We start from the raw sequence: 55,058 nt of genomic DNA, 5'->3' as shown, positions 1-55,058 counted from the left end.
GTCAGGCGGGATGACTTGCAGTGTAGTGGGTGCGGGCATTCGATGTTTCGGATCCGGCTGAAATGTCGAATGCAGCGATGCCGGCGCGGGCACCGACCCTGCGGAAGACCGGACTGCGGCCCCGTGCGGGGCACGCGTAGAATGGCCGGACGCGGCGGCAGCGGGCCGCCGCACGTGACACGATGCAACGATGAAGACGATTTTCTGCCTGTTGGCGGCCGTGCTCGTCTGCGCGGCCTGTGCGCAGGGCGGCGCGGGCGCTGCCGGCGAGCGGGGCGGCAGCCTCGAGATGTACGGGACGATCGACCAGGGCATCACGATACGTCGCTGACGGGCGCCGATCCGCGTACGTTTCAGGCGCGTCGGCGCCGCCGCGCGACATGGGGCGCCCCGCGGCGCGTTGCCGCAGTGCAACGTATAATGGCCCGATTACAGCGCCCCTGCCGCCCGGAGCCAACAAGATGCCCCAACCGTCCCCCGTACCGGCCGCCCTCGACCGCACCGAAACCGTATTCCGCTTCCTCGCCGAGCCGTCGTCCGTGAACTTCGGCGGCAAGGTGCATGGCGGTGCGCTGATGAAGTGGATCGACGAGGTCGCGTATGCGTGCGCGGCCGTCTGGTCGAGCCGCTATTGCGTGACGGTCAGCGTCGGCAACATCCGTTTCCAGCGTCCGATCCTGGTCGGCAATCTCGTCGAGCTGAAGGCGCGCGTCGTCGCGACGGGGCGCACCAGCATGCACATCCATGTATCCGTGCACGCCGGCGATCCGAAGGGCGGCGTGTTGCGCCAGACCACCGATTGCCTGGTCGTGTTCGTCGCCGTCGACGAGAACGGCAACCCGGTGCCGGTGCCGCCGTTCGTGCCCGAGACCGACGAGCAGAAGGTGCTCGCGAAATATGCGGCCGACGTGCGGGCCGCGCTCGACAAGATCGTCGAGATGAAGCCGGAAGAGGTCGCGAAGGGCACGGTCTGACCGGCGCGGGCGCCGCGCCGTTTGCGCCGCGCCCGTCGTTCTGCCGTTACCGCGACCCGATCATCTGCTCGGGACGCACCCACGCATCGAATTCCGCCTCGGTCAGATAGCCGAGCGCGAGCGCGGCGGCCTTCAGCGTCGTGCCTTCCTTGTGCGCCTTCTTCGCGATCTGCGCGGACTTGTCGTAGCCGATATGCGGATTGAGCGCCGTCACGAGCATCAGCGATTCGTTCAGCAGCAGGTCGATGCGCGCGCGATTCGGCTCGATGCCCACCGCGCAGTGGTCGTTGAAGCTCCGCGCGCCGTCGGCGAGCAGCCGCACCGATTGCAGCACGTTGTGCACGATCATCGGCCGGAACACGTTCAGCTCGAAATTGCCGCTCGCGCCGCCGACGTTGACCGCGACGTCGTTGCCGAACACCTGGCAGCACAGCATCGTCACGGCCTCCGACTGCGTCGGGTTCACCTTGCCCGGCATGATCGAGCTGCCCGGCTCGTTCTCCGGAATCGACAGCTCGCCGAGCCCGCAGCGCGGCCCGCTCGCGAGCCAGCGGACGTCGTTCGCGATCTTCATCAGGCCGGCCGCGACGGTCTTCAGCGCGCCGTGCGCGAACACCAGCGCGTCGGCCGCCGCCATCACCTCGAACTTGCTCGGCGCCGTCACGAACGGCAGCTTCGCCAGCCGGCCGATTTCGTCGGCGACGCGCACCGCGAACTCCGGATGCGCGTTCAGCCCGGTGCCGACCGCGGTGCCGCCGAGCGCGAGTTCGTACAGGTGCGGCAGCGCCGATTCGACGTGACGGATGCCCTGGTCGAGCTGCGCGACATAGCCGGAAAACTCCTGACCGAGCGTGAGCGGTGTCGCGTCCTGCAGGTGCGTGCGGCCGATCTTCACGATGTCGGCGAACGCCTTCGATTTCGCGTCGAGCGTCGCGCGCAGCGTGCGCAGCGCCGGCAGCAGGTGATTGACGATCGCGTACGCGGCCGCGACGTGCATCGCGGTCGGGAACACGTCGTTCGACGACTGGCCGCGGTTCACGTCGTCGTTCGGATGAACCTTGCGCGCTTCGCCGCGCTCGCCGCCCATCAGCTCGCTCGCGCGGTTCGCGATCACCTCGTTGAGGTTCATGTTGGTCTGCGTGCCGGAGCCCGTCTGCCAGACCGCGAGCGGGAATTCGCGCGGATGCTTGCCGGCGATGATCTCGTCGGCCGCGTCGATGATCGCGCGCGCCTTGTCGTCGGCCAGCACGCCGAGCGACTGGTTCACGGCCGCCGCGGCACGCTTGACGATCGCCAGCGCGTGTATCAGCTCGGGCGACTGCTTCTCGGTCGAGATCCGGAAATTCTGCAGCGAGCGCTCGGTCTGCGCGCCCCAGAGCCGGTCGGCCGGCACGGCGATCTCGCCGAACGTGTCGCGTTCCATCCGAACTGCTTCGTTCATGATGCACTCCTCTTGGAAAGGGGAAAGGCCGCGCAATGCGCGGCGTCGGGCGTATCGTGAGGCAGTCGCGCCGCTCGCGCGGCGTCTTCGGGACTTCGGGCCTTCCGCCGACAAGCATAGCGTCGGCCGCGATTTCGTGTCGTGTCGCGCTCAATGCCGCGCCGCGATGAGCGACGCGGTCTTCAGATGAAAGCGCCATGCCATCAGCGCCGCGACGCTCGCGAGGCCGGCCGCGAGCCCCCACCACAGGCCGCGCGCGCCGAGGCCCGCATGGAACGCGAACCAGTAGCCGGTCGGGAAGCCGATGCCCCAGTAGCCGAAGGTCGCGGCGAGCATCGGGATGCGCGTGTCCTTCAGGCCGCGCAGCGCGCCCGACGCGACGGTCTGCATTCCGTCGACGATCTGGAACACGGCGGCGATGCCGAGCAGCGACGCCGCGAGCGACACCGTGGCCGCATTGGCCGGGTCGTCGAGATGAAGATACAGGCCGACGATCGTGTGCGGCGCGACGATCATCACGATGCCCGACAGCGACATGAACGCGACGCCGAGCGCGAGCGCGACGAAGCCCGCATGCCGCGCGGCGATGGGCGAGCCCGCGCCGACCCAGTAGCCGACCCGGACGTTGGCGGCCTGGCCGATCGCGAGCGGCACCATGAACGACACCGACGCGACGTTCAGCGCGATCTGGTGCGCGGCCAGCGACGTCGCGCCGAGCACGCCGACCGTGAGGCCGGTGCCGAGGAACAGCGTCGATTCGACCCCGTACGTGATCGCGACGGGCCAGCCGATACCGATCAGCTCGCCCATCACGGGCAGCTTCGGGCGCGCCGCGGTCACGAAATGGCGGAAGCGCTGCCGGCCGTGCAGCAGCCAGATCAGCGCGAGCGCGGTGAGCCAGATCGTGATCGTCGTCGCGACTGCGGAACCGAGAAAGCCGAGGCGCGGCAGTCCGAATGCGCCGTGAATCAGCCCGTAGTTCAGCACGCCGTTGACGCCGACGCCGCCGATCGACACCCACAGCAGCCGCCGTGCGGCGCCGATCGCCGGCAGGAACGCGCGCATCAGCCCGACGCCGATCAGGCTGCCGAGCGCCGCGAAGCGCAGGATGCCCGTGTATTCGCCGACGTGATGCGCGAGCAGCGGCGGCTCGTGAAACATCAGCAGGATCGGTTCGGCCAGCGACAGCGCGACGATCGCCGGAATCGCGAGCAGCACGGACAGCGCGAACCCGGTCCAGTAGATGTGCGGCACGCGGTCCTCGGCCTGGGCGCCGCGCGCATGCGCGACGCTCACGCTGACCGACGACAGCACGCCTTGCAGAATGGTGACGATGACGAAGAAGAAGTTCGCGCCGAGACCGCCGGCCGCGAGCGAATCGGGGCCGAGCGAACCGAGCAGCACCGTGTCGGTGACGCTCATCGCCATCTGTGAAAGTTGCGCGATCGCGAGTGGTGCGGCGAGGCGCGCGGTATCGGCGGCGTGACTGGACAGGGACGGCGGCGCGGCGGCCGTCCGCGTGAGACCGGAATGCGACATGGAATGGGCGCTCGCGCGGGTGCGGGCCCGCGCTGTCTGTATTTATTTTGAGAGACGGCTAGCTTACGGCTTTATTCGTACGGTGTCGAACGCGCGCGCCGATGGCCATGTCGCGGACAGGGGGAACAGGCGCTAGGCTTCGCGCACCGCGATGCGCGTGTCGCCGAGCAGCACGACCTGGCCCGCGCGGATCTTGCAGGTCTTGCGCAGCTCGACCGCGCCGTCGACTTTCACCGCGCCGGACGCGACGATCAGCTTCGCGGTGCCGCCGCTGTCCGCGAGGCCGGTGATCTTCAGAAGGTTGTGCAGCTCGACGTATTCGCCGGTCAGCGTGAAATCCAGGTTGGGCATGACGAAGAAGGTGCGCAATGCGCGGAAGGAATCGCCTCGCATCATACGGCACCGCGGGCCGGCGTGCGAGCGCGGGCGGTCGCGGCACGCAGTTGTTAAGGACTGTGAGCGATTCGTCAGCAAATGAAACGGTGGGTAACAGTCTGAGAGATTCGAGAACCTGCCGTGCGGGCCGCGGGTCTTTTGTCGTACCTGCTGCGTGTTGCGGCGGGGGACGCGACGGACCGCATCGCTGCGGTTCGCGCCCACAACTTCTTGAGGAGGATTGTCATGTCCAAGATTCGTACGATGCTGATCGGTGCCGCGCTGACGGCGTTCGCCACTTCGGCCGCGTTTGCCCAGACGGGCACGGCGGCGCAGGGCGCGGCAGGTGCCGGCGTGCAGGCGCAGACCCCAGCGGCGGGTGTCGGCGCGGGCGTGCAGGGCAGCGCCGGCGCGAACGCGTCGGGCAATGCGGTCGGCGGCGCGACCGATGCGGTCGGCGCAGCAGCCGACGGCGCGAAGGATACGGCGTCGTCGGCCGTCCACTCGGCCAAGAAGCACACGAAGCACGCCGCGAAGTCGGCCAAGAGCCATGTCGGCTCGGCCAAGGCGAAGGCTGGCGAAGCGACCGAAGGCGGTGCATCGGTCGGCGCGGAGGGCGGTGCAGCGGCCCAGGGCGCCACGCAATAAGCGGTGCCTGGCGCCGCGCGACGCTCGCCCTGGACGGCGCGTCGCGACGGCGGCCGTCCGGCGGCCCGGTTCGCTTCGCGCGAACCGGGCCGTTTTCATGTGTTCATGCTTTCGGCAGCGCGGGCGCGCGGTTACGGCCGACGCTGTCCTTGGCCTTGTCCCTGCACGGGGCGCGCGGCAGCCGGCGTGAATACGCTGCGCAGCCACGCGGCGAGCCGCGCGAAGACGTCGTACGGCTCTTCGACGAAGATCTCCGGTTTCAGCAGCCGCAGGTATTCCATGATCTGCTGCGCTTCCTGTTTCTGGAACGAGCCATGTGCGAGCCCGAGCCGCAGCAACCCGCGCAGTTCGCCGAGCTTGTCGCGCGCGGTGCTGCCGACGCTCATCTCGCATGCGAGCTTGGCTTCGTAAACCCGTTGCCGCAGCGATTCCGCGAGCCGCCATGCGGGCGTCTGCATCAGTTCCTCGAGCGCCTGGATGTCCTGAGCCGCGCCCTTGATCTGCGACGCGAGCGGGTCGATTTGCGCCGGGTCGCCCTGCGCCTCGGCGACGATCGCCTTCGCCCAGTCGCGGCACGCCTTCGCGAGCTCGTCGGGCGTCCATTCGGAGCGTGACGCGAAGCCGAAGCCGAATTCGGCGGCCTGCCGCATCAGGATCGCGACGACGTCCGGAAATTCCTTGTCGAGCGTGCGCTTGGCCCACGCGTACTGGCCGCCCTGCAGCATCCGCTGCACCGCGTGCTCGGTCAGCGGAACCATGTTGTCGAGCAGCTTCGCGCGCAGGAAATCCTCGAACGACGGCGTCGCGAACTGCGGGTCGAGTTTCAGCGACACGCGGACGAACGCGTCGTAGTCCTTGCGCAGGGACTCGAGCGTGTCGTCCTTGAGGGAAAGGGTGATCTGGCCCATGAATCGTCTCGATGGCGGCCCGCGCAGGCCGGCGGTCGGCACGGCGCACCGGTGCGGGCGCAGCGTCGACTGACCGGTGCGCGCCGAGGCCGGTGGCGGGTTTTCACTTCCTATATCGGCGCGCCGCGCGGAAACTTGAGCGCGCGTGGTGGAGTGTCCGCTCAGGCGGGCAGCCAGTGCGGCAGCACGATCCCTTGCCAGAAAAAGAACACCGCGAGGCCCGCCGCGATCGTCACGAGCGGGCGACGGGTCGCCGCCGACACGAGCACGGCGGCGAGCGCGCCGACGAGCTGCGGATTGCGCCAGGTCAGTTCGGCCGTGCCGCCATGGGGCGAGACGGTCATCGGCACGATGATCGCGGTCAGCACGGTGACGGGCACGAAGCCGAGCGCGGTCCGCACGAGCGGCGGAAAGGTCAGCCGCTCGCCGAACAGGAACAGCGTCGTGCGGATTGCGTAGGTGATGACGGCCATCCCGAGGATCAGCAGCGCGTAGCTCACGATGCGGCCTCCGTGCGTGACCGCGCGCGCGAGTGCTCGTGCCGCAGTGTCAGCGCGACGCCGATCGCGACGCCGGCGGCAACCGCGCCGAGCAGCCCGAGCTTGTACGGCCAGCCCTGCCAGAAGTACGCGAGCGTGCCGGCCGTCGCGGCCGCCGCGAAATAGCGCAGCGTGCCGAGCTGCGGGACGACGATCGCGATGAAGGTCGCCGCCATCGCGAAATCGAGGCCGAGCGACTGCAGGCCCGGGAATGCCGCGCCGAAGCCGATGCCCGCGAGCGTCCAGACCTGCCAGTTCAGGTACATCGCGAGCCCGGAGCCGAAAAAGTAGTGGGGGCCGATCGTGCCGGGCGGGAAGTGCCGGTAGTGCCCATAGGCGACCGCGAACACTTCGTCGGTCATCAGCGCGCCGAGCGTGGCGCGCCAGCGCAGCGGCAGGTGCGCGACATAGGGCGCGAGCGTCGCGCTGTACAGCAGGTGGCGCAGGTTCACGATCAGCGTCGTCGCGAGTACGACGACGAAGCTCGCGCTGCCCGCGATCAGGCCGAGCGCGATGAACTGCGCGGAGCCTGCGAACACGGCGAGCGACATCAGCACGCCGTGCCACGCGGCGAGCGGGCCGCCGCCGACGAGCGTGCCGAAAATCACGCCGAACGGCGCCGCGCCGATCATCATCGGGATCGTGTCGCGCGCGCCGTCGAGCCATTCGTTGAGCGGCCGGCGAGGGGGTGATGCGGGTGTCGGGTTCAAAGCGCGCTCCTCCATGCGTTGGAGGATAGCGGGCCGGTGGTTTGCCGGCTTGTATGTTCTTGCGGTCGCGGGCGGGTTGGCTGCCCGGGCGTTTGCCGGCGCGGCGGCAAGCGAGCGGCCGGATGCGGGAAGCCGCGTGTCAGCTCGCCTGCCAGCGCCCGGGCGGCACGCCGAACATCCGTTTGAAATGCCGCGTGAAGTGGCTCTGGTCGACGAAGCCGCTGGCCGCCGCGACGTCGGCGACGGGCACGCCTGCCCGCAGCGGTGCCAGCGCGCGCTGCAATCGCAGCTGGTTGCGCCAGGCATGCGGCGGCATGCCGGTCGTACGCGTGAACAGGCGCGCCGCGTGGAACGGCGACAGGCCGGCCGCCTGCGCGACTTCGTCCAGCGTCACCGTGCACGTGAGATCGGCGGCGAGCCGCTCGCGCATCGCGTCGACGCGCGGTTCGTCCGGTGCGAGCGGCGCCGGTCGCGGCTGCGCGTCGGCGTGGCGCACGATCAGCGTCGACAGCGCGTCGAGCATCGCCGTTTCGGCGGCGAGCGGATCATAGATGCGCGGTGCGCCGGAGGCCGGATCGCCGGCCGCCGGATCGTCGGCCGGCGGCCCGTGCGCATGGGACGACGGCGCGCGCTCGCTGCCGGCTTCCATCATCCGGTGCGCCAGCGCGAGCCGGGCCGCGAGGTCGGTGTCGCGAATCACGTCGGGGGCAAACCACGGTGCGTCCTGCGGGCGGCCGGCGATCGCGCTCGTGAGTTCGCGGATGAATTCGACCGGCATGTAGCTGACGCGATAGCACCAGCCTTCGTCCGCCGCGCGCGAGCCCGTATGCACCTCGCCGGGATTGATCACGGGCACGGTACCCGTTTCGGCGACATGGCCGCTGCCGCGATAGGTGAAGCGTTCCGCGCCTTCGAGAATCACGGGGATCGTGTACGCGTCGTGCCAGTGGGGCGCGAACGTGTGGTCGCGATAGGTGGCCGTGACCAGATCCGTGTCCGGCAGCAGCGGCGTGCGCCAGTAGCGTGCGGAGTCTGGAAGGCGGGTGGCGGACATGATCGGGCGCGGGAGCGGTCGAACCGACAGTGTATCGCTCGCGCGCCCGCCAGGTGCGGGCCTTACTTGACCGGAATCGTCGTGCCGGCCGGCATCGGCACCGCGGTGACGGCGTTCTTCGGGCTGCCGCTGACGATGCGGTCACTGTAGGTCAGGTAGACGATCGTGTTGCGCTTCCTGTCGACCACGCGCACGACGTGCAGCGTCTTGAAAATGAACGACATGCGTTCGCTGAACACGTCGGTCTGCTGCTTGAGCGGTTCCTTGAAGCTGATCGGGCCGACCTGCCGGCACGCGATCGATGCCTCGCTCGGATCCTCGGCGACGCCGAGCGTGCCCTTGATGCCGCCCGTGCGGGCGCGCGACACGTAGCAGGTCACGCCGTTCACGACCGGATCGTCGTACGCCTCGACGACGACGCGGTCGGAGCCCGTTACGCGGAAATGGGTGTTGACGCTGCCGACCTCCTCCGCGTGCGCGAGCGGCGCAGCGGCGAATGCGGAGAGCAGGAGGGCGAAGGGTGCGGCGCGCAGGAGGCGGTGCTTCATCGACGGAACCGGATGCGAATGCGGGACAGAGACTCTAGCATGCGCGGGACCGGGCCACGAAAACGCGAAAGGGCGGACGGAAAAACAAAAGGCCCGTCGAATGACGGGCCTTTTGCTGTCTGGCTCCCCGACCTGGGCTCGAACCAGGGACCTACGGATTAACAGTCCGGCGCTCTACCGACTGAGCTATCGGGGAATAAATCGGTACATCTGCGTTTGCGTCACCAACAAAAAACCCGTTCACCTTCAACGGGCCTTTGCGTTTTTGGCTCCCCGACCTGGGCTCGAACCAGGGACCTACGGATTAACAGTCCGGCGCTCTACCGACTGAGCTATCGGGGAACAAACAGCAGAGAAACGAGATTGTATGGAGTGTCGGCTAACCTGTCAATACTTTTGGGCCGCAGCGCACAAAAAATTTCTGCGGCCGCCGCGCGATCAGCGCTCGAGCAGGTGCAGCTTGTCCTGCACGTCCTTCCACTCGTCCGCGTCGGCCGGTGCCGGCTTGGTCTTCGTGATCGACGGCCAGCCCTTTGCCAGCTCGGCATTCAGCTCGGTGAACTGCTGCTGGTCGCCCGGAACGTCTTCTTCGGCATAGATCGCATTGGTCGGGCACTCGGCAACGCACACGGCGCAGTCGATGCACTCGTCCGGATCGATGGCGAGAAAGTTGGGACCTTCACGGAAGCAATCCACCGGGCACACATCCACGCAATCCGTGTATTTGCACTTGATGCAGCCTTCGGTCACAACGTGAGTCATTAAAACGCTCCTGCTTGGCGGTATATATGGGGTGGCGTTGGCGCCAAAAGCGGCATTGTAACTGAAGCGCAAAACCCGCATGGCGTGGTCGGCTTTCCGGCTTATATCGTTTCGTGATTAGTTTATGGGGCCCGCCGAGGGGCGCGCAAAGAGGAACCCGGATACGGGCGTCGGCGCGACGGAGCGGGGCGGCAGGCGGTTTCGCGATGGTCGGGCCCGCATTCGGGTAACATGGCCGACAGACCGGGCGGCGCGCTGTGCGCCGGGGCCCTGTCACGATATTGGCGGTGCCGCAAATCATGATCATCACTTCGCTGCTCGACACGGATCTCTACAAGTTCACGATGATGCAGGTCGTCCTGCATCACTTCCCGGCGGCAAACGTCGAATACCGTTTCAAGTGCCGCACGCAAGGCGTCGATCTCGTGCCGTACATCGACGAGATCCGCGACGAGGTGCGCGGCCTGTGCTCGCTGCGTTTTTCCGACGTCGAACTCGACTACCTGCGGCGGATGCGCTTCATCAAGAGCGATTTCGTCGACTTCCTCGCGCTGTTCCACCTGAACGAGAAGTACATCTCGATCACGCCTTCGCCGAAGGGCAACGGCGAGATCGACATCGAGATCAAGGGGCCGTGGCTGCATACGATCCTGTTCGAGATCCCGGTGCTCGCGATCGTCAACGAAGTCTATTTCCGCAACACGCAGCGCGAGCCCGACTATCGCGAAGGCCGCGAGCGGCTGCGCGAGAAGATCAAGCTGCTCGGCGCGAAGCCCGAGTTCGCCGACTGCAAGATCGCCGACTACGGCACGCGCCGGCGCTTCTCGAAGGTCTGGCACGAGGAAGTCGCGCTCACGCTGCGCGACGGCCTCGGCCCGCAGTTCGCGGGCACGAGCAACGTGCTGTACGCGATGAAGCACGACATTACGCCGCTCGGCACGATGGCTCACGAGTACCTGCAGGCTTGCCAGGCGCTCGGCCCGCGGCTGCGCGACTCGCAGATCTACGGCTTCGAGATGTGGGCGAAGGAATATCGAGGCGACCTCGGGATCGCGCTGTCGGACGTGTACGGGATGGATGCGTTCCTGAACGACTTCGACATGTATTTCTGCAAGCTGTTCGACGGCGCGCGCCACGATTCGGGCGATCCGTTCGACTGGGGCGAGCGGATGCTGCGCCATTACGAGGCGAACCGGTGCGACCCCCGCACGAAGGTGCTCGTGTTCTCGGACGCGCTCGACATCCCGAAGGTCATGCAGTTGTACGAACGGTTCCGCGGCCGCTGCAAGCTCGCGTTCGGCGTCGGCACGAACCTCACCAACGACCTCGGCTACGTGCCGCTGCAGATCGTGATCAAGATGGTGCGCTGCAATGGCCAGCCGGTCGCGAAGCTGTCGGATTCGCCGGGCAAGAGCATGTGCGACGACAAGGCCTATCTCGCGTACCTGCGCCAGGTGTTCGGCATCGCGCAGCCGGTCGAGGAAGACGCGTCGAAGTGAGCGTCGGCCGTTCGGTCGAAGGTGCGTGGCGGCAGGGGCGGCCGGTATAATCCGACGTATTGCACGCCAACGTCACGAGGACCGTTCATGGACACTTCTGCTGCCCGTCGCCAGATCCTCGCGCGCATTCGCGCGGCGCAGGGGCGCGCGGCCGAGCCCGATGCAGCGGAGCGCGACGGCGTCGCCGATTATCTCGCCCGCCATCCGCAGGGCCCACGCCCGCCGATGCCGGCCGATCTCGTCGCCGCATTCGTCGACGAAGCGGCACGCCTGTCGACGACGGTCGACGAAGTCGCGACGCTCGCCGACGCACCGGCCGCCGCTGCCCGCTATCTTTCCGCTCACGGCCTGCCGACGCAGGCCGTCGCATGGCGCACGCTGACCGATCTCGACTGGGCCGGCGCAGGCCTGTCGGTCGAGTGCCGCAAGCCGCGCGACGGCGATCTCGTCGGCCTTACGGGCTGCTTTTGCGCGACCGCCGAAACGGGTTCGCTGGTGCTGCTGTCCGGTCCCGATACCTATGCATCGGCCGGCCTGCTGCCGGAGACGCACATCGCGATCGTTCCCGCGTCGCGGATCGTCGCCGGCCATGAAGACGCGTTCGCGCTGATCCGTGCGGAGCGCGGCGAGTTGCCGCGCGCGGTCAATTTCGTATCGGGCCCGTCGCGCACGGGCGACATCGAGCAGACCATCGTACTGGGCGCGCACGGCCCGTATCGCGTGCATGCGATCGTCGTCCGGGGCGCATGACGCGCCCGCCGCATCCACTACCACTCGAACAAGGAAGTTCTGCATGAAACGACATGCCGCCTGGGCGGGCATGGCGTCGGGAGTCGCGCTTGGCGCCGTTCCCGCGCTTGCATCGGCCGCAACGCTCGACGGTGCCACGCTGTCCGCACTCTGGGGCATCCCGTTTGCCGGGATCCTGCTGTCCATCGCACTGTTCCCGCTCGTTGCCCCGGTGTTCTGGCATCACCACTTCGGCAAGATTGCGGCCGGGTGGGCGGTCGTATTCCTGATCCCGTTCGCGTTCGCGTTCGGCGCGGGCACCGCGTTCGGCACGCTCGTGCATGCGCTGCTCGAGGAATACATTCCGTTCATCGTGCTGCTCACCGCACTCTATACGGTGGCAGGCGGCATCTGCGTGAACGGCAACCTGCACGGATCGCCGAAGCTGAACACCGCGATCCTCGCGCTCGGCACGCTGCTCGCGAGCGTGATGGGCACGACCGGCGCCGCGATGCTGCTGATCCGGCCGCTGCTGCGCGCGAACGACAACCGCAAGCATGTCGTGCACGTCGTGATTTTCTTCATCTTCCTCGTCGCGAACGCGGGCGGCTCGCTGTCGCCGCTCGGCGATCCGCCGCTGTTCCTCGGTTTCCTGAACGGCGTGAGCTTCTTCTGGACGACGACCCATCTCGCGCTGCCGATGCTGTTCATCTGCGTCGTGCTGCTGGCGCTGTTCTTCGTGCTCGACACGTATTTCTACCGGAAGGGCGGCGAGGAGCGGCCGGCCGCGCTCGACCCGACGCCCGACGGCGCGGCGCTGTCGATCGACGGCAAGATCAACTTCGTGCTGCTCGCGGCCGTGGTCGCGCTCGTGCTGATGAGCGGCATCTGGAAGCCGGACATCGCGTTCGACGTGTGGGGCACGCACGTCGCGCTGCAGAACCTCGCGCGCGACGTCGCGCTGGTGGTCGTGACGCTCGCGTCGCTCGCGCTGACGCCGCGTTCCGCGCGTGAAGGCAACGCGTTCAACTGGGCGCCGATCGAGGAGGTCGCGAAGCTGTTCGCGGGAATCTTCGTGACGATCGCGCCGGTGATCGTGATCCTGCGCGCGGGCGCGGACGGCGCGTTCGCGCAGATCGTCCATCTCGTCACGGGGCCGGACGGCAAGCCGATCGACGCGATGTATTTCTGGGCGACGGGCCTGCTTTCGTCGTTCCTCGACAATGCGCCGACGTATCTGGTGTTCTTCAATCTCGCGGGCGGCGATGCGCGGACGCTGATGACGACGGGCGCGTCGACGCTCGCCGCGATCTCCGCGGGCGCGGTGTTCATGGGCGCGAACAGCTATATCGGCAACGCGCCGAACTTCATGGTGAAGGCGATCGCGGAGTCGCGCGGCGTGAAGATGCCGAGCTTCTTCGCGTACCTCGGCTGGGCGCTCGTGATCCTGGTGCCCGTGTTCCTGCTGACGTCGCTGATTTTCTTCCCGGCGTAACCTGACAACTTTCAACCAAGCGCGGGCAGTCCCGGCGGCGCGATGCGCGCCCTGATCGGCCTGCGGCATACGGAGATGGCGATGCAGAAGATTCTGGTCGCGCGTCCGATCTTTCCGGACGTGATCGAACGCCTCAAGCAGTATTTCGAAGTCGACTGGAACGACGGCGACGCGCTCGCACCCGATGCGCTCGCCGCGCGTCTGGCCGACAAGGACGGCGCGCTGACGGCCGGCGATCCGGTCGGCGCAGCGGCGCTCGCGGCGGCGCCGCGCCTGCGTGTCGTGTCGAACATGGCGGTCGGCTACAACAACTTCGACATGGCCGCGTTCAACGCGGCGAACGTGCTCGGCACCAACACGCCGGACGTGCTGAACGAGTCGACCGCCGATTTCGGCTGGGCGCTGATGATGGCCGCCGCGCGCCGGATCGCCGAATCCGAACACTGGCTGCGCGCCGGTTACTGGCAGAAGTGGGCGTACGACGGGTTCCTCGGCACCGACATTTACGGCTCGACGCTCGGCGTCATCGGGATGGGCCGCATCGGCCAGGCGCTCGCGCGCCGCGCGCGCGGTTTCGGGATGCAGGTGATCTATCACAACCGGTCGCGGGTCGCGCCCGAGATCGAGGCCGAGCTGAACGCCGAATACGTGTCGAAGGATGCGCTGCTCGCGCGCGCCGATCACGTCGTGCTCGTGCTGCCGTACACGAAGGAAAACCATCACACGATCGGCGCGGCCGAACTCGCGAAGATGAAGCCCGCCGCGACGCTGACCAACATCGCGCGCGGCGGGATCGTCGACGACGCGGCGCTGGCCGCCGCGCTGCGCGACGGGACGATCGCCGCGGCCGGCCTCGACGTATACGAAGGCGAACCGGCCGTGCATCCGGCGCTGCTCGAGGTGCCGAACGTCGTGTTGACGCCGCATATCGCGAGTGCGACCGAAAAGACGCGCCGTGCGATGGCGAACCTCGCCGCCGACAACCTGATCGCCGCACTGGGCGAGGGGCCGCGCGCGGGGCAGCCGCCGAATCCGATCAACCCTGACGTGATCGGGAAGCCGCGCGCATGACGATGACGTTGTTGCTTGCGGTGGTCGTCGTGCTGGCCGTCGCGCTCGCGGTGGCGATCGTCGCGATCGTGCGCGGCGGCGGCCGCCACGACGATGCGGCGGTGCTCGGCGACCAGATCGAGGATGCCGCGCATGCGCAGGCGCGCGCGGTCGAGCGGCTCGAACGCGAATTGCGCGGCGAGATCGTCGAGAACGCGCGCGGTTCGCGCACCGAGCTGGCCGGCAGTTTCTCGCAGCTTCAGCAGACGCTCGCCGCGCAATTGACGAGCGTGGCGACCGTGCAGAACAACCAGATCGAGGGTTTCGCTCAGCAGCTCGGCAAGCTCGTCGCCGGCAATGCACAGCAGTTCGACGCGATGCGCGAGAGCGTGCAGCGTCAGGCGCAGCAGGCGCGCGAGGAGCAGACGGCCGCGCTCAGGTTGTTCGGCGATACGTTGAACCGGCAGCTCACGCAACTGACCGAGGCGAACGATCGCCGGATCGGCGAAGTGCGCGCGACGCTCGAACAGCGGCTGAAGGAAATCGAGACGAACAACGCGGCGAAGCTCGAGGAGATGCGCCGCACCGTCGACGAGAAACTGCACGCGACGCTCGAACAGCGGCTCGGCGAATCGTTCAAGCTCGTGTCGGACCGGCTCGAGCAGGTCCATCGCGGGCTCGGCGAGATGCAGACGCTCGCGGCGGGCGTCGGCGATCTGAAAAAGGTGCTGACCAACGTGAAGACGCGCGGCACCTGGGGCGAGGTGCAGCTCGAGGCGCTGCTCGAACAGATGCTGACGCCCGACCAGTACGCGAAGAACGTCGCGACGGTGCCGAAAAGTACCGAGCGCGTCGAATTTGCGATCCGGCTGCCGGGCCGCGATGCGGGCACGCGCGACGCACCGCCCGTGTGGCTGCCGATCGACGCGAAATTCCCGCGCGAAGACTACGAGCGGCTGATCGACGCGCAGGAGCGCGCCGATGCGGCGGCGGTCGAGGAAGCGGCACGTGCGCTCGAAGCGCGCGTGCGGCTGGAGGCGCGCACGATCGCCGAGAAGTACGTCGCGCCGCCGCACACGACCGATTTCGCGCTGCTGTTCCTGCCGACCGAAGGGCTTTATGCGGAGATCCTGCGCCGCCCGGGGCTGACCGACCTGCTGCAGCGCGACTACCGCGTGACGGTCGCGGGGCCGACGACGCTCACCGCGTTGCTGAACAGCCTGCAGATGGGGTTCCGTACGCTCGCGATCGAGCAGCGCTCGAGCGAAGTATGGCAAGTGCTCGGCGCGGTGAAGACGGAGTTCGGCAAGTTCGGCGACGTGCTCGCGCGCACGAAGGCGCAGCTCGAAACGGTCACGCGCTCGATCGAGTCCGCCGAGCAGCGTACGCGCGTGATGAGCCGCAAGCTGAAGCAGGTCGAGGCGTTGCCGGGCGATACGGCGGCCGGCTTGCTCGGTTCGGACGGCGCGGACGGCGCCGATGCCGACGACGCTTGATCGAGTGCGGATCGCAATGAAAACGGGCGCCGTCGGCGCCCGTTTCCTTTTGCAGCAGGGTAGTTCGGCCGCGGCTCGCGCGGGCCGACGCTCAGCGGCCTGCGAGCGTATCCAGCGCGTCGCCCGTTACGCGAACGATGCGCCATTCGGGCAGCACGGTCGCGCCCATCTTTTCGTAGAAATCGATCGCGGGCTGGTTCCAGTCGAGGACCGACCATTCGAAACGCCCGCAACGACGCTCGACGGCCAGTGCCGCGAGGTGGCGCAGCATCGCGGTGCCGAGGCCGGTGCCGCGCTGCGACGGCTGCACGTACAGATCCTCGAGATAGAGGCCGCGACGGCCGAGGAACGTCGAATAGTTGTGGAAGAACAGCGCATACGCGACGATCGCGCCGTTGCGCTCGGCCACGAGCGCTTCGGCGGCAGGCCGCTCGCCGAACAGCGCGTCGGCGAGATCCGCTTCGGTCGCGACGAACAGATGCGTGATCTTCTCGAATTCGGCCAGCTCGCGCATCAGCGCGAGGATCGCGCCGACGTCGCGCGCTTCGGCCGCGCGGATCAGCGGCGTGTCGCTCACGCTTCCTCCGGCGGATCGGACAGCACGATCTCGATGCCGCCGAAGCGCGATGCGACCCAGTTGTATGCGTGACATGCGATCCACAGCAGCACGAAGCCGAGGATGGCGTTCAGCAGCAGCGCGCTCAGGATCGTGCTCAACTCGACCATCCCGTAACGGATGTACGCGACGAGAATGCCGAGCAGCACGATCGGCACGCTGAACGTCAGGTAGACGAGGATCAGCGCCTTCGCGGTCTGCCCCGCGGCGATCGACGAAATTTGTTTCTTCATGTGCGGATTGCCCCCGTAGAGATATATCGATAGTGGAATTCAGATCAGGCCGTCGAGCGGCAGGATGTCGACCGGGGTGCCCGCGTCGATTGCCGCGGTATCGTGACCCAGGACGATGAAACAGTTGGCGGCCGCGAGGCCGCTCAGCGACGCGGAACTCTGCGAACCGGCCGGCGCGACATGCCAGCGGCCGTCGGCGGCGCGCGTCGCGATGCCGCGCAGGTATTCGGTGCGGCCCGGACGCGTCTTCAGCGCATGCGTGCTGAGCGCCGTGTACATCGCCGGCGGCGGCGTCTGCGCGCCGGCCAGCGTCAGCAGTGCGGGGCGCACGATCGCGTAGAACGTCACGGCGGACGCGACCGGATTGCCGGGCAGGCCGAAGAACAGCGCGTGACCGGCGTCGCCGGGCGCACGTGCGAGCGTGCCGCACGCGAGCGGCCGGCCGGGCCGCAGCGCGAGGCTCGCGAACGTGACGTCGCCGAGCCGCGCCATCACGTCGCGCGTGAAGTCGGCTTCGCCGACGGATACGCCGCCCGACGTGATCACCGCGTCGGCCTGCGCGGCGACGGCGTCGCGCAGTGCGGCTTCGAGCGCGGCCGGGTCGTCGCGGACAATCCCGAGATCGATCGCGTCGACGTGCAGCCTTTCGAGCATCGCGATCAGCATCCCGCGATTGCTGTCATACAGCGCGCCGCGACCGAGCGGTTCGCCGGGCTCGCGCAGTTCGTCGCCGGTCGAGAACACGGCGACGCGCACGCGCCGGCGCACCGTGACGTCGATGAAGCCGAATGACGCGAGCAGGCCGAGATCGGACGGCCGCAGGATGCGGCCCGCGGCGAGCGCGCAGGCGCCGCGCGCGAGATCCTCGCCGGCCTTGCGGCAGTTCGCGCCGCGCGCGATGTCGTGCGCGGCGAAGCGGATCGTGTCGCCGTCGACGTGCGCGCGTTCCTGCGGAATCACCGTATCGCATCCGGCCGGCATCGGCGCGCCCGTCATGATGCGCACGCATGAACCGGCCGCCACGGCGCCGTCGAACGGATGGCCCGCGAACGCGGTGCCGGCGGCCGTCAGCGCGACGTCCCCCTGCGGCGCCGCGTGCGCGCAGGCGCTGCCGTCGAACGCATAACCGTCCATCGCCGAGTTGTCGTACGCGGGAATGTCGAACGGTGCGTTCACGTCGGCCGCAAGCACGCGGTCGAGCGCGTCGCGCAGCGTCACCGTGTCGCACGCGTCGACGGGCACCGCGAAGCGGCACGCGAGCGCCTGCGCGTCGGCAAGCGACAGCGGGGCATCGGAATCGGGTGCGGTTCGGGAGGCGGGCGAGGATTGCGTGATCATCAGTCGGACTGCGCCGCGAGGCGTATCGGGTTCGTGGCCGGTGGCACGAGGAGGGTGCCTGGGCGCGGGTTTCGCGTGCGGCGGGCGGGAACGGCGCGGGCGCCGTCAGCGACGGGCCAGCGCGGCGAGTTCCTGCCAGGAGTTGGCATTGTAAAACGCACGCTCGTCGCGAAACTCGACTTCGACCGTCTTGTGGCGTGCGTACCACGCACGCACCTTGCGGTCGCCGGCTGCAAGCCGCGCGGCGAGATCGTCGGCCAGCGCCGTGCGCAGCAGCGCGAACGTCGGCTGCGGCGAGCGCGCCTGCTGCGCGTCGACGGTTACCGCCATCGCGATGTCGGCCTGCTGCGCGTCGAGCGCCGCATGCAGCCGCGCGACCAGGTCGGCGGGCAGAAACGGCGTATCGCACGGCGAGCACACGACGAGCGGCGCGCGCGCCGCCCGCATGCCGGCGAGCAGGCCCGCTAGCGGGCCGGGGAAATCGGGCGTTTCGTCCGCGACGATGCGCGCGTCGAACGGCGCACCGAGCTCCGCATAACGATCGGCATGGCGATTCGCGCTGATCAGCGTCTCGCCGACCTGTGGCGACAGCCGGCGCAGCACGTGCAGCGCGAGCGGCGTTCCGTCGAGCAGTTGCAGGCCCTTGTCGACGCCGTCCATGCGCGTGGCGCGCCCGCCTGCGAGCAGCAGGCCGGCGATCGAGGGAGAGGCGGAAACGGGCATCGTGCGAGGGTGGAAAGGGCGGCGTGCGTCAGCCGCCGATATACGACATTTCGACGCGCTTGCCGGCGCCGTCGGGCGAGGCTTCGGCCGACGCGCTGCCGCGCAGTTGCGAATAGCGGTCGGTGCGCGCCTGCCAGATGCGGGCGATTGCGGTCGCGATCTCGGCGTCGCTTGCGCCGCCGCGCACGAGCGCGCGCAGGTCGTGGCCCGTCGACGCGAACAGGCACAGGTACAGCTTGCCTTCGGTCGACAGCCGCGCGCGCGTGCAGTCGCCGCAGAAGGCTTGCGTGACGCTCGAGATCACGCCGATCTCGCCGCTGCCGTCCGCATAGCCCCAGCGCTGCGCGGTTTCGGCCGCCGTGTGCGCGTCGAGCGGCACGAGCGGGAAATGTTCGGCGATCCGTGCAACGACGTCTGCCGACGGCAGTACCTCGGTCATGTTCCAGCCGTTCGACGTGCCGACGTCCATGTATTCGATGAAGCGCAGGATCACGCCGGTGCCGCGGAAACGCTCGGCCATCGGCAGGATCTCGCCGTCGTTGGTACCGCGCTTCACGACCATGTTGACCTTGACCGGCGCGAGGCCGGCGGCCTGGGCCGCGAAGATGCCGTCGAGCACGTCGGCGCTCGCGAACTCGGCGTCGTTCATGCGCTTGAACAGCGTATCGTCGAGCGCGTCGAGGCTGACCGTCACGCGCGTGAGCCCGGCGTCCTTCAGCGCGCGCGCCTTGCGTGCGAGCAGCGAGCCGTTGGTCGTCAGCGTCAGGTCGAGCGGGCGGCCGTCAGGCGTCGTCAGGCGCGCGAGGCGCTCGATCAGGAATTCGAGGTTCTTGCGCAGCAGCGGCTCGCCGCCCGTGATGCGGATCTTCTCGACGCCGTGTGCGACAAAGAGTCGCGCCACGCGTTCGATTTCCTCGTGTGTGAGCAGCGCGCTGTGCGGCAGGAACGGGTAGTCCTTGTCGAAGACCGCGCGCGGCATGCAATACACGCAGCGGAAATTGCAGCGGTCCGTCACCGAAATGCGCAGGTCGCGCAGCGGCCTGGCGAACGTGTCGGCCAGCGTGCCGTCGGGGGCATGCGCGACGCCGGAGACGTCCGGCACCCCGCTGACGTCGGCGAGAGGAATGATGCGTCGGGACATGTTGAAAGAAGTGCGAGCCAGACTTGTATTTTAGCCGCAAGCGGCCGACCGGGCCGGTGGGCGGAAACCCGCGGTGCGGACGTGAAAAAGCCCGCCGGAGGCGGGCTTTTCCTGGTCGGGCGATGCGCCGATTAGTGGTGCGTCGTTTCGACCTGCTGCATCGGGGCCGTATCGACCGGCGGCAGCACCTTGCGTTCGCGCGGCACGCGCGCCGGACGCGGGAGGCGCGACGCGGCTTCCTGTGCAGCGGCGAACTTGTCTGCGTCCGTGTTCACCCAGACGAGACCGGCCTGCTCCAGCACGACATCGAGGCTCGCCGAAGCGGGCGCGGCTGCCGGTTGGACGGGCGCAGGAGCCGGTGCCGGTGCTGCAACGGCCTCGACCGGTGCCGCTTCGACATGCGCCGGCTCGACAGCCACCGGAGCGGCTTCGGCCGTCACGACCGGTGCGGCCTGCTCGACGGGCGCGGACTGCGGCGCCTCGACAGCGGCCGGGGCCGCTGCCGGTACTGCCGGCACTTCGAACGCGTCGGTCGGCGAAACCGCGACCGGAGCCGGACCGGCTTCCGTGTCGACGGCCGGTGCGACCGGTGCCGGTTCTGCTGCTGCCGCGACGGCGACCGCGGGCTCGACCGGAGCGGCCGGAGCCGCTTCGGCGTGTGCCGGTGCCGATTGAGCTTCGACAGCGGCCGGCGCAGCATGCTGCTCGACGGATGCCTCGACGGCGACGGCGCTTGCCGCGGCGACGGCCGCGACGACTGCCGGTGCGGCCGTGTGGGCCGGTTCAGCAGCGGCCGGTGCTTCCGGCGTCACGGTTTGCGCTGCGGCTTCGCCATTCGGGCCTTGCTCGGCCTGGTCGACGACTGCGCCGTCTTCGTCGCGCTCGCGACGACCGCCGCGGCGGCCGCGACGGCGGCGGCGACGTTCCTCGCCGTCACGCGCGCCGGCTTCCGCATCGGCTGCCAGCTCGGCGCCCGGCAGGGCTTCTGCAACGGCCTTGTCGGTTTCCGGTTCCGGATGGTTTTCGCCACGGGTGACGGTCTCGAGCGTAGCCGCATGCTGGGTCGGCTTGCGGCGTTCGCCGCGCTCGCGACGCTCGCCGCGTTCCTGGCGCTCGCCACGACCTGCTGCGTCGACGCCTTCCGGCTGCTCGGCACGCTCGCGCGGTTCGCGGTTCTCGCGCGGTTCGCGCGGCTCACGGCTTTCACGCGGCTCGCGCGGTTCGCGACCTTCGCGCTGGCCACGACCCTCGCGACCTTCGCGGCCCTCACGACCTTCGCGGATTTCGCGACCTTCACGCGGCTCGCGACCCTCGCGCGGCTCACGGCCTTCACGCGGTTCGCGCGCTTCCTTGCCTTCGCGCTCCAGGCGTTGCGGTTGACCACGGCCTGCTGCTGCCTGGTCGCGGCCGCCTTGCGCCTGCTGGGCGCCGCCGCGACGGTTGCGGTTGCGATCGCCGCCGCGCTGCTCGGTCTTCTCGGTACGCTCGCGAGCCGGGCGGGCCGCCTGTTCCTTCGCCGGTGCCGGAGCAACCGGTGCGGGCGCCGGAGCCGGCGACATGCCGAACAGGCCCTTCAGCCAGCCGATGAAGCCGCCGCTTGCCGCGGCGACCGGTGCGGGGGCCGGAACGGGCTCGACCGGGCGCTGCGGCGCCGGGCTCGGGGCCGGGCGCTCGGGCGTGATGCCCTTGACCGCGGCTTCCTGCTTCGGCTTCACTTCTGCGGTGCGCTTGCTGTAGCCGGTTTCCGACTCGAGTTCGCGGGCAGCTTCCTCGGCCATCTTCCAGGACGCGCGCGGATCGTCGAGGCGCGCGTCGTCGTGGCGCAGGCGCTCGAGCTTGTAGTGCGGCGTATCGAGGTGCTTGTTCGGGATCAGCACGATGCCGACCTTGAAGCGCGACTCGATCTTGTTGATTTCCTGACGCTTTTCGTTGAGCAGGAAGGCGGTCACCTCGACCGGCACCTGGCAGTGGATCGCCGCGGTGTTTTCCTTCATCGCTTCTTCCTGAATGATCCGCAGGACCTGCAGCGCGGACGATTCGGTGTCGCGGATGTGGCCGGTGCCGTTACAGCGCGGGCAGGTCACGTGGCTGCCTTCCGACAGGGCCGGGCGCAGGCGCTGGCGCGACAGCTCCATCAGGCCGAAGCGGGAGATCTTGCCCATCTGCACGCGTGCACGGTCGTGCTTGAGCGCGTCTTTCAGGCGCTGCTCGACTTCGCGCTGGCTCTTCGCCGATTCCATGTCGATGAAATCGATCACGATCAGGCCGCCGAGGTCGCGCAGGCGGAGCTGGCGGGCGACTTCGTCGGCCGCTTCGAGGTTCGTGCGGGTCGCCGTTTCCTCGATGTCCGCGCCCTTGGTTGCGCGCGCCGAGTTCACGTCGATCGCGACGAGCGCTTCGGTGTGGTCGATCACGATCGCGCCGCCGGACGGCAGCGGCACCGTGCGCGAGTAGGCCGTTTCGATCTGGTGCTCGATCTGGAAGCGGGAGAACAGCGGCACGTCGTCGTGGTAGCGCTTCACCTTCGACACGTTGTCCGGCATCACGATGTCCATGAACGCACGGGCCTGATCGTGGATCTCGGTCGTGTCGATCAGGATTTCGCCGATATCGGGCTGGAAATAGTCCCGGATCGCGCGGATCACGAGGCTCGATTCCAGGTAGATCAGCATCGGCTGGCCGGAGTTGCCGCTTTGCGACGCCGCTTCGATCGCGCGCCACAGCTGCAGCAGGTAGTTCAGGTCCCATTGCAGTTCCTCGGCGCTGCGGCCGATGCCCGCGGTACGGGCGATCATGCTCATGCCGTCCGGAATCTGCAGCTGCGACATCGTTTCGCGCAGTTCCTGGCGCTCGTCGCCCTCGATCCGGCGCGACACACCGCCGCCGCGCGGATTGTTCGGCATCAGCACCAGGTAGCGGCCGGCGAGCGAGATGAAGGTCGTGAGGGCGGCGCCCTTGTTGCCACGCTCTTCCTTCTCGACCTGGACGATCAGCTCCTGGCCTTCGCGCAGGGCATCCTGGATGCGCGCGGAGCGCATGTCGATGCCTTCCTTGAAGTACTGGCGGGCGACTTCCTTGAACGGCAGGAAGCCGTGGCGATCTTCGCCGTAGTTGACGAAGCACGCTTCGAGCGACGGCTCGATGCGGGTGATGACACCCTTGTAGATATTGCCTTTGCGCTGTTCGCGCCCGGCTGTCTCGATGTCGATGTCGATGAGCTTTTGCCCATCGACGATGGCGACGCGCAGCTCCTCCTGCTGCGTCGCATTGAACAGCATGCGTTTCATGAACGACTCCAGGCGGCTCCGCGCCGGCGCTTCGCGGTTGTCAGTCGCGAGAGCGGGAACGACGGCAGGCCGCACCTTGTTGTGTTGTCACGAGCACGCTGGAGCGGGAACGATGGCGGGGAGAATTGCCTGAAGAGGCGCTTGGGCCCGATAGACGGGGCCGGCGGCCGTAGGGCACCTGCGAATACGGCTTCAAAGCACGGCGTTCACACACCGCACGCTGCACAAAAGCGCGCTAAGCCTGAGTCCGGGCATTGCCACGGGCGCGCGCAATGCGTCGCGCGCGCCGACGGGCGGCAGATGCTGCGGCTTGGGCCGCAGCGGGGAGTATCGAATCCAGCCCGACTTTCCCGCTTGGGGTGTACTTCCCTGGTTTGACGTCGCCAAGCCCCGCACGCTTCGCGGGGCCAAATCGGGCGCAACGCCGTAATTTTCGCAACCGGCAGCCTGCGGACGCACTTCGCGCCGTCGGGCTGCCGATCAAATTCTTTTCAACCAACTTTCCGTTACCGCGGCGCCTTGCCGACCGAATCCGCCTGTGGGCGCGATCCTTGCCGACGGGCGGCGCCGTGCGTGCAACTTGCTGCATCTCTTTGATTAGGGGCGAGCAGCGGACCCCCGGCGCAAGTAAAATAATGGTTTCCGCTTGCACCTTGCCCGACTCGGTCGGGGCCGGCCGGTCAGGCCACCCTCAACGTCAGGCTGGGCAAAATTATATTCAGTATGAATGAGTTAGGCAAAATATCCCAGAATTCGGTCGCAAGCGGCCAGGTATCGATGATCGAGATCGACGAAAACTCGGCCGGTCAGCGGATCGACAACTTCCTGTTGCGCGTCTGTAAAGGCGTGCCGAAAAGCCATATTTACCGGATCCTCCGCAGCGGCGAAGTGCGCGTGAACAAGGGCCGGATCGATGCGCAGTACCGTCTCGCCCTCGGCGACGTCGTCCGCGTGCCGCCCGTGCGCGTGGCGGCGGCGGACCTCGCGCGCGCCGACACGCCCATCGTGCCGCCCGCGAAGTTCGACGTGCTGTACGAGGATGACGCGATGCTCGTCATCGACAAGCCGGCCGGGGTCGCCGTGCACGGCGGCAGCGGCGTCGCGTTCGGCGTGATCGAGCAGATGCGCCAGGCGCACCCGCGCGCGAAATTCCTCGAACTCGTGCACCGGCTCGACCGCGAGACGTCCGGGATCCTGATGCTCGCGAAGAAACGCACGGCGCTCGTGGGCCTGCACGAACAGATCCGCGAGAACCGGATGGACAAACGTTACTTCGCATGCGTCCACGGCGAATGGCAGCCCGACTGGGGGCGCCGCCGCGCGGTGAAGGCACCGCTGTTCAAGTATTCGACCCCGGAAGGGGAGCGCCGCGTGCGCGTGCAGGACGACGGGCTGCCGTCGCATACGGTGTTCAACCTCGTCGACCGCTGGCCCGACTACGCGCTCGTCGAAGCGGAACTCAAAACGGGTCGGACCCATCAGATCCGCGTGCACCTCGCGCATCTCGGCCTGCCGATCGCCGGCGACGCCAAGTATGGCGATTTCGCACTGAACAAGGCGCTGGCGCGCGCGAATGCGCAGCCGTCGTTGAAACGGATGTTCCTGCATGCGCACCGGCTGCGGCTCAACCATCCGCTGACCGGCGAGGCGCTGCAATTCGATGCGCCGCTGCCGGACGAATGCCGGCGCTTCCTCGACCAACTCAGCGCACTGCGCGATACCGCCTGAACCGCATGGCTCGACAGCAATTTGACCTGATCGTCTTCGACTGGGACGGCACGCTGATGGATTCGACTGCGCACATCGCGCACAGCATCCAGGCCGCATGCCGCGATCTCGGCCTGCCCACGCCATCCGACGAGGCGTCGCGCTACGTGATCGGCCTCGGCCTGCGCGATGCGCTGCAGGTTACCGCTCCGACCCTCGATCCGTCCGACTATCCGCGGCTGGCCGAGCGCTACCGTTATCACTATCTGCTCGACGACCAGCGCATCGAGCTGTTCGCCGGCGTGCGCGAGCTGCTCGCCGAGTTGCGCGATACGGGCTACCTGCTCGCCGTTGCAACCGGCAAGGGGCGGGTCGGGCTGAATCGCGTGCTTGACCAGTCGAAGCTGACGAGTGTGTTCGACGCGACGCGCTGCGCGGACGAGACATTCTCGAAGCCGCATCCGGCGATGCTGCACGAGTTGTCCCGGGAATTGGGGCAGGACCTCGCGCGCACCGTGATGATCGGCGACACGACGCATGACCTGCAGATGGCCGCGAGCGCCGGAGCGGCCGGCGTCGGTGTCGCATACGGCGCGCACACGGCCGATGCGCTGGCTGCGCTCGCGCCGCGCTTCGTCGCGCCGGACGTCGACGCGCTGGCCGCGTGGCTGCGGGAGCACGCATGAGCGCGGCGCCGGACGCCGTGCGCGTGTGCGCATCGGACGCGCTGGCCGACGGCGGCGCCGGCGTGCGCGTCGACGCGACGCTGCGCGGCGAGCAGGCCGTCGTGTTCTTCGTGCGCTACGACGGTCGCGCATACGGTTACCTGAATCGCTGCGCACACGTGCCGATGGAGCTCGACTGGTCCGAAGGGCAGTTCTTCGAGTCGTCGGGCCTGTACCTGATGTGCGCGACGCACGGCGCGATCTACGCGCCGGATACCGGCAAGTGCGTCGGCGGCCCGTGCCGCGGCGGCCGCCTGCGGCCGGTCGAGGTCGACGAACGCGACACGCCCGACGGGCGTGCGGTATTCTGGGTGCCCGACGCCGACCTGCGTCCCGCTCCTATCGCCACGACCGACTGACGACAACACTGCATGGCCGACCAACCGAATACCCCCGATTCCTCCCCCCGTCCCGACAGCCGTGAACCGAACTGGGAGCGCGCGGCGCTCGAGCGGATCGCGCTCGCGGCCGTGAAGGAACAGCGCGCGGCGCGGCGCTGGAAGATTTTCTTCCGCTTCGCGTTCCTGGGCGTGTTCGTGCTGCTCGCGTTCGCGCTGATCGATTTCTCGAGCGATTCGAAACTATCGTCGAGCGGGCGGCATACGGCGCTCGTGACGATCGACGGCGAGATCGCGGCCGGCGTCAATGCGAATGCCGAGGACATCAACACGGCGCTCGGCTCCGCGTTCGACGACGACGGTACGGTCGGCGTCGTGCTGCGGATCAACAGCCCGGGCGGCAGCCCCGTGCAGGCCGGCATGGTCTACGACGAGATCCGGCGGCTGCGCGCGAAGCATCCGGACAAGCCGCTGTACGTCGTCGTGACCGACATGTGCGCATCGGGCGGCTATTACATCGCGGCCGCGGCCGACAAGATCTTCGTCGACAAGGCGAGCATCGTCGGGTCGATCGGCGTGCTGATGGACGGTTTCGGCTTCACCGGGCTGATGGGCAAGCTCGGTGTCGATCGGCGCCTGCACACGTCAGGCGAAAACAAGGGCTTCTACGATCCGTTCTCGCCGGAGACGCCGAAGATGGACGCGCATGCGCAGGCGCTGCTCGACCAGGTGCACGCGCAGTTCATCAAGGCCGTGAAGGAGGGCCGCGGCAAGCGTCTGCATGAGACGCCCGACATGTTCTCCGGCCTGTTCTGGACCGGCGAGAAGAGCGTCGAACTCGGGCTCGCCGACGGCTACGGCACGACCGACACGGTCGCGCGCGACGTGCTGAAGGCGCCCGATCTCGTCGACTATACGGTGAAGGAAAGCCTGACGAACCGCGTCGCACGCAAGTTCGGCGCGGCCGTCGGCGGCGCCGCGATGAAGGCGCTGACGGCCGGCGGCGCGTCGTTCAGCCTGCGCTGACCGGCGACGGGCAAGGGGCGTCCGGCGGGCCATGATGGCCCGCTGGCCGGCCGCGGCTTCAGTTCGCGAGCAGCAGGAAGATCGCCGGACGCTTGTGCAGATTCGGCGCAGGCGCCTTTTTCCAGTCCGCCACGGTGCGGCTCGCGATCGTCTCGGTCGCGAGGGTCAGGTCGGCCGCGACGCAGATCTGCGTCGACGGCGCGCAGGTCGCAATCAGCGTGTCGAGCATCGCGTGATTCCGGTACGGCGTCTCGATGAAGATCTGTGTCTGGCGCGCCTTGCGCGACAGCTGCTCGAGTTCGCGCAGGCGTTTCGCGCGCGCGGCCGCGTCGACCGGCAGGTAGCCGTTGAATGCGAAGCTCTGGCCGTTCAGGCCCGACGCCATCAGCGCGAGCAGGATCGAACTCGGTCCGACGAGCGGCACGACCTTCACGCCGCGCTCGTGCGCGCGGCGTACCAGCAATGCGCCGGGATCGGCGACGGCCGGGCAGCCGGCCTCGGACACGAGGCCGGCGTCCGCGCCGGTCAGCACGGGCGCGAGCAGCCGGTCGATTTCGCCGGCCGGCGTATTGACGTTCAGCTCGCGGATCTCGATTTCCTGGATCGGACGCGTCGTGCCGATCTTCTTCAGAAAGACGCGCGTCGTTTTCGCGTTCTCGCCGATGTAATAGCCGAGCGTGCCGGCGCGTGCCTGCACGGCTGCGGGCAGCACGGCGGCGAGCATCGATTCGTCGCCGTCGCCAAGCGTGTTCGGGACGAGATAAAGCGTGCCGGCCGTCATGTGCGGTCTCCACGGGTGGTTGCAAACAGCGGATATTCGGCGGCGCGCAGCATCCGCGTGAGCGCGATCAGCGGCAGGCCGACGAGCGCGGTCGGGTCGTCCGAGTCGATCGCGTCGAGCAGCGCGATGCCGAGCCCTTCGGATTTAGCGCTGCCGGCGACGTCGTACGGCGTTTCCGCGCGCAGGTACGCGTCGAGTTCGGCCTCGGGCAGCGAGCGGAAGCGCACGCGCGTGATGATGTCCTCGACCTGCGCCTCGCCCGTGCGGCTGTCGTACAGGCAGAGTGCGCTGTGGAATTCGACTTCGCGGCCCTGCATCGACACGAGCTGCGCGAGCGCGCGCTCGTGCGTGCCGGGCTTGCCGATCTGGAGCCCGTCGAAGGTCGCGACCTGGTCCGACCCGATCACGAGCACGCCGTCCGGCGCGTCGATCGTCGCGGCGACGGCACGCGCTTTCGCGCCGGCGAGGCGCAGGGCGGTCGCGGCCGGAGTTTCGCCGTCGAGCGGGGTTTCGTCGAGGTCGGGCGACACGACGTCGAACGGTACGCCGAGGCGCTCGAGGAGCGTGCGGCGGTAGCGGGAACTGGAGGCAAGAATCAGCCGCGGCGGGCGGCAAACGGTATCCGGCATGGTCGGTTGGATCGGTGAGTCGTCGGGTGTTGTGCGGACGCAAGCTTAAGTGATTGACCGCAAAAGGTAAAACAGGTATGCTTTCCCGCTTTTCGTCGGCAGGCTTACGTGGTGGCGCCTGCCGGGTCTTCGGAAGTAAAGTACGTACCCGTACGTGAGTGAGCGGCGCCAAGCCGGATCCCGCAAGTCAGCCTGTAGGCAGGAGCGCACATGAACACTTCTTCTGGCAAACCTGCGGCGCCGCTTGATCCGCACGCGGTCGATCTGTTCGAGTTCGCCCGCAGCGGGCGACAGGCAGCAGGGGCGGTGCGCCTCTCGCAACTGCCGCGCATGTTAAACGAAGTGCCGGCGGACGCGCCAGATCGCGACACGGTCTTCACGTGGCAGGCGGAAGGGTTCACGCAGAAGGAATTGCAGGACGACGGCGCCGATGGGCAGCAGCCGTATCTGCGCCTCGCGGTGCATGGCCAGGCATGGCTCACGTGCCAGCGCTGCATGACCCCGTACGACCAGGCGTTCGGCGTCGACATGGTGTACCGCGTCGTCGCGACCGAAGAAGAAGCTGAAGAATTTCCGCTCGACGACGATGAAGCCGATGTGATCGTGGGCTCACGCCAGTTCGATCTCGTCGACTTGATCGAAGAGGAGTTGCTGCTTTCGTTGCCGCTCGTGCCCAAGCACGAGGTTTGCCCGGCAGTTCACGAAAGCCTCGTGTCGGGTGCGAGCGGTCCTGAGGAAGAGGCGGGCGAAGAGTCCGACGAAGCCGCGGACGAAGGCAAACGGCCGAATCCGTTCGCAGCGCTGCAAGCGCTGAAGAAGGACGGTGACGGCACCAAGAAACACTAAGCAGTTGTGGCGCGGGAAGGCGTAAGGGCTTTGGGCCAGGGTAGTTAAGCGCCGGATCGGGCTGTGTTAGAATCCGGAAAATTATTTAGGAGTTAGTCATGGCAGTCCAGCAAAACAAGAAGTCGCCGTCGAAGCGCGGCATGCATCGTTCGCACGATTTCCTGACGGCAACGCCGCTGGCAGTCGAGCCGAGCACGGGTGAAGTGCACCTGCGTCACCACGTCAGCCCGAACGGCTACTATCGCGGCAAGAAAGTCGTCAAGACGAAGAACGACTAAGCGTCAAGTCACGCGTTGCGCGCTACGTTCGCCGTTCGCGTGACAACTGGTTCGCTTGACACTTTCCTGGCGCAACAAAAAGGCGGCATTCAACTGCCGCTTTTTTGTGCCTGAAATTCGTCGCATTCCATGACCGTAAAGCTCACAATCGATTGCATGGGAGGCGACCACGGCCCGTCCGTGACCGTTCCCGCGGCAGTCAAGTTCGTCCGCGCGCATCCCGATGCGCACCTGATGCTCGTCGGCATCGAAAGCGCGATCCGCGCTCAGCTCAAGAAGCTGAAAGCCCTCGACGATCCCGCGCTGACCATCGTGCCCGCCACCGAAGTCGTGGCGATGGACGACCCTGTCGAAGTGGCGCTGCGCAAGAAGAAGGATTCTTCGATGCGCGTCGCGCTCAACCACGTCAAGGAAGGCGCGGCGCAGGCCTGCATCTCCGCCGGCAATACCGGCGCGCTGATGGCCGTTTCCCGTTACGTACTCAAGACGCTGCCCGGCATCGAGCGGCCCGCGATCGCGTCCGCGCTGCCGAACCCGACCGGCTACACGATGATGCTGGACCTCGGCGCGAACGTCGACTGCGAGCCGCAGCACCTGCTGCAGTTCGCGGAGATGGGGCACGCGCTGGTGGCCGCGCTCGAAGGCAAGGAGCGGCCGACGATCGGCCTGCTGAACATCGGCGAAGAAGTCATCAAGGGCAACGACACGATCAAGCGCGCAGGCGAGTTGCTGCGCGCCAGCACGCTGAATTTCCGCGGCAACGTGGAAGGCAACGACATCTACAAGGGCACCGTCGACGTGATCGTGTGCGACGGCTTCGTCGGCAACGTCGCGCTGAAGACGTCCGAGGGGCTCGCGCAGATGCTGTCCAACATCATCCGTGAGGAGTTCGGCCGTTCGCTGATGTCGAGGTTGATGGCGCTGCTCGCGCTGCCTGTCCTGATGCGTTTCAAGAAGCGCGTCGACCACCGCCAGTACAACGGCGCGGCGCTGCTGGGGCTGAAGAGCCTCGTGATCAAGAGCCACGGTTCGGCCGATGCCTACGCGTTTGAGTGGGCGATCAAACGCGGGTATGATGCGGTCAAAAACGGCGTGCTGGAGCGCCTCGCGCGCGCGATGGCGGACAATTCGGCGTCGCTCGGCGACGGCGAGCACGACGCGGGCGGCGCGGGCCATGCAAGCCCGGCCGCAGGCCCTCACGCCGAACCCTCCGCTGCGCAATCCTCTAAAGCATAAATGGCCCAATCGACTCTCTATTCCCGCGTGCTCGGCACGGGCAGCTATCTGCCGCCCGACCGCGTCACGAACCAGCAGTTGACCGATCGTCTCGCGAAGGAAGGTATCGAGACGAGCGATGAATGGATCGTTGCGCGCACGGGTATCCATGCGCGTCATTTCGCCGCACCGGACGTCACGACGAGCGATCTCGCGCTCGAGGCGTCGCGTCGTGCGATCGAAATGGCCGGTATCGATCCGCAGTCGATCGACCTGATCATCGTCGCGACTTCGACCCCCGATTTCGTGTTCCCGAGCACCGCGTGCCTGCTGCAGAACAAGCTCGGCATCAAGAACGGCGGCGCGGCATTCGACGTGCAGGCCGTGTGTTCGGGCTTTGCGTACGCGATGGCGACGGCCGACAGCTTCATCCGCAGCGGCCAGCACCGCACGGCGTTGATCGTCGGCGCGGAGACGTTCTCGCGCATCCTCGACTTCAAGGACCGTACGACCTGCGTGCTGTTCGGCGACGGCGCGGGCGCGGTGATCCTGTCCGCGTCGGAAGAGCCGGGCGTGCTCGGCAGCGCGCTGCACGCGGACGGCAGCTATTCGCATATCCTCTGCACGCCGGGCAACGTGAATCGCGGCGTGATCGAGGGCAGCGCGTTCCTGTACATGGACGGGCAGGCCGTGTTCAAGCTCGCGGTCAACGTGCTCGAGAAGGTTGCGATCGAGGCGCTTGCAAAGGCGAATCTCGCGCCCGAACAAATCGACTGGCTGATTCCGCACCAGGCCAACATCCGCATCATGACCAGCACCTGCCGCAAGCTCGGCCTGCCGCAGGAACGCATGGTCGTGACGGTCGACCAGCACGGCAACACGTCGGCCGCGTCGATCCCGCTGGCGTTCGACACCGCGGTACGCGACGGCCGCATCCAGCGTGGCCAGCACGTGCTGATCGAAGGTGTCGGCGGCGGCTTCACCTGGGGCGCGTCGGTCTTCCGCTTCTGATCCGCGGCGCGCGATTGCTGCGCGCGGATCCCATCGGCGCGCCGTTCGTGCGCGCCGTCCGAATCGATTCAATTGGGGACGATATGAAATTTGCATTCGTTTTTCCGGGGCAGGGCTCGCAGGCAGTCGGCATGCTCAACGCATTCGCCGATCTGGCCGTCGTGCGCGAGACGCTCCAGGAGGCGTCTGACGCACTCAATCAGGACCTCGGCAAGCTGATCGCCGAAGGCCCGGCCGAAGAGCTGAATCTGACCACCAACACGCAGCCCGTGATGCTGACCGCCGCTTACGCATGCTACCGCGCGTGGCAGCAGGCAGGCGGCCCGGCGCCGTCGATCGTCGCCGGCCACAGCCTCGGTGAATACACGGCGCTCGTCGCGGCGGGCGCGCTCGCGTTCAAGGACGCGGTGCCGCTCGTGCGCTTTCGCGCGCAGGCGATGCAGACGGCCGTGCCGGTCGGTCAGGGCGGCATGGCCGCGATCCTGGGCCTCGACGACGACACGGTGCGCGCGGTGTGCGCCGAAGCCGCGGAAGCGGGCGTCGTCGAAGCGGTGAACTTCAATGCGCCCGCGCAGGTCGTGATTGCAGGCAACAAGGCCGCCGTCGAGAAGGCGTGCGAGATCGCGAAGGCGAAGGGCGCGAAGCGCGCGCTGCCGCTGCCGGTGTCGGCACCGTTCCATTCGTCGCTGCTCAAGCCGGCATCGGACCAGTTGCGCGACTATCTCGCGAACGTCGACGTGAAGGCGCCGCAGATTCCGGTCGTCAACAATATCGACGTCGCCGTGGTCGGCGATCCGGCCGCGATCAAGGACGCGCTGGTGCGCCAGGCGGCAGGCCCGGTGCGCTGGGTCGAGTGCGTGCAGCACATCGCCGGCACGGGCGTCACGCACGTGATCGAATGCGGTCCGGGCAAGGTGCTCGCCGGCCTGACGAAGCGCATCGACGGCAACCTGACGGGTGCGTCGGTGTTCGATCCGGCGTCGCTCGACGAAGCGCTCAAGCTGGTGACCGCCTGACGCGGCGCCTTTTCTCAAGAGACGGATATTCGATTCATGGAAAAGACTCTCGATAAACAGGTTGCGATCGTGACCGGCGCGTCGCGCGGTATCGGCCGCTCGATCGCGCTCGAACTCGCGCGCCTGGGCGCGATGGTGATCGGCACGGCGACGAGCGAATCGGGCGCTGCCGCGATCACCGCGGCGTTCGCGGAAGCGGGCGTCACGGGCCGCGGTGCGGTGCTGAACGTCAACGACGCGGCGGCCGCCGAGGCGCTGATCGACGCGACCGTGAAGGAATTCGGCGCGCTGAACGTGCTCGTCAACAACGCGGGCATCACGCAGGACCAGCTCGCGATGCGGATGAAGGACGAGGACTGGGACGCGGTGATCGACACCAACATGAAGTCGGTGTTCCGCCTGTCGCGTGCGGTGCTGCGCCCGATGATGAAGGCGCGCGGCGGCCGTATCATCAACATCACGTCGGTGGTCGGCTCGGCCGGCAACCCGGGTCAGGTCAACTATGCTGCCGCGAAGGCCGGCGTCGCGGGCATGACGCGTGCGCTTGCGCGCGAGATCGGCAGCCGCGGCATCACCGTGAACTGCGTCGCGCCGGGCTTCATCGACACCGACATGACGAAGACGCTGCCGGAAGAACAGCAGGCCGCGCTCAAGACCCAGATTCCGCTCGGCCGCCTCGGCAGCCCGGAAGACATCGCCCATGCCGTCGCGTTCCTCGCATCGCCGCAGGCCGGTTACATCACCGGCACGACGCTGCACGTGAACGGCGGCATGTACATGTCGTAACGATTTTCGTTTACTATCCGCGCCGTATCCCGTTTTTCAGGCGGATCGGCGCTTGATCGGCCATCAAGCCAACGCGCGTTTTGGCGTCAGCAAACCTGATAAAATGCGCGCACTTGTAAATCTGAACTTTCCCTCGGAGGGGTAATGGACAACATCGAACAACGTGTCAAGAAGATCGTCGCTGAACAACTGGGCGTCGCGGAAGCCGAGATCAAGAACGAAGCTTCGTTCGTGAACGATCTGGGCGCCGACTCGCTCGACACGGTCGAGCTGGTGATGGCTCTCGAAGACGAGTTCGGCATGGAAATCCCGGACGAAGAAGCAGAGAAGATCACGACCGTTCAGCAAGCGATCGACTACGCTCGCGCAAACGTCAAGGCGTAAGCGCCTTTCGCGCTTGTTCGCCACGTCGCCGCGATCTTCGCGATTGACGCGCCATCCTGCCGGCTTCGCGCCGGACGGACTAACAGCCACAGGGCTCGCAGGGCTGGTTCCTGTGGCCACTGTGGCTTTTGTTTTTGTCATCCAATAATGGAAAAGAGGTTACCGTGAGCCGCCGTCGTGTTGTTGTTACAGGCCTGGGGCTGATTTCGCCTGTTGGCAATAATGTTGCCGACGGTTGGGCCAATCTCGTCGCCGGCAAGTCCGGTATCGCCACCGTCACGAAGTTCGATCCGTCGAACCTCGCCGTGCATTTCGCGGGAGAGGTGAAGGGTTTCAGCGCCGAGGAGTACATCCCGGCGAAGGAAGCCCGCAGCATGGATACCTTCATCCATTACGGCATCGCCGCCGGCGTGCAGGCCGTCAAGGACAGCGGGCTGGAAGTGACCGAAGCCAATGCGGAACGCATCGGCGTGCTGGTCGGTTCCGGCATCGGCGGCCTGCCGATGATCGAAGATACGCACCAGACCTACGTCGATCGCGGCGCGCGCCGGATTTCGCCGTTCTTCGTGCCTGGTTCGATCATCAACATGATCTCGGGTCACCTGAGCATCATGTTCGGCCTGAAGGGCCCGAACCTCGCGGCCGTGACGGCCTGCACGACCGGCCTGCACAGCATCGGCCTCGCGGCACGCCTGATCCAGGCCGGCGACGCGGACGTGATGGTCGCGGGCGGTGCCGAGTCGACGGTGTCGCCGCTCGGTATCGGCGGTTTCGCGGCCGCGCGTGCGCTGTCGACCCGCAACGATGATCCGGCCACCGCGTCCCGTCCGTGGGACAAGGATCGCGACGGCTTCGTGCTGGGCGAGGGCGCAGGCGTGATGGTGCTGGAAGAGTACGAGTCGGCGAAGGCGCGTGGCGCGAAGATCTACGCGGAAGTCTCGGGCTTCGGCATGACCGGCGACGCGTACCACATGACCGCGCCGAACATGGACGGCCCGCGCCGCTGCATGGTCGCGGCGCTGCGCGACGCTGGCGTGAACGCGGACGAGGTCCAGTACCTGAACGCGCACGGCACGTCGACGCCGCTGGGCGACAAGAACGAGTCCGACGCGGTGAAGGCTGCCTTCGGCGAGCATGCGTACAAGCTCGTCGTGAACTCGACGAAGTCGATGACGGGCCACCTGCTGGGCGGCGCGGGCGGCCTCGAGTCGGTGTTCACGGTGCTGGCGCTGCACAACAACGTGTCGCCGCCGACCATCAACATCTTCAACCAGGACCCCGAGTGCGATCTCGATTACTGCGCGAACACCGCGCGTGACATGAAGATCGACGTGGCCGTGAAGAACAACTTCGGCTTCGGCGGTACCAACGGCACGCTGGTGTTCAAGCGCGTCTGACGCTGAAATCGCTTGACGAGTCCATTCGATGCTCCGGCCGGGCGTCCGCAGCGCTTTGCGTTGCGGGCCTCGGCCGTGTCGTATGTCGTGCTGGCCGCGTTCGTCGCGTCGGCTGCCGCGTCGGCGTACCTGTTCTGGACGCCGCGCGCGGGCGCTGCGGCCGGCGCATGCGTGTCGGCCGCGACGGCCGCGCTGCTGGCCGTGTGCGCCGCGCGGGCCTGCGCCCGCCGGCTGCCGGCCGAGTTGCAGATCGACGCATTCGGGGAGGTTGCGGCGTTTGGCCGCACCGGGCGGCTGCTGGCCCGCGGCCGTGTGACGGGCCATGCGCACTGGAGCAGCCTGCTGCTCGTGCTGTCGGTCGGGCAGGGCGCCCGGCGGGCCCGGCCGCTGCTGATTCCGGCCGATGCGCTCGACGCCGCGTCGTTCAGCGCGCTGTCCGTGCTGGCGAGAACCGCGGGCGCGGCGGGGCGGGCATGACGGCGGCGCGGTTACCGACCGTAACCAGCGGCCGGTGCGGGAACGCTACAATAGCGCTCCACGTTGCATCCCTAGTTAATGGATTTGTCAGGTGAGTGAAAAAGAAATTGATCAGGTTCTGGTCGAGCGCGTACAGAAGGGCGACAAGGCAGCGTTCGAACTCCTGGTCTCCAAATACCACCGCAAGATCATTCGGCTGATCTCGCGCCTCGTGCGGGATCCCGCCGAGGTCGAGGATGTAGCCCAGGACGCGTTCATCAAGGCGTACCGTGCGTTGCCGCAATTTCGCGGCGAATCGGCGTTCTACACGTGGTTGTACCGGATTGCCGTCAATACGGCGAAGAACTACCTTGCGACGCAAGGCCGCCGCGCACCGACCTCGACCGAGGCCGATGCGGAGGAAGCGGAAACTTTCTCCGACGCAGACCAACTAAGGGATATCAACACGCCTGAGTCGATGTTGATGAGCAAGCAGATTGCCGAGACGGTCAACGCTGCAATGGCCGCCTTGCCCGAAGAATTGCGCCAGGCGATTACGCTGCGCGAGATCGAGGGCCTGAGCTACGAAGAGATCGCGGAAATGATGGGCTGTCCGATCGGAACGGTCCGGTCGCGGATTTTCCGTGCTCGCGAGGCAATCGCTGCCAAATTGCGTCCGCTGCTCGATACGCCCGAAGGCAAGCGCTGGTAAGCGCGATGGGCGGAACGACGCGGGTCGGGGTCTAGTAACGGATAGAGTCGTGAAGTCACGACGGGGTGTGCAAGATGGGGAGCATCATGGGGTCGGTCAATACGCAGTCGCAGGCGTGCTCGCGCGGCGAGCGCCTTTCCGCGCTGGTCGACGGCGAAATGTTCGATGGCCCGGATCACGGGCAGTTTCTGGCTGAGCTCGACCGCGCGGATCGCGCTGCGTGGGCCCATTACCACCTGATCGGCGATGCGCTGCGCTCGGACGAGCTCGCGTTGTCGCCCGCGCTGAGCGTCGCGTTCACCGCGCGCATGTCGGCCGCGCTCGAGAGCGAGCCGCACCTGCTCGCGCCGGCGGCTGCGCCGGTCGCGCGCAAGCTGCTGTCGCTGCGCCGGCGCGTCGTGCCCGCGTTCGCGGTGGCCGCCGCGGCGGCCACGCTGACGTGGATCGTCGTTCCGCAGCTGCAGACGGCCGGCACGCCGGGCGCCGTCCAGGTCGCGTCGGTCGGTGCGCCGCAAGGCGGCAACCTGCAGCGCGTGACGGTCGCGCAGGCGTCGGCCCAACCGGGGCTGCAGGACGTCAACATCATTCGCGACGCCAGTCTCGACCAGTACCTTGAAGCGCACCAGCAATTCGCGCAGCAGCCCGTCGTCACGGGTTCGATGCCGCTGATCCGCGCTGCCGTGACCACCACGCCAGGCCAATAAACCCGATGCGGACATTGCAGTTGAATCACGCCATCTCCGGATGGAAGCGGCTGCCGGCCCTCCTGCTTTGCGCAGCCGCCCTGTTGTCCGTTCAATCCCTTCCTGCCAGCGCCCAGCAACCGGACGATCCCGTCGCGACCCGCAAGGGCGCCGCGGACTGGCTCGACCGCGTCCAGCAGGCGGCGCAGCAGCAGAGCTACGAGGGCACGTTCGTCTACCAGCGCGGCGGGTATGTCCAGTCGTCGCGCATTGCGCACGTCGCGTCCCGCGACGGCGAGTTCGAGCGGATCGAGACGCTCGACGGCAAGCCGCGCAAGCTGCTGCGGCATAACGACGAGCTGTACACGTTCGTACCCGAACGCAAGCTGTGCGTGGTCGAGCGCCGTCAGACGCGCGATTCGTTCCCCGCGCTGCTCGGCGCGAGCGGCGAACACGTGATGTCCGTCTACGACGCGAAGTTGCTCGGCAAGGACCGCGTGGCCGGGATCGACGCGCAGGTCGTCGAGCTGGTGCCGAAGGATGCCTACCGCTTCACGTACAAGCTTTGGGCCGACACGCGCACGGGGCTACTGCTGCGTTCGCAGACGCTGGATGCGAACGATCACGTGCTCGAACAGATTGCGTTCTCGCAATTGCAGACGGGCGGTGCGAGCGGCGACAAGGCCGCGATCGCGGCCGGCATGCGCAACCTGAGCGGCTGGACCGTCGTGCGCCCGCCGGTCGCGACGGTCGACATGGAGGCGCAGGGCTGGCAGCTCGCGCCGAGCGTCGCCGGTTTCAAGAAGATCCGCGAAGTGCGCCGGCCGATGGCTGCGCGCGATGCGGGCGATCCGCCGATTCCGGTCGATCAGGCCGTCTTCACCGACGGTCTCGCGACGATCTCGGTTTTCATCGAGCCGGCCGAAAAGAATACGCGCAAGGAAGGCGCGGGCAGCACCGGTGCGACGCACGTCCTCGTGAAGCGTCGCGGCGACTACTGGATCACCGTGCTCGGCGAAGTGCCGCCGGCTACGTTGCAGCAGTTCGCGTCTGCCATAGAATACAAGGCTTCCAAGTAACGCTACGGCTTCCGACATGATGAAACACACGCTGCGCAAATGGTTCGCGGCGGCGGCGCTGTCTGCCTGCCTGCCGCTCGTGCCGCATACCGCGATCGCGGTGCCGGCTCCCGCTGCCAGCCTGCCCGACTTCGCCGATCTGGTAGAAAGGGTCGGGCCGGCCGTCGTGAACATCAGGACCACCGCCAACGTGCCGACGAGCAGCGGCCCGCGCGGGGTGCTCCCGCCGGGCTTCGACAACGGCGACATGTCGGAATTCTTCCGGCGCTTCTTCGGCATTCCGCTGCCGCAGGCGCCCGGCAACGGTGGCGGCAGCGGCAACCCGAAGAATGCGCCGGCACCGGACAATCCGCCCGACACCGAGCAGAATCGCGGCGTCGGCTCGGGCTTCATCGTGTCGGCCGACGGTTACGTGATGACCAATGCGCACGTCGTCGACGATGCGGACACCATCTACGTGACGCTGACCGACAAGCGCGAATTCAAGGCGAAGCTGATCGGCGTCGACGATCGCACGGACGTCGCGGTCGTCAAGATCCAGGCGTCGAACCTGCCTGTCGTCGCGATCGGCGACTCGAACAAGGTGCGCGTCGGCGAGTGGGTCGTCGCGATCGGTTCGCCGTTCGGTCTCGACAACACGGTGACGGCCGGCATCGTCAGCTCGAAGAGCCGCAACACGGGCGACTATCTGCCGTTCATCCAGACCGACGTCGCCGTGAACCCCGGCAACTCGGGCGGCCCGCTGATCAACATGCAGGGCGAGGTGATCGGCATCAACTCGCAGATCTACAGCCGTACCGGCGGCTTCATGGGCATCTCGTTCGCGATTCCGATCGACGAAGCGATGCGCGTGGCCGATCAGCTGAAGGCGACGGGCAAGGTCACGCGCGGCCGGATCGCGGTGGCGATCGGCGAGGTGACGAAGGACGTGGCCGACTCGATCGGGTTGCCGAAGGCCGAAGGCGCGCTCGTCAGCAGCGTCGAGCCGGGCGGCCCGGCCGACAAGGCAGGCATCCAGCCGGGCGACATTATCCTGAAGTTCAACGGCCGTCCGGTCGATGCGGCGTCGGACCTGCCGCGCATGGTCGGCGACACGAAGCCCGGCACGAAGGCGACCGTCAGCGTGTGGCGCAAGGGTCAGGCGCGCGATTTGCCGATCACGATCGCGGAGACGCCGGTCGAGTCGACGGCCAAGGCCGAGCAGCGCAAGAACGCGCCGCAGAAGCCGCGCCAGACCAATTCGCTCGGTCTGACGGTCAGCGACCTGACGGCGGAGCAGTTGAAGACGCTGAAGCTGAAGAACGGCGTGCAGATCGACGGCGTCGACGGCCCGGCTGCCCGTGCGGGCCTGCAGCGCGGCGACATCGTGCTGCGCGTCGGCGATACCGACGTCACGAGCGCGAAGCAGTTCGCCGAAGTGACCGCGCAGCTCGATCCGCAAAAGGCGGTCGCGGTGCTGGTGCGGCGCGGCGACAATACGCAGTTCGTGCCGGTGCGGCCGCGCCAGAAGTAACGCGCCGATGTTCACGCTCTACGGCCGCGGCTGGTGCCACCTGTGCGACGACATGCGCGACGCACTGGCGCCGGTGGCGGCCGAATTCGGCGTCGCGGTCGACTATGTCGACATCGACACCGATGCGGCGCTCGTCGCCCGCTACGACGAGGACGTGCCGGTGCTGCTGCTGGACGGCGCGGAAGTGTGCCGCCACCGGTTCGACGACGCGAGGGTGCGCGATGCGCTCATGGCCCGGCGCTGAGCCTGGCCGGTCGCCGGCCGGCGTCGCTTCGCACGGGACTTGGCCCGGCAGGCGCTTCCGGCCGGGCGCTGCGCGGCCCGGCGTCCGAAATACCGCCCGGCGAAGGCCTTTTCGGCTAAAATAAGCCGTTTTTTCACCGACTTACACAAGGCGTGCTCCGCAGTCGTCGAGCGCGCCTTTTTCGCTTGATCGGCACTGAATGGATCATATTCGCAATTTCTCGATCATCGCGCACATCGACCATGGCAAGTCGACGCTCGCGGATCGCATCATCCAGGTCTGCGGCGGCCTCGCCGACCGTGAAATGGAAGCGCAGGTGCTCGACTCGATGGATATCGAGCGCGAGCGCGGCATCACGATCAAGGCGCAGACGGCCGCGCTGTCCTATCGCGCGCGCGACGGCAAGGTCTACAACCTGAACCTGATCGACACGCCGGGGCACGTCGACTTCTCGTACGAAGTCAGCCGTTCGCTGTCCGCGTGCGAAGGCGCGCTGCTGGTCGTCGACGCGAGCCAGGGCGTCGAGGCGCAGACGGTCGCGAACTGCTACACGGCGATCGAGCTCGGCGTCGAGGTCGTGCCGGTGCTGAACAAGATCGACCTGCCGGCCGCGAACCCCGAGAACGCGATCGAGGAGATCGAGGACGTGATCGGCATCGACGCGACCGATGCGACGCGCTGCAGCGCGAAGACGGGCCTCGGCGTCGAGGACGTGCTCGAAGCGCTGATCGCGAAGGTGCCGCCGCCGAAGGGCGATCCGGACGCGCCGCTGCAGGCGCTCATCATCGATTCGTGGTTCGACAACTACGTCGGCGTCGTGATGCTGGTGCGCATCGTCAACGGCACGCTGCGCCCGAAGGACAAGATCAAGATGATGGCGACCGGCGCGCAGTATCCGGTCGAGCACATCGGCGTGTTCACGCCGAAGTCGCGCAATCTCGATTCGCTGTCGGCGGGGCAGGTGGGCTTCATCATCGCCGGCATCAAGGAACTGACGGCCGCGAAGGTCGGCGATACCGTCACGCATGCGGCCAAGCAGGCGGCGGAAGCGCTGCCGGGCTTCAAGGAAGTGAAGCCGCAGGTGTTCGCCGGCCTCTATCCGGTGGAAGCGAACCAGTACGACGCGCTGCGCGAATCGCTCGAGAAGCTGAAGCTCAACGACGCGTCGCTGCAGTACGAGCCGGAAGTGTCGCAGGCGCTCGGCTTCGGGTTCCGGTGCGGCTTCCTGGGTCTCCTGCATATGGAGATCGTGCAGGAGCGGCTGGAGCGCGAATTCGACATGGACCTCATCACCACGGCGCCGACCGTGGTCTACGAGGTCCTGATGAGCGACGGCTCGATCGTGATGGTCGAGAATCCCGCGAAGATGCCGGAGCCGCCGAAGATCGAGGAGATTCGCGAGCCGATCGTCACGGTGAATCTCTACATGCCGCAGGACTACGTCGGCTCGGTGATCACGCTGTGCACGCAGAAGCGCGGCTCGCAGATCAACATGCAGTATCACGGCCGCCAGGTGCAGCTCACCTACGAAATCCCGATGGCCGAGATCGTGCTCGATTTCTTCGACCGCCTGAAGTCGGTGTCGCGCGGCTACGCGTCGATGGACTACGAGTTCAAGGAATACCGGTCGGCGGACGTCGTGAAGGTCGACATGCTGATCAACGGCGACAAGGTCGACGCGCTGTCGGTGATCGTCCACCGGTCGCAATCGCAGTATCGCGGCCGCGAAGTGGCGGCGAAGATGCGCGAGATCATTCCGCGCCAGATGTACGACGTGGCGATCCAGGCCACGATCGGTGCGCACATCATCGCCCGCGAGAACATCAAGGCGCTGCGCAAGAACGTGCTGGCGAAGTGTTATGGCGGCGACATCACGCGCAAGAAAAAACTGCTCGAAAAGCAGAAAGCAGGCAAGAAACGCATGAAGCAGGTGGGTTCGGTCGAGATCCCGCAGGAAGCGTTCCTTGCGATCTTGCGCGTCGAAGACAAATAACAGGACTGTTCCTTTTATGAATTTTGCGCTGATTCTTTTTGTGCTCGTCGCCGTGACGGGCGTAGCGTGGGTGCTGGACAAACTGGTGTTCCTGCCGCGGCGACGCATGGCGGCCGACTCGGCGATCGAGGAGTTCGATCGCCAGCAGTCGCGCATCGACAAGCGTTTCGCGGACGAAAACGCCGTGCAGACGCGTTCGAAGCTGCGCGACGAGAAGCTGCGCCAGCCGTGGTGGCTCGAGTACACCGCGAGCTTCTTCCCGGTGATCCTGGCGGTGTTCGTCGTGCGTTCGTTCATCGTCGAGCCGTTCAAGATTCCGTCGGGTTCGATGGTGCCGACGCTGCTCGTCGGCGACTTCATCCTCGTCAACAAGTTCGAGTACGGGCTGCGCCTGCCGGTCACGAACACGAAGATCACGCAGGGCAGCCCGCTGTCGCGCGGCGACGTCGTCGTGTTCCGTTATCCGAAGGACGAGTCGGTTGACTACATCAAGCGCGTGATCGGCCTGCCGGGCGACACGGTCGCGTACCAGGACAAGCAGCTCACGATCAACGGCCAGCCGGTGCCCGAAACGCCGCTGCCCGATTTCTTCGACGACGAGCGCCAGAATTACGCAAAGCAGTTCGAGGAGACGATCGGCAACAAGAAGAACGCGATCCTCAACAACCCGGCGGTGCCGCCGTTCGTGATGGGCGCATACGACTATCCGTATCGCGACAACTGTACGTACAACAGCCGCGGCGTGATCTGCAAGGTGCCGCCCGGTCACTACTTCATGATGGGCGACAACCGCGACAACAGCGCGGACAGCCGCTACTGGGGTTTCGTGCCGGACCGGAACATCGTCGGTCGCGCGTTCTTCATCTGGATGAACTTCAGCGACCTGAAGCGCATCGGTTCCTTCAACTGATCGCATTCGACTCACGCGCAATACGCGATGCACGGGCCGCGTCGCGTATTGCCGAACTACTTTAAGAACCGGCGGTAACACCGCCTCGTCACGCCTTTTCGTGTCCGGCCGTGCCGTTTCGGCCCGACCGGCGCCCGCGTTATACTCCTGCACATGCCCTTATCCCAGTTGGAAAGCCGGCTGCGCTACGAATTTCGCAATGCGGAATTGTTGCGCCAGGCTTTGACCCATCGCAGTCACAGTGCCACGCACAACGAACGGCTCGAGTTTCTCGGCGACTCCGTTCTGAATTGCGCGGTGGCCGCCCTTTTGTTCCAGCGTTTCAGCAAGCTGGACGAAGGTGACCTGTCGCGCGTACGCGCCAACCTCGTCAAACAGCAGTCGCTGTACGAAATTGCTCAGGCCCTGAATATTTCGGACGGGTTGCGGCTGGGCGAGGGCGAACTGCGCAGCGGCGGTTTCCGCCGCCCGTCGATCCTCGCGGACGCGTTCGAAGCCATCATCGGGGCCGTGTTCCTCGATGGCGGCTTCGAAGCCGCCCAAGGGGTCATCAAGCGCCTCTACATCCCGATTCTCGACCACATCGATCCGCGCACGCTCGGCAAGGACGCGAAGACGCTGCTGCAGGAATACCTGCAGGGGCACAAGATCGCGCTGCCGACCTACACGGTCGTCGCGACGCATGGTGCGGCGCACAATCAGCAATTCGAAGTCGAATGCACGGTGCCGAAGCTGGACGTGAAGGTGTCGGGCTCCGGTGCGAGCCGGCGCGCGGCCGAGCAGGCAGCGGCGAAGAAGGCGCTCGACGAGGTGATCGCGGCCGCGCCGATGCTGGCCTCGAAGCCGAAGCGCTCGAAAAACGCGCGCGGGTCGAAGCATGTCGAACCCGAAATCGTGCCGGGCGTGAAGGGCGTGCAGGAAGCGCTCGACCTGCGCTCGCCGGAGCGGAAGGAACGTGCGGCGGCGCGCGAGGCCAAGGCGGCCGGTGCGGTGCCTGCGGCAACCGCTGCGACCGGCGCCGGCGTAGAGCCGGCTGCGGCGCCGATGGCCGCGATTCGAGCGGCGCATGTCGAGTCGGCTGCCGACAAGGGCGAACGGGCGACGAAGCCGGCGACCGACAAGGTTGCCGAAAAGCCGGCCGAGCGCACCGACAAGGTTGCGGAAAAACCCGCGGAAGCCGCGCCGCGCACAGCCGACAAACCGGCCGGCCACGCAGCCGATCCGGCATCGTCGTCCGCCGACAAGCCTTCCGCCGGCTCCGACCCCGCTTCGCGCGCGACCGTGCGCGCACGTGATGCCGCGACGCCCGATTCCGATACGCCGCCGGGCGGTGCGAGCCTTGCTGCCACGCAGGCGCGCGTCGCCGATGCCGACCACTGAATTGCCCATCGATCGCGCCGCGCGCCGCGCGGCCGTTTCCGAACCTGTCTCCCAAACGATATGAACACTCCCGCTCCTACCGGTTTCCGTTGCGGCATGATCGCGATCGTGGGCCGCCCGAACGTCGGCAAGTCGACGTTGATGAACGCACTCGTCGGCCAGAAGATCAGCATCACGTCGCGCAAGGCGCAGACGACCCGCCATCGCATCACCGGCATCAACACGTTCGACGACGCGCAGTTCGTGTTCGTCGACACGCCGGGCTTCCAGACCCGTCACAGCACCGCGCTGAACCGTTCGCTGAACCGCGCGGTCACGTCGACGCTGACGTCGGTCGACGTGATCCTGTTCGTGATCGAAGCGGGCCGCTTCGGGCCCGACGACCAGAAGGTGCTCGACCTGATCCCGCCCGGCATGCCGACGCTGCTGATCGCGAACAAGATCGACCGCGTGACCGACAAGGCGACGCTGTTCCCGTTCATGCAGCAGATGAGCGCGCTGCGCGAATTCACCGAACTCGTGCCGCTGTCGGCGCAGCGGCCGGAAGACATCAAGCGCCTGCTGGAGACGATCAAGCCGTACCTGCCGGAAGGCGAGCCGATCTACGGCGAGGATGAACTCACCGATCGCAGCTCGCGCTTCCTCGCGGCCGAGATCCTGCGCGAAAAGGTGTTCCGCTGGACCGGCGACGAACTGCCGTACACGAGCACCGTCATCATCGACAAGTTCGAGGAAGAAGGGCGCCTGAAGCGCATCTTCGCGACGATCCTCGTCGAGCGCGATTCGCACAAGGCGATGGTGATCGGCAAGAAGGGCGAGAAGCTCAAGCAGATCAGCACCGAGGCGCGGATGGACATGGAGAAGCTGTTCGACGGCCCCGTGTACCTCGAGACCTTCGTGAAGGTGAGGAGCGGCTGGGCCGACAACGAGGCGGGGCTGCGCGCCTATGGGTACGAATGACGCGCTGACGTCGACTGAAGACGCGGTGACGGCCGGCGCGAACGACGCGCCGCTGCCGGCACCGCCCGAACCGCCGCGCAAGGCGCGGCGCGCGACGTCTCGCACGTCCGATTTCCGCGTCGCCGAGCAGCCGGCGTTCGTGCTGCACAGCTATCCGTACCGGGAAACGAGCCTGATCGTCGACGTGCTGACGCGCGATCATGGCCGGCTCGCGCTCGTCGCGAAGGGCGCGAAGCGCCCGCACTCCGCACTGCGCGGCGTGCTGCAGACATTCCAGCCGCTGCTGCTGTCCTGGTCGGGCAAATCCGAGGTGCGCACGCTGACGGGTGCCGAGTGGGTTGGCGGGATGCTGCCGCTCGCCGGCGACGGGCTGCTGTGCGGCTTCTACGCGAACGAGCTGCTCGTGAAATTCTGCGCGCGCGAAGATCCGCAGCCGCCGTTGTTCAATCATTACGTGCTGACCCTCACGCGCCTCGCGCACGGCGAACCCGCGGTGCAGGTGCTGCGTTCGTTCGAGCGTGTGCTGCTGCGAGAGACCGGCTACGCGATGGCGCTGAACCGCACGGTCGCGCGTCGTGCGGTCGAACCCGAGCGCCGGTACGTGTTCGATCCCGAGCGCGGCGTGCGCAATGCGGACGACGATGTGCCGTCGCACTGGCCGGTCATCGCCGGACAGACGTTGCTCGACATGGAGCAGGACGATTACCATCGAGCCCAGACGGTTGCGCAAAGCAAGACGCTGATGCGCTTCCTGCTGAACACCTATCTCGGCGGTACGCCGCTCGCCACGCGCCAGATCCTGATCGACCTGCAAAACCTATGAGCTTCTTCCTGACAACGCCCACCGCCATCGACCTCGGCGTGAACATCGACCACGTTGCGACGCTGCGCAATGCACGCGGCACGGCCTATCCCGATCCGATCCGCGCGGCGCTTGCCGCCGAAGAGGCCGGCGCGGACGCGATCACGCTGCACCTGCGCGAGGATCGCCGTCACATCGTCGACGCGGACGTGCGCAAGCTGCGTCCGCTGCTGAAGACGCGCATGAACCTCGAGTGCGCGGTGACGGCCGAGATGCTCGATATCGCGTGCGAAGTGCGTCCGCACGACGCGTGCCTCGTGCCCGAGAAGCGGGAGGAACTGACGACCGAAGGCGGCCTCGACGTCGCCGGCCACTTCGAGGCCGTGCGCGCGGCGTGCAAGCAGCTTGCCGACGTGGGCGTGCGCGTGTCGCTGTTCATCGACCCGGACGAAACGCAGATCCGCGCCGCGCACGAAGCGGGCGCGCCGGTGATCGAACTGCATACGGGCCGCTATGCCGAGGCGCACGACGAAGCCGAGCAGCAGCGCGAATACGAGCGCATCGTCGCGGGCGTGCAGGCCGGCGCGAAGCTTGGCCTGAAGGTCAACGCGGGTCACGGCCTGCATTACACGAACGTGCAGCAGATCGCCGCGATCGACGGCATCGTCGAACTGAACATCGGCCACGCAATCGTCGCGCACGCGATCTTCGCGGGCTGGGACAACGCGGTGCGCGAGATGAAGGCAATCATGGTTGCCGCACGCGTCGCCGCGCTGCATGGCGGCGCGCGTTGAAGATGACATTCCATCGCGCCGCGGGCGTCGTTTGCAACCCGGCCCCGCTGGGGCGCTCCGGCGCGTACTGACATGGCGATCTACGGTATCGGTACCGACATTGCCCAGGTGAGCCGCGTCGCGGCCGTGCTCGAGCGCACGGGCGGCCGGTTTGCCGAGAAGGTGCTGGGCCCCGACGAGCTGCGCGTGTTCCATGCGCGTCGCGCACGTTCCGAGGCGCGCGGCATCGCATTTCTCGCGACGCGCTTTTCCGCGAAGGAAGCGTTCTCGAAGGCGATCGGGCTCGGCATGCACTGGCCGATGACGTGGCGTGCATTGCAGACCCTCAACCACCCGAGCGGCGAGCCGTACGTGGTCGCGTCGGGCGAACTGGCCGACTGGCTTGCCGCGCGCGGCATCACGGCGCGCGTGACGGTCAGCGACGAACGCGACTATGCGGTGTCGTTCGTGATCGCCGAGACGGACGCCGCGCCTGCACCTGTTTCCCGAACCTCCTCCTGACGGAATTCCCGATTCGATGAAAACGACTCCCGGCCCGGTCATGCTCGACGTCGTCGGCACGGCCCTGTCGCGCGACGATGCGCGGCGCCTCGCGCATCCGAACACCGGCGGCGTGATCCTGTTCGCGCGGCACTTCCAGAATCGTGCGCAACTGACCGCGCTGACCGACTCGATCCGCGCGGTGCGCGAAGACATCCTGATCGCCGTCGATCACGAAGGCGGGCGCGTGCAGCGTTTCCGCACCGACGGCTTCACGGTGCTGCCCGCGATGCGCCGCCTCGGCGAGCTGTGGGATCGCGACGTGCTGCTCGCGACGAAGGTCGCGACCGCCGTCGGCTACATCCTGGCCGCCGAGCTGCGCGCGTGCGGGATCGACATGAGCTTCACGCCCGTGCTCGATCTCGACTACGGGCACTCGAAAGTGATCGGCGATCGCGCGTTCCATCGCGACCCACGCGTCGTCACGCTGCTCGCGAAGAGCCTGAACCACGGGTTGTCGCTTGCCGGCATGGCGAACTGCGGCAAGCATTTTCCGGGGCACGGCTTCGCGGAGGCCGATTCGCACGTCGCGCTGCCGACCGACGATCGCACGCTCGACGCGATCCTCAAGCAGGACGTCGCGCCGTACGACTGGCTCGGCTTGTCGCTGTCCGCGGTGATTCCCGCGCACGTGATCTACACGCAGGTCGACCAGCGGCCGGCCGGTTTCTCGCGCGTGTGGCTGCAGGACATCCTGCGCGGCCGGCTCGGCTTCACGGGCGCGATCTTCAGCGACGACCTGTCGATGGAGGCCGCCCGCGAAGGCGGCACGCTCACGCAGGCGGCCGAAGCCGCGCTCGCCGCCGGTTGCGACATGGTGCTCGTCTGCAACCAGCCGGACGCAGCCGAGGTCGTGCTGAACGGGCTGAAGGCGCACGCATCGGCCGAGTCGGTGCGACGTCTCAAGCGGATGCGCGCGCGCGGCAAGGCGCTCAAGTGGGACAAGCTGATCGTGCAGCCCGAGTATCTGCAGGCGCAGGCGCTGTTGAGCAGCGCACTGGCGTAAGCGGGGAGGGGCTGGCGCGGTACCGCGCCATTCCGGTCGCTGAAACAAAAAGCCGCGCAACAGCGCGGCTTTTTACATGGGGTGCGGCACGCGTGAACAGGACTGCGGCGGAAATCGGGCATACCGCCGCGGCGACCTTATGACGCAACTAACGGTCAAATCCTGCCAGCGCCCGCATGCATCGCCGCGCGCTCAGTTCACCTTCATCCGCTGCAGCTTGTTGTACAGCGTCTTGGGGCTGATGCCGAGCAGCGTCGCCGCGCGGTGGCGCGTGCCGCCGACCGCGTCGAGCGTCGCGCGGATCAGCAGATCCTCGACGTCGGCCAGCGGCGTGCCGACCTTGATCTGCACGCTGCTGCCGTTCAGCGCGGCGCCGGCGGCGAAGCTGGTCTCGCCGGCGCGCAGCGTCTCGATGAAGTCGCCCGATGCGTCGTACGCGAAGCGCACGCGCTCCTGCAACTCACGCACGTTGCCAGGCCATTCGTAGGACACGCATTCGCGCACGAAGCCCGGCGCCGCGCGCTTGTCGGTCGTGCTGCGGCCGGTCGCGCGCGCTTCGCGGTTCAGTTCGTCGATCAGCGCGTCCGCGATCGCGAGTGCGTCGCCGTCGCGCTCGCGCAGCGGCGGCATCGTGACAGATGCCGCATCGAGGCGCAGCCACAGATCCTCGCGCAGCGTGCCGTTCGCGACCGCTTCGCGCGCCGGGCGGCGCGTGGTCGCGATCAACCGGAAATCGCTCGTGATCGCGCTCGTGCCGCCGATCCGCATGAAGTTCTGCGAATCGAGCGCTTGCAGCAGCGCTTCCTGCAGCACGAGCGGCAGCGCGGTGATCTCGTCGAGGAACAGCGTGCCGCCGCCGGCCTGTTCGAACAGGCCCGATTCGCGGCGCTCGGCGCCGTCGAACGCGCCGCGCTCATGGCCGAACAGCACGCTGTCGAGCGATGCGCCGTGCCGGCCGGCCTGCGTGATCGTCCGGCAGTCGAACGACACGAACGGCCCTTTGCGGCGGCGGCTCAGTTCATGCAGCGTGCGTGCGGCCAGCTTCTTGCCGGTGCCGGCTTCGCCCGCGAACAGCACGGCCGTTTCGGTGCGCGCGTTGTGCTCGATCATGTCGTACACGTGCTGCATCGCGTCGCTGCGGCCGACCAGTGCGCCGAAGCGGCCGAGATGGCGCAGCGATGCGCGCAGCGACTGCACTTCGTCGATTAGTTCGTACGGGCGGGGGATTCGCGCGAGCAGGCTGCGCAGGCGCGGAATGTTGATCGGCTTCAGCAGGTAGTCCCAAATACCGTGACGCAGGCCCTCGATTGCGCTTTCGACCGTCGCGTTGCCCGTCAGGACGATGACGGGCAGCGAACCGTTCGGTTGTTGCTGCGGCAGGTGCTGGAGCAGGTCGAAGCCGCTGCCGTCCGGCAGGTTCAGGTCGACGAGGACGACATCGGGAATCGAGCGGCCGAGCGCCGTGCGCGCTTCGGCGAGCGACGTGGCCGTGTCGACCGAGAAGCCGTCTGCGGCGAGCAGCGCGGTGAGGCCGGAGAGACTGTTGGGATCGTCTTCGACAATCAGGGCGTGTGGCATGGTGGACGCGGGTCGAGTCAAGAGAGGCGGGCTGTCGGCCATCGGAGCCGCAGCCGCATGTCAGATTAAAAACTGATTTTATGCCCCGCCGAACGCGTAACGCGCATTATTTCTCCGGCGCTATAAAACAGTTACCGATGATACAAATTGAATATCTTTACCGGTGGATTTTGTGCTTGATATGGCACTGGTTTGCGGTCGCTGTTGGCGACAGGCAAACAAAAAGCGCCCCGAAGGGCGCTTTGTTCGACGCGGGAATCGCTGGCGATTACGCGCGGCTGCGGTATTCGTTCGTGCGCGTATCGATTTCGATCTTGTCGCCGGTGTTGCAGAAGAGCGGAACCTGCAGTTCGAAGCCGGTTGCGAGCTTCGCGTTCTTCAGCACCTTGCCCGACGACGTGTCGCCCTTGACGGCCGGCTCGGTGTAGGTGATCTCGCGAACGAGGATCGTTGGCAGTTCGACCGAGATCGCCTTCTCGTTGTAGAACACGACTTCGCACGCCATGCCGTCTTCGAGGTAGTTCAGCGCTTCGCCCATCATTTCGGCTTCGACTTCGTACTGGTTGTAGTCGGCGTCCATGAACACGTACATCGGATCGGCGAAGTACGAGTACGTCACTTCCTTGCGGTCGAGCATGACGACTTCGAACTTGTCGTCGGCCTTGTAGACCGATTCCTGGCCTGCGTTCGACAGCAGGTTCTTCATCTTCATCTTGACGACGGCGGCGTTACGGCCCGACTTGTTGTATTCCGTCTTTGCGATGACCCATGCGTCGCTGCCGATCTGCACGACGTTGCCTACGCGGAGTTCCTGAGCGGTTTTCATAAAAAACTGTCCTGATCAAATCAAATAAATAGGTGCCTGAGCGTTGCACAACGGCTGACGGCGCAAGCAGACGCGTTCCGGTGGGCGCCAAAAGCGAGCGCTTGCGTGGTCGGCCGTCGGATAACCGCTTATTTTAACTGAGATTTTGCGTATTCCGCCAGCTTTCCGGCGAGATCGCCGACCGCCGCGAGCGCGTCGGCCCAGCGGGCCGCGTTGGCGTCCAGTGCCGCACGGTGTTGCCAGAAATCGGCCCAGTCGGGCGTGCCGACGCCGTTCCACGCATGCCAGAACCGCTCGAGCGCCGCGCGCGGCGCGGCGGCGAGGCCGGCCGACAAGTGCGCGAGCGCGGCGTCGAGCTTCGGCAGGTGTACATCGTCGGCCTGCGGGTAGATATGCCACACGAACGGCTTGCGTGCCCACTGCGCACGGACGAACGAATCCTCGCCGCGCACGAAATTGATGTCGGCCACCCACAACAGCGGGTCGTAGTCGGCCTGCGGAACGAACGCGAGCCCGTGAGCGACCAGGTTGCCGCTGCTCGCATGCGCGCCCGCGCCGAACGACTCGACCCCGAAAAAGCGCGCGACGGCAGGCGATACGCGGCCGGCCGGCACGAGCGCGACGACCGGCGACGGGCCGTCGCGCCACTGCGCGAGCAGCGCGTCGACGGCCGGATTCTCGTATGCGAACAGGCTGACGACCGTCGTGCCGGGCGCCGGCGGTGCGCCGCCGGTCGCGCGCTGCCACCACGCGGCGCGCGCGGCCGCGTCGGTTTCGAACGCGGTGCGGCGCGCATCGAGGTCGTGTTCCTTCAGGACGCCGCCCGTGCCGGCCGACAGGCCCGGGAAGAAGAACGTCTTCAGCAGCGGGTAGCGCGGATGCGGCGACGGCCGCAAATGGAAATCGGCGACCCAGTCCTCGGCGCTCAGGTATTCGAGGTTGATCCACACCGGGCGACGTGCACGGCGCGCCATCGCGGCGAGATACGCGCCGGGCAGCTCGCATGCGAATGCCTCGATCACGACATCGGCGATCTCCAGCGCGTCGCCGGCTTCCGCATGCCAGTGCTCGATCGCGATGCCGTCGACCGTCTGCCGTCCCGCGTCGGGATCGACCCCCGGCAGCAGGCGCGCGAACGTGCGCAGGTCGTCGACGAACAGGCGAACCTGCCAGCCGTGCTCGTGTGCGAGCTGGCGCGCGACGCGCCAGCACACGCCGATGTCGCCGAAATTGTCGATTACCGTGCAGAAGAGGTCGCAGGCGATCGGTTCGCCCGGCGCGAGCAGCGCGGCGGATTGGGGGGCAGCGGTGGTGCGTGGCATCGAAGCGGGCCGGTGAATGCTCTAAACTGGCGATTCTAATAGACCCGTCCCGCGTTACAAGGCGCCCGGATCACGCATGACATCCCCAGAAGCCTCCGATACTCCGTTCGAACCGAAGAAGATCCTTGCGCAGTTGCCGCACATGCCGGGTGTCTATCGCTATTACGACACGGCGGGCGCCGTCCTCTACGTCGGCAAGGCGCGCGACCTGAAGAAGCGCGTGTCGAGCTATTTCACGAAGACGCAACTGTCGCCGCGCATCGCGATGATGGTCACGCGCATCGCGCGCATCGAGACGACCGTCACGCGCTCGGAAGCCGAGGCGCTGCTGCTCGAGAACAACCTGATCAAGGCGCTCGCGCCGCGCTACAACATCCTGTTTCGCGACGACAAGTCGTATCCGTACCTGAAGCTCACCGCGCACCGTTTTCCGCGGATGGCCTACTACCGCGGCTCGGTCGACAAGCAGAACCAGTATTTCGGGCCGTTCCCGAGTGCGTGGGCCGTGCGCGAGAGCATCCAGATCCTGCAGCGCGTGTTCCAGTTGCGGACCTGCGAGGATTCGGTCTTCAACAACCGCACGCGGCCGTGCCTGCTGCACCAGATCGGACGCTGCACGGCGCCGTGCGTCGGTGCGATTTCCGACGAGGATTACGCGGTCGACGTGTCGAACGCCGCGCGTTTCCTGCTCGGCCGGCAGTCCGAGGTGATGAACGAGCTCGAGCAGAAGATGCACGCGTTCGCGGCCGAGCTGAAATTCGAGCAGGCGGCTGCGGTGCGCAACCAGATGAGCTCGCTCGCGACGGTGCTGCACCAGCAGGCGATCGAGGTCGGCGGCGACAGCGACGTCGACATCCTGGCGGTCGTCGCGCTGGGCGGGCGCGTGTGCGTGAACCTTGCGATGGTGCGCGGCGGCCGCCATCTCGGCGACAAGGCGTATTTCCCGACGCACGTCGAAAGCGCGCTGACGCTCGCCGAGGGCGGTCTCGGCGACGAGGCCGAGGTGGCCGAGGTTGCCGACGCGACCAACGGCGTACTGCCCGACCAGCCCGCGGAAGACGGCGGCAGCGCGCGCGGCGACGCGGTGGCGTCGGTCGAGGCCGAAGTGCTCGACGCGTTCATCTCGCAGCACTATCTCGGCAACCGCGTACCGCCGGTGCTCGTCGTGAGTCATGCGCCCGCGAGCCGCGACCTGCTCGAGCTGCTGTCCGAGCAGGCCGGCCACAAGGTGTCGCTGGTGCGGCAGCCGCAGGGGCAGCGGCGCGCGTGGCTGTCGATGGCCGAGCAGAACGCGCGGCTCGCGCTCGCGCGGCTGCTGTCCGAGCAGGGCTCGCAGCAGGCGCGTACGCGCGCGCTCGCGGAGACGCTCGGCTACGAATGCGACGATCTCGCGACGCTGCGGATCGAATGCTTCGACATCAGCCATACGATGGGCGAGGCGACGCAGGCGTCGTGCGTCGTCTATCACCATCACAAGATGCAGTCGGGCGAGTATCGTCGCTACAACATCACGGGCATCACGCCGGGCGACGATTACGCGGCGATGCGGCAGGTGCTCACGCGCCGCTACGAGAAGATGGTCGAGCAGGCCGCGCAGGCGGCCGCCGCGGACGATGCGGCCGGCATCGACGGCGAGTCGACGCGCCAGGCCGAGGCATCGAGCCTGCTGCCGAACATCGTGCTGATCGACGGCGGCAAGGGTCAGGTCGAAATCGCACGCCAGGTGTTCACCGAGCTCGGGCTCGACACGTCGATGCTGGTCGGCGTCGCGAAAGGCGAGGGGCGCAAGGTCGGCCTCGAGACGCTCGTGTTCGCGGACGGCCGCACGCCGCTCGAACTCGGCAAGGAAAGCGCGGCGCTGATGCTCGTCGCGCAGATTCGCGACGAGGCGCACCGCTTCGCGATCACGGGCATGCGTGCGAAGCGGGCGAAGGCGCGCCAGACGTCGCGGCTAGAGGAGCTCGAAGGCGTCGGCGCGAAACGCCGGCAGCGGCTGCTCGCGCGCTTCGGCGGGTTGCGCGGCGTCGTTGCCGCGAGTGTCGAGGAACTCGCGAGCGTCGAGGGCATCTCGCACGCGCTTGCCGAGCAGATCTACAAGCAGCTTCACTGACGCGGCCCGTGCGGCCGGCTGCCTTGCCCGCGATTTCGCGTTCTTGTGGCAGGCCGGTCGACACGGCACAATTGCGAATCCTTTACTGTCCCGGATGCCATGCCGTTCAATTTCCCGATTTTCCTGACGTGGGTACGGATCGTGCTGATTCCGCTCGTCGTCGGCGTGTTCTATCTGCCGGACACGGTGATGGGCGGCGCGCACCGCAATCTCGCGGCGGCGGCGATCTTCATCCTCGCCGCGCTGACCGACTGGTTCGACGGGTTTCTCGCGCGCAAGTGGAACCAGACGTCGTCGTTCGGCGCGTTTCTCGATCCGGTGGCGGACAAGCTGATGGTGACGGCCGCGCTGCTGATCCTCGTGCAGATTTCGCGGGTCGACGCGGCGATCGCGCTCGTGATCGTCGGCCGCGAGATCGCGATCTCGGCGCTGCGCGAGTGGATGGCGCAGATCGGCGCGTCGAAGAGCGTCGCGGTGAACCAGCTCGGCAAGTTCAAGACCGCGTGCCAGATGGTCGCGATCCCGATGCTGCTGTTCTACGGGCCGCTGCCGCTCGGCGTCGCGACGATCGACACGCGCGTGTGGGGCGAGTGGCTGATGTATCTCGCGGCGGTGCTGACGATCTGGTCGATGCTGTACTACATGAAGCTTGCGTGGCCGCAGATTCGCGAACGCGGCGGCGCGTGACCCGCGCCACGTACTCGTCGGCGCAGGTTTTTGGAAAAAGGGCAGGAAAAGCCCTTGACACACGAATGTGCCTTCGACATAATCTCGCTTCTCCGCTGCACGGCGAAGTAAGTGCGACGGGGAAGCAGTAGCGCAGCAATACGCGGGAGTAGCTCAGTTGGTAGAGCGCAACCTTGCCAAGGTTGAGGTCGCGAGTTCGAGACTCGTCTCCCGCTCCAG

General features: G+C 67.1%; 56 protein-coding genes and 3 tRNA genes. 37 read left to right on the top strand and 22 right to left on the bottom strand.

Features of this window, described 5'->3' with window-relative positions; all coding sequences use genetic code 11:
* The first annotated feature begins 190 nt into the window (after nucleotides 1-190).
* Nucleotides 191-331, top strand: a complete 141-nt coding sequence (locus tag KVT39_RS05420; protein ID WP_165948127.1) for a hypothetical protein — start codon at nucleotides 191-193, stop codon at nucleotides 329-331.
* A gap of 130 nt (nucleotides 332-461) precedes the next feature.
* Complete coding sequence (locus KVT39_RS05415) at nucleotides 462-974, top strand: acyl-CoA thioesterase (RefSeq protein WP_027811985.1); 513 nt, start codon at nucleotides 462-464, stop codon at nucleotides 972-974.
* A 46-nt stretch (nucleotides 975-1,020) separates the two neighbouring features.
* Here KVT39_RS05415 and fumC read toward each other — a convergent pair whose 3' ends face one another.
* The 3 genes from fumC to KVT39_RS05400 form a co-directional block, all read right to left on the bottom strand.
* The gene (gene fumC / locus KVT39_RS05410; protein WP_217588083.1) at nucleotides 1,021-2,415 is read right to left on the bottom strand and encodes a class II fumarate hydratase; all 1,395 of its coding nucleotides are present in this window, start codon (nucleotides 2,413-2,415) and stop codon (nucleotides 1,021-1,023) included.
* Nucleotides 2,416-2,565: 150 nt separating this feature from the next.
* A complete protein-coding gene (norM, locus tag KVT39_RS05405; RefSeq protein ID WP_217588082.1) occupies nucleotides 2,566-3,954 on the bottom strand; it encodes a multidrug efflux MATE transporter NorM in 1,389 nt (462 codons plus the stop codon).
* Between the two features lie 132 nt (nucleotides 3,955-4,086).
* Entirely contained in the window at nucleotides 4,087-4,305 is a 219-nt protein-coding gene (locus tag KVT39_RS05400) for an RNA-binding S4 domain-containing protein (protein ID WP_006486208.1), read from the bottom strand.
* Between the two features lie 270 nt (nucleotides 4,306-4,575).
* On the opposite strand from KVT39_RS05400, the gene KVT39_RS05395 reads away from it, so the two are divergent.
* A complete protein-coding gene (locus KVT39_RS05395) occupies nucleotides 4,576-4,977 on the top strand; it encodes a hypothetical protein (protein ID WP_034183070.1) in 402 nt (133 codons plus the stop codon).
* 131 nt (nucleotides 4,978-5,108) lie between these two features.
* Here KVT39_RS05395 and KVT39_RS05390 read toward each other — a convergent pair whose 3' ends face one another.
* The 8 genes from KVT39_RS05390 to fdxA all read right to left on the bottom strand — a co-directional run bounded on the left by KVT39_RS05390 (nucleotide 5,109) and on the right by fdxA (nucleotide 9,498).
* Complete coding sequence (locus KVT39_RS05390) at nucleotides 5,109-5,885, bottom strand: DUF4088 family protein (protein WP_034183071.1); 777 nt, start codon at nucleotides 5,883-5,885, stop codon at nucleotides 5,109-5,111.
* 161 nt (nucleotides 5,886-6,046) lie between these two features.
* On the bottom strand, nucleotides 6,047-6,385 hold the full coding sequence (locus KVT39_RS05385) for an AzlD domain-containing protein (protein WP_034183072.1): 339 nt from the start codon (nucleotides 6,383-6,385) through the stop codon (nucleotides 6,047-6,049).
* A complete protein-coding gene (locus KVT39_RS05380; protein WP_034183073.1) occupies nucleotides 6,382-7,149 on the bottom strand; it encodes an AzlC family ABC transporter permease in 768 nt (255 codons plus the stop codon). The genes KVT39_RS05385 and KVT39_RS05380 overlap by 4 nt, the downstream gene beginning before the upstream one ends.
* Before the next feature lie 124 nt (nucleotides 7,150-7,273).
* Entirely contained in the window at nucleotides 7,274-8,188 is a 915-nt protein-coding gene (locus KVT39_RS05375; protein WP_217588081.1) for an AraC family transcriptional regulator, read from the bottom strand.
* 62 nt (nucleotides 8,189-8,250) lie between these two features.
* Nucleotides 8,251-8,736: a CreA family protein gene (locus tag KVT39_RS05370; RefSeq protein WP_105393601.1), complete on the bottom strand. Its 486-nt coding sequence runs from the start codon at nucleotides 8,734-8,736 to the stop codon at nucleotides 8,251-8,253.
* Nucleotides 8,737-8,856: 120 nt separating this feature from the next.
* Nucleotides 8,857-8,932, bottom strand: a tRNA-Asn gene (locus tag KVT39_RS05365).
* 70 nt (nucleotides 8,933-9,002) lie between these two features.
* Nucleotides 9,003-9,078, bottom strand: a tRNA-Asn gene (locus KVT39_RS05360).
* Nucleotides 9,079-9,174: 96 nt separating this feature from the next.
* Nucleotides 9,175-9,498: a ferredoxin FdxA gene (fdxA, locus tag KVT39_RS05355; RefSeq protein ID WP_034183076.1), complete on the bottom strand. Its 324-nt coding sequence runs from the start codon at nucleotides 9,496-9,498 to the stop codon at nucleotides 9,175-9,177.
* A gap of 299 nt (nucleotides 9,499-9,797) precedes the next feature.
* Between fdxA and pncB the strand changes: the two genes are divergently transcribed.
* The 5 genes from pncB (at nucleotide 9,798) to rmuC (ending at nucleotide 15,767) form a co-directional block, all read left to right on the top strand.
* Nucleotides 9,798-10,997 (top strand): nicotinate phosphoribosyltransferase, encoded by a 1,200-nt coding sequence (gene pncB, locus KVT39_RS05350; RefSeq protein WP_034183077.1) that lies wholly within the window; start codon nucleotides 9,798-9,800, stop codon nucleotides 10,995-10,997.
* Between the two features lie 87 nt (nucleotides 10,998-11,084).
* On the top strand, nucleotides 11,085-11,747 hold the full coding sequence (locus KVT39_RS05345) for a lactate utilization protein C (RefSeq protein ID WP_034183078.1): 663 nt from the start codon (nucleotides 11,085-11,087) through the stop codon (nucleotides 11,745-11,747).
* Nucleotides 11,748-11,790: 43 nt separating this feature from the next.
* Nucleotides 11,791-13,221, top strand: coding sequence for a sodium:proton antiporter (locus KVT39_RS05340; RefSeq protein WP_217588080.1), 1,431 nt, complete (start codon nucleotides 11,791-11,793; stop codon nucleotides 13,219-13,221).
* An 81-nt stretch (nucleotides 13,222-13,302) separates the two neighbouring features.
* Nucleotides 13,303-14,292 (top strand): D-glycerate dehydrogenase, encoded by a 990-nt coding sequence (locus KVT39_RS05335; RefSeq protein ID WP_217588079.1) that lies wholly within the window; start codon nucleotides 13,303-13,305, stop codon nucleotides 14,290-14,292.
* Nucleotides 14,289-15,767, top strand: coding sequence for a DNA recombination protein RmuC (rmuC, locus tag KVT39_RS05330; RefSeq protein ID WP_217588078.1), 1,479 nt, complete (start codon nucleotides 14,289-14,291; stop codon nucleotides 15,765-15,767). The genes KVT39_RS05335 and rmuC overlap by 4 nt, the downstream gene beginning before the upstream one ends.
* Nucleotides 15,768-15,858: 91 nt before the next feature.
* Here the strand turns inward: rmuC and KVT39_RS05325 are convergent, their stop codons facing one another.
* From KVT39_RS05325 to KVT39_RS05300, 6 genes are all read right to left on the bottom strand, one after another.
* Entirely contained in the window at nucleotides 15,859-16,344 is a 486-nt protein-coding gene (locus KVT39_RS05325; protein ID WP_217588076.1) for a GNAT family N-acetyltransferase, read from the bottom strand.
* The gene (locus tag KVT39_RS05320; RefSeq protein ID WP_006476519.1) at nucleotides 16,341-16,616 is read right to left on the bottom strand and encodes a hypothetical protein; all 276 of its coding nucleotides are present in this window, start codon (nucleotides 16,614-16,616) and stop codon (nucleotides 16,341-16,343) included. The genes KVT39_RS05325 and KVT39_RS05320 overlap by 4 nt, the downstream gene beginning before the upstream one ends.
* 39 nt (nucleotides 16,617-16,655) lie before the next feature.
* A complete protein-coding gene (gene glp, locus KVT39_RS05315) occupies nucleotides 16,656-17,954 on the bottom strand; it encodes a gephyrin-like molybdotransferase Glp (RefSeq protein ID WP_217588074.1) in 1,299 nt (432 codons plus the stop codon).
* Nucleotides 17,955-18,059: 105 nt separating this feature from the next.
* Entirely contained in the window at nucleotides 18,060-18,677 is a 618-nt protein-coding gene (mobA, locus tag KVT39_RS05310; RefSeq protein ID WP_217588072.1) for a molybdenum cofactor guanylyltransferase MobA, read from the bottom strand.
* 28 nt (nucleotides 18,678-18,705) lie between these two features.
* A complete protein-coding gene (gene moaA / locus KVT39_RS05305; RefSeq protein WP_217588071.1) occupies nucleotides 18,706-19,818 on the bottom strand; it encodes a GTP 3',8-cyclase MoaA in 1,113 nt (370 codons plus the stop codon).
* 131 nt (nucleotides 19,819-19,949) lie between these two features.
* Entirely contained in the window at nucleotides 19,950-23,105 is a 3,156-nt protein-coding gene (locus KVT39_RS05300) for an Rne/Rng family ribonuclease (RefSeq protein ID WP_217588070.1), read from the bottom strand.
* A 723-nt stretch (nucleotides 23,106-23,828) separates the two neighbouring features.
* On the opposite strand from KVT39_RS05300, the gene KVT39_RS05295 reads away from it, so the two are divergent.
* Genes KVT39_RS05295 through KVT39_RS05280 form a run of 4 tightly spaced genes read left to right on the top strand, consistent with a single transcriptional unit; the run spans nucleotide 23,829 to nucleotide 26,901 of the window.
* Nucleotides 23,829-24,833 (top strand): RluA family pseudouridine synthase, encoded by a 1,005-nt coding sequence (locus tag KVT39_RS05295; RefSeq protein ID WP_034183085.1) that lies wholly within the window; start codon nucleotides 23,829-23,831, stop codon nucleotides 24,831-24,833.
* 5 nt (nucleotides 24,834-24,838) lie between these two features.
* Nucleotides 24,839-25,498 (top strand): HAD-IA family hydrolase, encoded by a 660-nt coding sequence (locus KVT39_RS05290; RefSeq protein WP_034183086.1) that lies wholly within the window; start codon nucleotides 24,839-24,841, stop codon nucleotides 25,496-25,498.
* Nucleotides 25,495-25,896, top strand: coding sequence for a Rieske 2Fe-2S domain-containing protein (locus KVT39_RS05285; protein ID WP_217588069.1), 402 nt, complete (start codon nucleotides 25,495-25,497; stop codon nucleotides 25,894-25,896). Before KVT39_RS05290 ends, KVT39_RS05285 begins: the two co-directional genes overlap by 4 nt.
* A 12-nt stretch (nucleotides 25,897-25,908) precedes the next feature.
* Nucleotides 25,909-26,901, top strand: a complete 993-nt coding sequence (locus tag KVT39_RS05280) for a S49 family peptidase (RefSeq protein ID WP_217588067.1) — start codon at nucleotides 25,909-25,911, stop codon at nucleotides 26,899-26,901.
* A gap of 58 nt (nucleotides 26,902-26,959) precedes the next feature.
* Here the strand turns inward: KVT39_RS05280 and KVT39_RS05275 are convergent, their stop codons facing one another.
* Together KVT39_RS05275 and KVT39_RS05270 are read right to left on the bottom strand one after the other, a co-directional pair.
* A complete protein-coding gene (locus KVT39_RS05275; protein ID WP_217588065.1) occupies nucleotides 26,960-27,682 on the bottom strand; it encodes an SAM-dependent methyltransferase in 723 nt (240 codons plus the stop codon).
* On the bottom strand, nucleotides 27,679-28,311 hold the full coding sequence (locus tag KVT39_RS05270) for a Maf-like protein (protein ID WP_175748835.1): 633 nt from the start codon (nucleotides 28,309-28,311) through the stop codon (nucleotides 27,679-27,681). Before KVT39_RS05270 ends, KVT39_RS05275 begins: the two co-directional genes overlap by 4 nt.
* Nucleotides 28,312-28,521: 210 nt before the next feature.
* Here KVT39_RS05270 and KVT39_RS05265 point away from each other — a divergent pair, with 210 nt between their 5' ends.
* From KVT39_RS05265 to nagZ, 22 genes are all read left to right on the top strand, one after another.
* Nucleotides 28,522-29,157 carry a DUF177 domain-containing protein gene (locus tag KVT39_RS05265; RefSeq protein WP_034183091.1) on the top strand — a complete coding sequence of 212 codons (636 nt, stop codon included), beginning with the start codon at nucleotides 28,522-28,524 and terminating at the stop codon, nucleotides 29,155-29,157.
* 98 nt (nucleotides 29,158-29,255) lie between these two features.
* Entirely contained in the window at nucleotides 29,256-29,435 is a 180-nt protein-coding gene (gene rpmF, locus KVT39_RS05260; RefSeq protein ID WP_006759765.1) for a 50S ribosomal protein L32, read from the top strand.
* Between the two features lie 129 nt (nucleotides 29,436-29,564).
* Nucleotides 29,565-30,671: a phosphate acyltransferase PlsX gene (plsX, locus tag KVT39_RS05255; protein WP_034183092.1), complete on the top strand. Its 1,107-nt coding sequence runs from the start codon at nucleotides 29,565-29,567 to the stop codon at nucleotides 30,669-30,671.
* The gene (locus KVT39_RS05250) at nucleotides 30,672-31,661 is read left to right on the top strand and encodes a beta-ketoacyl-ACP synthase III (protein ID WP_034183093.1); all 990 of its coding nucleotides are present in this window, start codon (nucleotides 30,672-30,674) and stop codon (nucleotides 31,659-31,661) included.
* Between the two features lie 83 nt (nucleotides 31,662-31,744).
* Nucleotides 31,745-32,677 (top strand): ACP S-malonyltransferase, encoded by a 933-nt coding sequence (fabD, locus tag KVT39_RS05245; RefSeq protein WP_034183094.1) that lies wholly within the window; start codon nucleotides 31,745-31,747, stop codon nucleotides 32,675-32,677.
* 36 nt (nucleotides 32,678-32,713) lie between these two features.
* Nucleotides 32,714-33,463, top strand: coding sequence for a 3-oxoacyl-ACP reductase FabG (fabG, locus tag KVT39_RS05240; protein ID WP_217588063.1), 750 nt, complete (start codon nucleotides 32,714-32,716; stop codon nucleotides 33,461-33,463).
* 144 nt (nucleotides 33,464-33,607) lie between these two features.
* A complete protein-coding gene (gene acpP / locus KVT39_RS05235; protein ID WP_004197638.1) occupies nucleotides 33,608-33,847 on the top strand; it encodes an acyl carrier protein in 240 nt (79 codons plus the stop codon).
* Between the two features lie 164 nt (nucleotides 33,848-34,011).
* Complete coding sequence (fabF, locus tag KVT39_RS05230; protein WP_175748837.1) at nucleotides 34,012-35,244, top strand: beta-ketoacyl-ACP synthase II; 1,233 nt, start codon at nucleotides 34,012-34,014, stop codon at nucleotides 35,242-35,244.
* 12 nt (nucleotides 35,245-35,256) lie between these two features.
* Nucleotides 35,257-35,721, top strand: a complete 465-nt coding sequence (locus tag KVT39_RS05225; RefSeq protein ID WP_105390719.1) for a hypothetical protein — start codon at nucleotides 35,257-35,259, stop codon at nucleotides 35,719-35,721.
* Nucleotides 35,722-35,812: 91 nt separating this feature from the next.
* On the top strand, nucleotides 35,813-36,412 hold the full coding sequence (gene rpoE, locus KVT39_RS05220; RefSeq protein WP_034183098.1) for an RNA polymerase sigma factor RpoE: 600 nt from the start codon (nucleotides 35,813-35,815) through the stop codon (nucleotides 36,410-36,412).
* A gap of 86 nt (nucleotides 36,413-36,498) precedes the next feature.
* Nucleotides 36,499-37,116, top strand: coding sequence for a sigma-E factor negative regulatory protein (locus KVT39_RS05215; RefSeq protein WP_034183099.1), 618 nt, complete (start codon nucleotides 36,499-36,501; stop codon nucleotides 37,114-37,116).
* A 5-nt stretch (nucleotides 37,117-37,121) separates the two neighbouring features.
* Nucleotides 37,122-38,174, top strand: coding sequence for a MucB/RseB C-terminal domain-containing protein (locus KVT39_RS05210; protein ID WP_131947317.1), 1,053 nt, complete (start codon nucleotides 37,122-37,124; stop codon nucleotides 38,172-38,174).
* Nucleotides 38,175-38,190: 16 nt separating this feature from the next.
* Nucleotides 38,191-39,687: a DegQ family serine endoprotease gene (locus KVT39_RS05205; RefSeq protein WP_034183101.1), complete on the top strand. Its 1,497-nt coding sequence runs from the start codon at nucleotides 38,191-38,193 to the stop codon at nucleotides 39,685-39,687.
* Between the two features lie 7 nt (nucleotides 39,688-39,694).
* The gene (locus KVT39_RS05200) at nucleotides 39,695-39,931 is read left to right on the top strand and encodes a glutaredoxin family protein (RefSeq protein ID WP_034183102.1); all 237 of its coding nucleotides are present in this window, start codon (nucleotides 39,695-39,697) and stop codon (nucleotides 39,929-39,931) included.
* Nucleotides 39,932-40,130: 199 nt separating this feature from the next.
* Entirely contained in the window at nucleotides 40,131-41,924 is a 1,794-nt protein-coding gene (lepA, locus tag KVT39_RS05195) for a translation elongation factor 4 (RefSeq protein WP_034183103.1), read from the top strand.
* A gap of 16 nt (nucleotides 41,925-41,940) precedes the next feature.
* Nucleotides 41,941-42,834 (top strand): signal peptidase I, encoded by an 894-nt coding sequence (gene lepB / locus KVT39_RS05190; protein WP_034183104.1) that lies wholly within the window; start codon nucleotides 41,941-41,943, stop codon nucleotides 42,832-42,834.
* Nucleotides 42,835-42,987: 153 nt separating this feature from the next.
* A complete protein-coding gene (gene rnc / locus KVT39_RS05185) occupies nucleotides 42,988-44,214 on the top strand; it encodes a ribonuclease III (RefSeq protein ID WP_105390723.1) in 1,227 nt (408 codons plus the stop codon).
* Nucleotides 44,215-44,274: 60 nt separating this feature from the next.
* Nucleotides 44,275-45,174, top strand: a complete 900-nt coding sequence (gene era / locus KVT39_RS05180) for a GTPase Era (RefSeq protein ID WP_034183106.1) — start codon at nucleotides 44,275-44,277, stop codon at nucleotides 45,172-45,174.
* Nucleotides 45,161-45,997, top strand: a complete 837-nt coding sequence (recO, locus tag KVT39_RS05175; protein WP_034183107.1) for a DNA repair protein RecO — start codon at nucleotides 45,161-45,163, stop codon at nucleotides 45,995-45,997. The genes era and recO overlap by 14 nt, the downstream gene beginning before the upstream one ends.
* Nucleotides 45,994-46,770 (top strand): pyridoxine 5'-phosphate synthase, encoded by a 777-nt coding sequence (pdxJ, locus tag KVT39_RS05170; RefSeq protein WP_105390725.1) that lies wholly within the window; start codon nucleotides 45,994-45,996, stop codon nucleotides 46,768-46,770. Before recO ends, pdxJ begins: the two co-directional genes overlap by 4 nt.
* 72 nt (nucleotides 46,771-46,842) lie before the next feature.
* A complete protein-coding gene (gene acpS, locus KVT39_RS05165; protein ID WP_021159685.1) occupies nucleotides 46,843-47,271 on the top strand; it encodes a holo-ACP synthase in 429 nt (142 codons plus the stop codon).
* A 16-nt stretch (nucleotides 47,272-47,287) separates the two neighbouring features.
* Nucleotides 47,288-48,316, top strand: a complete 1,029-nt coding sequence (gene nagZ, locus KVT39_RS05160; RefSeq protein WP_105390726.1) for a beta-N-acetylhexosaminidase — start codon at nucleotides 47,288-47,290, stop codon at nucleotides 48,314-48,316.
* Between the two features lie 192 nt (nucleotides 48,317-48,508).
* Here nagZ and KVT39_RS05155 read toward each other — a convergent pair whose 3' ends face one another.
* The 3 genes from KVT39_RS05155 to earP form a co-directional block, all read right to left on the bottom strand.
* Nucleotides 48,509-49,894 carry a sigma-54 dependent transcriptional regulator gene (locus tag KVT39_RS05155; RefSeq protein ID WP_034183110.1) on the bottom strand — a complete coding sequence of 462 codons (1,386 nt, stop codon included), beginning with the start codon at nucleotides 49,892-49,894 and terminating at the stop codon, nucleotides 48,509-48,511.
* Between the two features lie 268 nt (nucleotides 49,895-50,162).
* A complete protein-coding gene (gene efp / locus KVT39_RS05150) occupies nucleotides 50,163-50,720 on the bottom strand; it encodes an elongation factor P (protein ID WP_034183111.1) in 558 nt (185 codons plus the stop codon).
* A 128-nt stretch (nucleotides 50,721-50,848) separates the two neighbouring features.
* Complete coding sequence (gene earP, locus KVT39_RS05145; protein WP_034183112.1) at nucleotides 50,849-52,042, bottom strand: elongation factor P maturation arginine rhamnosyltransferase EarP; 1,194 nt, start codon at nucleotides 52,040-52,042, stop codon at nucleotides 50,849-50,851.
* A gap of 76 nt (nucleotides 52,043-52,118) precedes the next feature.
* Here earP and uvrC point away from each other — a divergent pair, with 76 nt between their 5' ends.
* The 3 genes from uvrC to KVT39_RS05130 all read left to right on the top strand — a co-directional run bounded on the left by uvrC (nucleotide 52,119) and on the right by KVT39_RS05130 (nucleotide 55,057).
* A complete protein-coding gene (gene uvrC, locus KVT39_RS05140; protein ID WP_175748840.1) occupies nucleotides 52,119-54,152 on the top strand; it encodes an excinuclease ABC subunit UvrC in 2,034 nt (677 codons plus the stop codon).
* A 99-nt stretch (nucleotides 54,153-54,251) separates the two neighbouring features.
* Nucleotides 54,252-54,839 (top strand): CDP-diacylglycerol--glycerol-3-phosphate 3-phosphatidyltransferase, encoded by a 588-nt coding sequence (pgsA, locus tag KVT39_RS05135; RefSeq protein ID WP_034183114.1) that lies wholly within the window; start codon nucleotides 54,252-54,254, stop codon nucleotides 54,837-54,839.
* Between the two features lie 142 nt (nucleotides 54,840-54,981).
* Nucleotides 54,982-55,057: transfer RNA gene (locus KVT39_RS05130), tRNA-Gly, on the top strand.
* Nucleotide 55,058 lies beyond the last annotated feature (1 nt).

The sequence above is a fragment of the Burkholderia sp. GbtcB21 genome (assembly GCF_019091065.1).
GTDB classification, from domain to species: Bacteria; Pseudomonadota; Gammaproteobacteria; order Burkholderiales; family Burkholderiaceae; genus Burkholderia; species Burkholderia pyrrocinia_C.
Note: the sequence above shows the minus strand (reverse complement) of the source record. Positions and strands in the feature narration are given on the sequence as shown.

Bases quoted from the DNA above. Each gene is read 5' to 3' on its own strand.
- KVT39_RS05420 (WP_165948127.1), top strand. From the start codon at position 191: ATGAAGACGATTTTCTGCCTGTTGGCGGCCGTGCTCGTCTGCGCGGCC.
- KVT39_RS05415 (WP_027811985.1), top strand. From the start codon at position 462: ATGCCCCAACCGTCCCCCGTACCGGCCGCCCTCGACCGCACCGAAACC.
- fumC (WP_217588083.1), bottom strand. From the start codon at position 2,415: ATGAACGAAGCAGTTCGGATGGAACGCGACACGTTCGGCGAGATCGCC.
- norM (WP_217588082.1), bottom strand. From the start codon at position 3,954: ATGTCGCATTCCGGTCTCACGCGGACGGCCGCCGCGCCGCCGTCCCTG.
- KVT39_RS05400 (WP_006486208.1), bottom strand. From the start codon at position 4,305: ATGCCCAACCTGGATTTCACGCTGACCGGCGAATACGTCGAGCTGCAC.
- KVT39_RS05395 (WP_034183070.1), top strand. From the start codon at position 4,576: ATGTCCAAGATTCGTACGATGCTGATCGGTGCCGCGCTGACGGCGTTC.
- KVT39_RS05390 (WP_034183071.1), bottom strand. From the start codon at position 5,885: ATGGGCCAGATCACCCTTTCCCTCAAGGACGACACGCTCGAGTCCCTG.
- KVT39_RS05380 (WP_034183073.1), bottom strand. From the start codon at position 7,149: ATGGAGGAGCGCGCTTTGAACCCGACACCCGCATCACCCCCTCGCCGG.
- KVT39_RS05375 (WP_217588081.1), bottom strand. From the start codon at position 8,188: ATGTCCGCCACCCGCCTTCCAGACTCCGCACGCTACTGGCGCACGCCG.
- KVT39_RS05370 (WP_105393601.1), bottom strand. From the start codon at position 8,736: ATGAAGCACCGCCTCCTGCGCGCCGCACCCTTCGCCCTCCTGCTCTCC.
- fdxA (WP_034183076.1), bottom strand. From the start codon at position 9,498: ATGACTCACGTTGTGACCGAAGGCTGCATCAAGTGCAAATACACGGAT.
- pncB (WP_034183077.1), top strand. From the start codon at position 9,798: ATGATCATCACTTCGCTGCTCGACACGGATCTCTACAAGTTCACGATG.
- KVT39_RS05345 (WP_034183078.1), top strand. From the start codon at position 11,085: ATGGACACTTCTGCTGCCCGTCGCCAGATCCTCGCGCGCATTCGCGCG.
- KVT39_RS05340 (WP_217588080.1), top strand. From the start codon at position 11,791: ATGAAACGACATGCCGCCTGGGCGGGCATGGCGTCGGGAGTCGCGCTT.
- KVT39_RS05335 (WP_217588079.1), top strand. From the start codon at position 13,303: ATGCAGAAGATTCTGGTCGCGCGTCCGATCTTTCCGGACGTGATCGAA.
- rmuC (WP_217588078.1), top strand. From the start codon at position 14,289: ATGACGATGACGTTGTTGCTTGCGGTGGTCGTCGTGCTGGCCGTCGCG.
- KVT39_RS05320 (WP_006476519.1), bottom strand. From the start codon at position 16,616: ATGAAGAAACAAATTTCGTCGATCGCCGCGGGGCAGACCGCGAAGGCG.
- glp (WP_217588074.1), bottom strand. From the start codon at position 17,954: ATGATCACGCAATCCTCGCCCGCCTCCCGAACCGCACCCGATTCCGAT.
- mobA (WP_217588072.1), bottom strand. From the start codon at position 18,677: ATGCCCGTTTCCGCCTCTCCCTCGATCGCCGGCCTGCTGCTCGCAGGC.
- moaA (WP_217588071.1), bottom strand. From the start codon at position 19,818: ATGTCCCGACGCATCATTCCTCTCGCCGACGTCAGCGGGGTGCCGGAC.
- KVT39_RS05300 (WP_217588070.1), bottom strand. From the start codon at position 23,105: ATGAAACGCATGCTGTTCAATGCGACGCAGCAGGAGGAGCTGCGCGTC.
- KVT39_RS05295 (WP_034183085.1), top strand. From the start codon at position 23,829: ATGAATGAGTTAGGCAAAATATCCCAGAATTCGGTCGCAAGCGGCCAG.
- KVT39_RS05290 (WP_034183086.1), top strand. From the start codon at position 24,839: ATGGCTCGACAGCAATTTGACCTGATCGTCTTCGACTGGGACGGCACG.
- KVT39_RS05285 (WP_217588069.1), top strand. From the start codon at position 25,495: ATGAGCGCGGCGCCGGACGCCGTGCGCGTGTGCGCATCGGACGCGCTG.
- KVT39_RS05280 (WP_217588067.1), top strand. From the start codon at position 25,909: ATGGCCGACCAACCGAATACCCCCGATTCCTCCCCCCGTCCCGACAGC.
- KVT39_RS05275 (WP_217588065.1), bottom strand. From the start codon at position 27,682: ATGACGGCCGGCACGCTTTATCTCGTCCCGAACACGCTTGGCGACGGC.
- KVT39_RS05270 (WP_175748835.1), bottom strand. From the start codon at position 28,311: ATGCCGGATACCGTTTGCCGCCCGCCGCGGCTGATTCTTGCCTCCAGT.
- KVT39_RS05265 (WP_034183091.1), top strand. From the start codon at position 28,522: ATGAACACTTCTTCTGGCAAACCTGCGGCGCCGCTTGATCCGCACGCG.
- rpmF (WP_006759765.1), top strand. From the start codon at position 29,256: ATGGCAGTCCAGCAAAACAAGAAGTCGCCGTCGAAGCGCGGCATGCAT.
- plsX (WP_034183092.1), top strand. From the start codon at position 29,565: ATGACCGTAAAGCTCACAATCGATTGCATGGGAGGCGACCACGGCCCG.
- KVT39_RS05250 (WP_034183093.1), top strand. From the start codon at position 30,672: ATGGCCCAATCGACTCTCTATTCCCGCGTGCTCGGCACGGGCAGCTAT.
- fabD (WP_034183094.1), top strand. From the start codon at position 31,745: ATGAAATTTGCATTCGTTTTTCCGGGGCAGGGCTCGCAGGCAGTCGGC.
- fabG (WP_217588063.1), top strand. From the start codon at position 32,714: ATGGAAAAGACTCTCGATAAACAGGTTGCGATCGTGACCGGCGCGTCG.
- acpP (WP_004197638.1), top strand. From the start codon at position 33,608: ATGGACAACATCGAACAACGTGTCAAGAAGATCGTCGCTGAACAACTG.
- KVT39_RS05215 (WP_034183099.1), top strand. From the start codon at position 36,499: ATGGGGTCGGTCAATACGCAGTCGCAGGCGTGCTCGCGCGGCGAGCGC.
- KVT39_RS05210 (WP_131947317.1), top strand. From the start codon at position 37,122: ATGCGGACATTGCAGTTGAATCACGCCATCTCCGGATGGAAGCGGCTG.
- KVT39_RS05205 (WP_034183101.1), top strand. From the start codon at position 38,191: ATGATGAAACACACGCTGCGCAAATGGTTCGCGGCGGCGGCGCTGTCT.
- KVT39_RS05200 (WP_034183102.1), top strand. From the start codon at position 39,695: ATGTTCACGCTCTACGGCCGCGGCTGGTGCCACCTGTGCGACGACATG.
- lepA (WP_034183103.1), top strand. From the start codon at position 40,131: ATGGATCATATTCGCAATTTCTCGATCATCGCGCACATCGACCATGGC.
- lepB (WP_034183104.1), top strand. From the start codon at position 41,941: ATGAATTTTGCGCTGATTCTTTTTGTGCTCGTCGCCGTGACGGGCGTA.
- rnc (WP_105390723.1), top strand. From the start codon at position 42,988: ATGCCCTTATCCCAGTTGGAAAGCCGGCTGCGCTACGAATTTCGCAAT.
- era (WP_034183106.1), top strand. From the start codon at position 44,275: ATGAACACTCCCGCTCCTACCGGTTTCCGTTGCGGCATGATCGCGATC.
- recO (WP_034183107.1), top strand. From the start codon at position 45,161: ATGGGTACGAATGACGCGCTGACGTCGACTGAAGACGCGGTGACGGCC.
- pdxJ (WP_105390725.1), top strand. From the start codon at position 45,994: ATGAGCTTCTTCCTGACAACGCCCACCGCCATCGACCTCGGCGTGAAC.
- acpS (WP_021159685.1), top strand. From the start codon at position 46,843: ATGGCGATCTACGGTATCGGTACCGACATTGCCCAGGTGAGCCGCGTC.
- nagZ (WP_105390726.1), top strand. From the start codon at position 47,288: ATGAAAACGACTCCCGGCCCGGTCATGCTCGACGTCGTCGGCACGGCC.
- KVT39_RS05155 (WP_034183110.1), bottom strand. From the start codon at position 49,894: ATGCCACACGCCCTGATTGTCGAAGACGATCCCAACAGTCTCTCCGGC.
- efp (WP_034183111.1), bottom strand. From the start codon at position 50,720: ATGAAAACCGCTCAGGAACTCCGCGTAGGCAACGTCGTGCAGATCGGC.
- earP (WP_034183112.1), bottom strand. From the start codon at position 52,042: ATGCCACGCACCACCGCTGCCCCCCAATCCGCCGCGCTGCTCGCGCCG.
- uvrC (WP_175748840.1), top strand. From the start codon at position 52,119: ATGACATCCCCAGAAGCCTCCGATACTCCGTTCGAACCGAAGAAGATC.
- pgsA (WP_034183114.1), top strand. From the start codon at position 54,252: ATGCCGTTCAATTTCCCGATTTTCCTGACGTGGGTACGGATCGTGCTG.